Annotated in this window: 51 protein-coding genes and 2 tRNA genes (1 of these 53 cut by a window edge); 36 read left to right on the top strand and 17 right to left on the bottom strand. The window is 63.5% G+C overall.

The genetic code is table 11. The features are described from left to right. Positions 1-234, bottom strand: partial view of a class I SAM-dependent methyltransferase gene (locus tag LPA37_RS07480; RefSeq protein ID WP_228975492.1) — the beginning only. Its footprint begins 594 nt before the window's first position; 234 of the gene's 828 nt are visible here — the first part of the coding sequence; it begins with the start codon at positions 232-234; the stop codon falls past the left edge of the window. Positions 235-253: 19 nt separating this feature from the next. On the opposite strand from LPA37_RS07480, the gene gloB reads away from it, so the two are divergent. From gloB to LPA37_RS07445, 7 genes are all read left to right on the top strand, one after another. Continuing rightward, positions 254-1,051 carry a hydroxyacylglutathione hydrolase gene (gene gloB, locus LPA37_RS07475; RefSeq protein WP_228975489.1) on the top strand — a complete coding sequence of 266 codons (798 nt, stop codon included), beginning with the start codon at positions 254-256 and terminating at the stop codon, positions 1,049-1,051. 154 nt (positions 1,052-1,205) lie between these two features. Beyond that, entirely contained in the window at positions 1,206-2,906 is a 1,701-nt protein-coding gene (locus LPA37_RS07470; protein ID WP_229012170.1) for a transglycosylase SLT domain-containing protein, read from the top strand. Positions 2,907-3,106: 200 nt separating this feature from the next. After that, complete coding sequence (locus tag LPA37_RS07465) at positions 3,107-4,348, top strand: MFS transporter (protein WP_229012169.1); 1,242 nt, start codon at positions 3,107-3,109, stop codon at positions 4,346-4,348. Positions 4,349-4,753: 405 nt separating this feature from the next. Continuing rightward, positions 4,754-5,917, top strand: coding sequence for a glutamine-hydrolyzing carbamoyl-phosphate synthase small subunit (gene carA / locus LPA37_RS07460; protein ID WP_228975483.1), 1,164 nt, complete (start codon positions 4,754-4,756; stop codon positions 5,915-5,917). Between the two features lie 159 nt (positions 5,918-6,076). Next, the gene (gene carB / locus LPA37_RS07455; protein WP_229012168.1) at positions 6,077-9,331 is read left to right on the top strand and encodes a carbamoyl-phosphate synthase large subunit; all 3,255 of its coding nucleotides are present in this window, start codon (positions 6,077-6,079) and stop codon (positions 9,329-9,331) included. A gap of 144 nt (positions 9,332-9,475) precedes the next feature. Further along, a complete protein-coding gene (gene greA / locus LPA37_RS07450; protein ID WP_228975478.1) occupies positions 9,476-9,952 on the top strand; it encodes a transcription elongation factor GreA in 477 nt (158 codons plus the stop codon). A 13-nt stretch (positions 9,953-9,965) separates the two neighbouring features. Then, positions 9,966-10,487, top strand: coding sequence for a DUF4149 domain-containing protein (locus LPA37_RS07445; RefSeq protein WP_229012167.1), 522 nt, complete (start codon positions 9,966-9,968; stop codon positions 10,485-10,487). Between the two features lie 83 nt (positions 10,488-10,570). Here LPA37_RS07445 and LPA37_RS07440 read toward each other — a convergent pair whose 3' ends face one another. After that, a complete protein-coding gene (locus tag LPA37_RS07440) occupies positions 10,571-11,101 on the bottom strand; it encodes a YhbY family RNA-binding protein (RefSeq protein WP_228975475.1) in 531 nt (176 codons plus the stop codon). 190 nt (positions 11,102-11,291) lie between these two features. On the opposite strand from LPA37_RS07440, the gene LPA37_RS07435 reads away from it, so the two are divergent. From LPA37_RS07435 to phoR, 11 genes are all read left to right on the top strand, one after another. Next, entirely contained in the window at positions 11,292-11,954 is a 663-nt protein-coding gene (locus LPA37_RS07435; RefSeq protein ID WP_229012166.1) for an RlmE family RNA methyltransferase, read from the top strand. Positions 11,955-12,145: 191 nt separating this feature from the next. Continuing rightward, a complete protein-coding gene (gene ftsH, locus LPA37_RS07430) occupies positions 12,146-14,029 on the top strand; it encodes an ATP-dependent zinc metalloprotease FtsH (protein WP_228879131.1) in 1,884 nt (627 codons plus the stop codon). 106 nt (positions 14,030-14,135) lie between these two features. Continuing rightward, positions 14,136-15,002 carry a dihydropteroate synthase gene (gene folP, locus LPA37_RS07425; RefSeq protein ID WP_407672496.1) on the top strand — a complete coding sequence of 289 codons (867 nt, stop codon included), beginning with the start codon at positions 14,136-14,138 and terminating at the stop codon, positions 15,000-15,002. A 50-nt stretch (positions 15,003-15,052) separates the two neighbouring features. Beyond that, a complete protein-coding gene (gene glmM / locus LPA37_RS07420; protein WP_228975469.1) occupies positions 15,053-16,411 on the top strand; it encodes a phosphoglucosamine mutase in 1,359 nt (452 codons plus the stop codon). A 271-nt stretch (positions 16,412-16,682) separates the two neighbouring features. After that, complete coding sequence (pstS, locus tag LPA37_RS07415) at positions 16,683-17,714, top strand: phosphate ABC transporter substrate-binding protein PstS (protein WP_228975466.1); 1,032 nt, start codon at positions 16,683-16,685, stop codon at positions 17,712-17,714. A gap of 117 nt (positions 17,715-17,831) precedes the next feature. Beyond that, complete coding sequence (gene pstC / locus LPA37_RS07410; RefSeq protein WP_228975464.1) at positions 17,832-18,848, top strand: phosphate ABC transporter permease PstC; 1,017 nt, start codon at positions 17,832-17,834, stop codon at positions 18,846-18,848. Continuing rightward, a complete protein-coding gene (gene pstA, locus LPA37_RS07405) occupies positions 18,845-19,741 on the top strand; it encodes a phosphate ABC transporter permease PstA (RefSeq protein WP_229012164.1) in 897 nt (298 codons plus the stop codon). Before pstC ends, pstA begins: the two co-directional genes overlap by 4 nt. A gap of 22 nt (positions 19,742-19,763) precedes the next feature. Next, the gene (pstB, locus tag LPA37_RS07400; RefSeq protein WP_228975460.1) at positions 19,764-20,612 is read left to right on the top strand and encodes a phosphate ABC transporter ATP-binding protein PstB; all 849 of its coding nucleotides are present in this window, start codon (positions 19,764-19,766) and stop codon (positions 20,610-20,612) included. 77 nt (positions 20,613-20,689) lie between these two features. Further along, positions 20,690-21,394, top strand: coding sequence for a phosphate signaling complex protein PhoU (phoU, locus tag LPA37_RS07395; RefSeq protein ID WP_228975458.1), 705 nt, complete (start codon positions 20,690-20,692; stop codon positions 21,392-21,394). Between the two features lie 27 nt (positions 21,395-21,421). Next, entirely contained in the window at positions 21,422-22,123 is a 702-nt protein-coding gene (gene phoB, locus LPA37_RS07390; RefSeq protein ID WP_228879101.1) for a phosphate regulon transcriptional regulator PhoB, read from the top strand. Between the two features lie 111 nt (positions 22,124-22,234). After that, complete coding sequence (gene phoR / locus LPA37_RS07385; RefSeq protein WP_228975456.1) at positions 22,235-23,548, top strand: phosphate regulon sensor histidine kinase PhoR; 1,314 nt, start codon at positions 22,235-22,237, stop codon at positions 23,546-23,548. Positions 23,549-23,597: 49 nt separating this feature from the next. On the opposite strand, the gene ppk1 is transcribed toward phoR, so the two are convergent. Next, a complete protein-coding gene (gene ppk1, locus LPA37_RS07380; RefSeq protein WP_228975454.1) occupies positions 23,598-25,661 on the bottom strand; it encodes a polyphosphate kinase 1 in 2,064 nt (687 codons plus the stop codon). 233 nt (positions 25,662-25,894) lie between these two features. On the opposite strand from ppk1, the gene ppx reads away from it, so the two are divergent. Beyond that, complete coding sequence (gene ppx / locus LPA37_RS07375) at positions 25,895-27,445, top strand: exopolyphosphatase (RefSeq protein ID WP_228975451.1); 1,551 nt, start codon at positions 25,895-25,897, stop codon at positions 27,443-27,445. A 120-nt stretch (positions 27,446-27,565) separates the two neighbouring features. On the opposite strand, the gene LPA37_RS07370 is transcribed toward ppx, so the two are convergent. After that, positions 27,566-28,384, bottom strand: a complete 819-nt coding sequence (locus LPA37_RS07370) for a GNAT family N-acetyltransferase (RefSeq protein WP_228975450.1) — start codon at positions 28,382-28,384, stop codon at positions 27,566-27,568. Positions 28,385-28,514: 130 nt separating this feature from the next. Beyond that, complete coding sequence (locus LPA37_RS07365; protein ID WP_228975448.1) at positions 28,515-28,973, bottom strand: SixA phosphatase family protein; 459 nt, start codon at positions 28,971-28,973, stop codon at positions 28,515-28,517. A 207-nt stretch (positions 28,974-29,180) separates the two neighbouring features. Here LPA37_RS07365 and LPA37_RS07360 point away from each other — a divergent pair. Beyond that, positions 29,181-29,257 (top strand) — tRNA-Pro (locus LPA37_RS07360). A 135-nt stretch (positions 29,258-29,392) separates the two neighbouring features. Here LPA37_RS07360 and LPA37_RS07355 read toward each other — a convergent pair. Beyond that, positions 29,393-29,551, bottom strand: a complete 159-nt coding sequence (locus LPA37_RS07355) for a DUF3309 family protein (protein ID WP_228975446.1) — start codon at positions 29,549-29,551, stop codon at positions 29,393-29,395. A gap of 479 nt (positions 29,552-30,030) precedes the next feature. Further along, complete coding sequence (locus LPA37_RS07350; RefSeq protein ID WP_228879086.1) at positions 30,031-30,204, bottom strand: hypothetical protein; 174 nt, start codon at positions 30,202-30,204, stop codon at positions 30,031-30,033. A 180-nt stretch (positions 30,205-30,384) separates the two neighbouring features. Between LPA37_RS07350 and LPA37_RS07345 the strand changes: the two genes are divergently transcribed. Further along, on the top strand, positions 30,385-30,570 hold the full coding sequence (locus LPA37_RS07345) for a hypothetical protein (RefSeq protein WP_228975444.1): 186 nt from the start codon (positions 30,385-30,387) through the stop codon (positions 30,568-30,570). 40 nt (positions 30,571-30,610) lie between these two features. Here LPA37_RS07345 and LPA37_RS07340 read toward each other — a convergent pair whose 3' ends face one another. From LPA37_RS07340 to LPA37_RS07320, 5 genes are all read right to left on the bottom strand, one after another. Continuing rightward, the gene (locus tag LPA37_RS07340; protein WP_407672498.1) at positions 30,611-31,993 is read right to left on the bottom strand and encodes an MATE family efflux transporter; all 1,383 of its coding nucleotides are present in this window, start codon (positions 31,991-31,993) and stop codon (positions 30,611-30,613) included. A 101-nt stretch (positions 31,994-32,094) separates the two neighbouring features. Further along, the gene (locus LPA37_RS07335; RefSeq protein ID WP_228975442.1) at positions 32,095-32,403 is read right to left on the bottom strand and encodes a DUF2288 domain-containing protein; all 309 of its coding nucleotides are present in this window, start codon (positions 32,401-32,403) and stop codon (positions 32,095-32,097) included. Positions 32,404-33,042: 639 nt separating this feature from the next. Further along, on the bottom strand, positions 33,043-33,354 hold the full coding sequence (locus LPA37_RS07330) for a hypothetical protein (protein WP_228975440.1): 312 nt from the start codon (positions 33,352-33,354) through the stop codon (positions 33,043-33,045). 219 nt (positions 33,355-33,573) lie between these two features. Next, on the bottom strand, positions 33,574-34,242 hold the full coding sequence (locus tag LPA37_RS07325; RefSeq protein ID WP_228975698.1) for a peptidoglycan DD-metalloendopeptidase family protein: 669 nt from the start codon (positions 34,240-34,242) through the stop codon (positions 33,574-33,576). A 160-nt stretch (positions 34,243-34,402) separates the two neighbouring features. Continuing rightward, the gene (locus LPA37_RS07320) at positions 34,403-35,311 is read right to left on the bottom strand and encodes an aldose epimerase family protein (protein ID WP_229012163.1); all 909 of its coding nucleotides are present in this window, start codon (positions 35,309-35,311) and stop codon (positions 34,403-34,405) included. A gap of 544 nt (positions 35,312-35,855) precedes the next feature. On the opposite strand from LPA37_RS07320, the gene LPA37_RS07315 reads away from it, so the two are divergent. The 3 genes from LPA37_RS07315 (at position 35,856) to LPA37_RS07305 (ending at position 37,266) form a co-directional block, all read left to right on the top strand. Further along, positions 35,856-36,686: an undecaprenyl-diphosphate phosphatase gene (locus LPA37_RS07315; RefSeq protein WP_228975436.1), complete on the top strand. Its 831-nt coding sequence runs from the start codon at positions 35,856-35,858 to the stop codon at positions 36,684-36,686. Positions 36,687-36,788: 102 nt separating this feature from the next. Beyond that, positions 36,789-36,863, top strand: a tRNA-Arg gene (locus LPA37_RS07310). Between the two features lie 175 nt (positions 36,864-37,038). Continuing rightward, complete coding sequence (locus LPA37_RS07305; RefSeq protein ID WP_229012208.1) at positions 37,039-37,266, top strand: hypothetical protein; 228 nt, start codon at positions 37,039-37,041, stop codon at positions 37,264-37,266. Between the two features lie 10 nt (positions 37,267-37,276). Here LPA37_RS07305 and LPA37_RS07300 read toward each other — a convergent pair whose 3' ends face one another. Further along, the gene (locus LPA37_RS07300; RefSeq protein ID WP_228975433.1) at positions 37,277-37,507 is read right to left on the bottom strand and encodes a hypothetical protein; all 231 of its coding nucleotides are present in this window, start codon (positions 37,505-37,507) and stop codon (positions 37,277-37,279) included. A 251-nt stretch (positions 37,508-37,758) separates the two neighbouring features. Between LPA37_RS07300 and LPA37_RS07295 the strand changes: the two genes are divergently transcribed. Both LPA37_RS07295 and LPA37_RS07290 read left to right on the top strand, forming a co-directional pair. Further along, positions 37,759-38,145 (top strand): RT0821/Lpp0805 family surface protein, encoded by a 387-nt coding sequence (locus tag LPA37_RS07295; protein WP_228975432.1) that lies wholly within the window; start codon positions 37,759-37,761, stop codon positions 38,143-38,145. A 112-nt stretch (positions 38,146-38,257) separates the two neighbouring features. Beyond that, complete coding sequence (locus LPA37_RS07290) at positions 38,258-38,707, top strand: NUDIX hydrolase (protein WP_228975431.1); 450 nt, start codon at positions 38,258-38,260, stop codon at positions 38,705-38,707. A 25-nt stretch (positions 38,708-38,732) separates the two neighbouring features. Here LPA37_RS07290 and LPA37_RS07285 read toward each other — a convergent pair whose 3' ends face one another. Both LPA37_RS07285 and LPA37_RS07280 read right to left on the bottom strand, forming a co-directional pair. After that, positions 38,733-39,632 (bottom strand): transporter substrate-binding domain-containing protein, encoded by a 900-nt coding sequence (locus LPA37_RS07285; RefSeq protein ID WP_229012162.1) that lies wholly within the window; start codon positions 39,630-39,632, stop codon positions 38,733-38,735. 150 nt (positions 39,633-39,782) lie between these two features. Continuing rightward, the gene (locus tag LPA37_RS07280; RefSeq protein ID WP_229012161.1) at positions 39,783-41,492 is read right to left on the bottom strand and encodes a glutamine--tRNA ligase/YqeY domain fusion protein; all 1,710 of its coding nucleotides are present in this window, start codon (positions 41,490-41,492) and stop codon (positions 39,783-39,785) included. A gap of 413 nt (positions 41,493-41,905) precedes the next feature. On the opposite strand from LPA37_RS07280, the gene ggt reads away from it, so the two are divergent. Next, complete coding sequence (gene ggt / locus LPA37_RS07275; RefSeq protein ID WP_228975423.1) at positions 41,906-43,666, top strand: gamma-glutamyltransferase; 1,761 nt, start codon at positions 41,906-41,908, stop codon at positions 43,664-43,666. A gap of 34 nt (positions 43,667-43,700) precedes the next feature. After that, positions 43,701-44,255, top strand: a complete 555-nt coding sequence (locus LPA37_RS07270; protein WP_228975422.1) for an RBBP9/YdeN family alpha/beta hydrolase — start codon at positions 43,701-43,703, stop codon at positions 44,253-44,255. Between the two features lie 173 nt (positions 44,256-44,428). On the opposite strand, the gene LPA37_RS07265 is transcribed toward LPA37_RS07270, so the two are convergent. Next, positions 44,429-45,649, bottom strand: a complete 1,221-nt coding sequence (locus LPA37_RS07265; protein ID WP_228975420.1) for a CaiB/BaiF CoA transferase family protein — start codon at positions 45,647-45,649, stop codon at positions 44,429-44,431. A 319-nt stretch (positions 45,650-45,968) separates the two neighbouring features. Between LPA37_RS07265 and alaS the strand changes: the two genes are divergently transcribed. Beyond that, positions 45,969-48,593 (top strand): alanine--tRNA ligase, encoded by a 2,625-nt coding sequence (alaS, locus tag LPA37_RS07260; RefSeq protein WP_228975418.1) that lies wholly within the window; start codon positions 45,969-45,971, stop codon positions 48,591-48,593. Positions 48,594-48,746: 153 nt separating this feature from the next. Here the strand turns inward: alaS and LPA37_RS07255 are convergent, their stop codons facing one another. Beyond that, positions 48,747-49,667: a LysR family transcriptional regulator gene (locus tag LPA37_RS07255; RefSeq protein ID WP_228975416.1), complete on the bottom strand. Its 921-nt coding sequence runs from the start codon at positions 49,665-49,667 to the stop codon at positions 48,747-48,749. 129 nt (positions 49,668-49,796) lie between these two features. Here LPA37_RS07255 and LPA37_RS07250 point away from each other — a divergent pair, with 129 nt between their 5' ends. The 7 genes from LPA37_RS07250 to LPA37_RS07220 all read left to right on the top strand — a co-directional run. Beyond that, positions 49,797-51,113, top strand: a complete 1,317-nt coding sequence (locus tag LPA37_RS07250) for a YbfB/YjiJ family MFS transporter (RefSeq protein WP_229012160.1) — start codon at positions 49,797-49,799, stop codon at positions 51,111-51,113. Positions 51,114-51,281: 168 nt separating this feature from the next. Next, entirely contained in the window at positions 51,282-52,313 is a 1,032-nt protein-coding gene (locus LPA37_RS07245; protein WP_228975412.1) for a threonine aldolase family protein, read from the top strand. 96 nt (positions 52,314-52,409) lie between these two features. Next, positions 52,410-52,940 carry an NUDIX domain-containing protein gene (locus LPA37_RS07240; protein WP_228975410.1) on the top strand — a complete coding sequence of 177 codons (531 nt, stop codon included), beginning with the start codon at positions 52,410-52,412 and terminating at the stop codon, positions 52,938-52,940. A gap of 201 nt (positions 52,941-53,141) precedes the next feature. Beyond that, a complete protein-coding gene (locus tag LPA37_RS07235; protein ID WP_228975408.1) occupies positions 53,142-54,290 on the top strand; it encodes an iron-containing alcohol dehydrogenase in 1,149 nt (382 codons plus the stop codon). A gap of 39 nt (positions 54,291-54,329) precedes the next feature. Continuing rightward, positions 54,330-54,773 (top strand): acyl-CoA thioesterase, encoded by a 444-nt coding sequence (locus tag LPA37_RS07230; protein WP_228975406.1) that lies wholly within the window; start codon positions 54,330-54,332, stop codon positions 54,771-54,773. Between the two features lie 3 nt (positions 54,774-54,776). Next, a complete protein-coding gene (locus LPA37_RS07225) occupies positions 54,777-55,715 on the top strand; it encodes a branched-chain amino acid ABC transporter permease (protein WP_228975405.1) in 939 nt (312 codons plus the stop codon). A gap of 19 nt (positions 55,716-55,734) precedes the next feature. Next, positions 55,735-57,487: ABC transporter permease subunit (locus LPA37_RS07220; protein WP_407672495.1), on the top strand; the 1,753-nt coding region annotated here is incomplete at its 3' end.

Below are 57,487 nucleotides of genomic sequence, written 5' to 3'. Positions count from 1 at the left end.
GCGCGGGAACGAGTAGGGCGCGCTGCTGCCGCTGGCGGCGTCGAGCACCAGGCCGCGACAGGGCATGCGGTTTTCACGCAGTGCGTCGAGTTGCGGCAGCCCGAGCTGAAGCGCGTGATAGCCGAACACGTTCGACACCACCCGGTCGAGCTGCGCCTGTTCCCACTCGAGCACGTAACGACCAGGCGGCGAATCGGTCCAGGCGGGCCAGTCTATAATCGATCGGTCAGACATGTCAGAGAATGCGTCGCCCATGAATTCGCTTGAACTTGAATACGTCCCGGTCCCGGCGTTTGAAGACAATTACATCTGGCTCGTATCGGACGGCCGCCACGCAGTGGCCGTCGATCCGGGCGAGGCCGAACCCGTCCGTGCGTATCTGGCAAAACGGGGCTGGCAACTGAGCGCTATTTTACTCACGCACCATCACCGCGACCACGTCGGCGGTGTGGCCGATCTGCTGAATGGCCAGGCGGTGCCCGTCTACGGTCCGGCCGGCGAAGCGATCGAGCATCTCACATATCGTCTGAAACACGGCGATCGCGTGATGCTCGCCGAACCCGCGCTCGAATTCACCGTGCTCGACGTCCCCGGCCATACGAGCGGCCATATTGCCTATTTTCAGGCGGCCGACCCGCGCGGCACGCCGCACGTTTTCTGCGGCGACACGCTGTTTGCGTGCGGCTGCGGCCGGCTCTTCGAAGGCACGCCGGCGCAGATGCTCGACTCGCTCGATTCGCTGGCCGCGCTGCCCGGTTCGACCGAAGTCCACTGCGCGCACGAATATACGCTCTCCAACATCCGCTTCGCGCTCGCCTGCGATCCGGACAACCGCGCCCTGCAGAACTGGCGCGACGAGGCGATCGCGCTGCGTGCCCGCAAGATGCCCACGCTGCCCACCACGATCGCCCACGAAAGGGCGGTGAACCCGTTCCTGCGGACCGACGATCAGGCCGTCCAGACGACCCTCGCCGAACAGTTGCATGAATCGGTGCCCGACCGGCTTGCCGCGTTCACGTTGATGCGCGAGTGGAAAAACCGCTTCCGGTAACCTGTCGTCAGGCAGGGTTTTGCTCAAGCCAAAAATAGAAAAAATTCGCCAAGTCTAGGATTTGCCAAGGTTTTCTTATATTTCTGATTGACGAAAACTATATCGTTTCGTACTATCGGCTGCAAATTCCAGTCCTATGGAAGCCGAGATCTACATGCGATTTATCCTAAGTGTGCTGTTGGTTCTGACGCTCGCCGCATGCGCGAGCTCGGGGCCGCCAGCGAATAGCCCAACCACCGCAGCAACGAACCCCGCCACGCAACAGGCAGTAGCCGACGCCCTCCGCAAGACCGCCTCCGCCAGGGAAACCATCAACGTCGATCAAGGTTCCGTCAACCAGTTGACGAGTCCCGACGCGGATCTGTGGAGCCGTATTCGTCGTGGCTATCAGATGCCGGACCTGAAGACCGACCTCGTCGACATGCAGGTCAACTGGTACGCACAGCGCCCCGATTACGTCGAGCGTATGACGGTCCGGTCGCAAAAATACCTGTATCACATCGTCGAGGAGCTCGAGGCGCGTCACATGCCGACCGAGCTTGCGCTGCTGCCGTTCATCGAATCCGCGTACAGTCCGCAGGCGCTGTCGGTCGCGAAGGCCGCGGGTATGTGGCAGTTCATGCCCGGCACGGGCCGCACCTACAACCTGAAGCAGAACATGTGGCAGGACGAACGCCGCGACGTGCTCGCGTCGACGAGCGCCGCGCTCGACTATCTGTCGCGCCTGCATGACATGTTCGGCGACTGGTATCTCGCGCTCGCCGCGTACAACTGGGGCGAGGGCAACGTGCAGCGCGCGATCGCGCGCAACGAGGCCGCCGGCCTGCCGACCGACTATCTCAGCCTGCGCATGCCGAATGAGACGCGTAACTACGTGCCGAAGCTGCAGGCCGTGAAGAACATCATCGCGAATCCGCAGATGTACGGCCTGACGCTGCCGAGCATTCCGAACCATCCGTACTTCGTGACCGTCACGACGGCGCACGATATCGACGTCGACACGGCGGCGAAGCTCGCGAACATGTCGACCGACGAATTCCGCTCGCTCAATCCGTCGTTCAGAAAGCCGGTGATTCTCGGCGCCACGCAACCGCAGATCCTGCTGCCGTTCGACAACGCAAGCGCCTTCGAGGCGAACCTGAAGTCGTATAGCGGCTCGCTGTCGTCGTGGACCACCTACACGGTCACCGAGCGCGCGCGTCCGGCCGCGATTGCGCAGAAGATCGGCGTCGACGCGGACACGCTGATGGAAGTCAACAAGATCCCGGCGGGCATGCGGCTGAAGCCGGGCTCGACGATCGTCGTGCCGCGCGGCGACGACGACGACGAGGACATCAGCGCCGACGTCGCCGAAAGCGCTGTGCTCGCGATGGAACCTGACGTTCCCGATACGCGCAAGATGCTGATCCGCGTGCGTCGCACGCAGTCGATGGCATCGCTCGCCGATCGCTACGGCGTTTCTGTGGGACAACTGAGGGCATGGAATCGTACGCACCGCAATCAGGTTTCGCGGGGCCAGGTGATCGTGCTGCACGTGCCAGTCGGCAAGGCCTTGCCGGCTGAGCCGGGCCCTGTGCTGCGCGCCAGTGCATCGCCGGGCGAGGGCGGCAGTGTCGAGAAGATCGGTACCCGGGTCGCAGACACGAAGCCCGATTCGCGCTACGATAAGAAGAAGGGTCGTAGCCAGGGCAAGGTCGTCAAGGCTTCGGTACCGGTGAGCAAGGCCAGCGCATCGACAGGAGCCAGCAAGCATAAAACGTCGAAGGTAGCGGTTTCATCGGGTACACCCAGCAAGGCGTCGAAGGCTGCGGGTAGCCGCCCGAAGACCACAGCCAACGCGCAGAAGGTCAAGTAGATAATAGCGGCACCTGCAGAGGTGACCACATGCGTTGCGGGGGCAGCGCATGAATTGCGCTCCGATCATCTCTCGCTTTTAAAACGCCGTCGCCTGTCGCGACGGCGTTTTCATTTCCGCTGACTTTTCAGCGCGCGTTGCCGGTTTACCGTATCGTTCTGGTTCCCCGCTCTCACTGTCTGGTTCCTGTCCTGCGCGCCATGTCTTCGACCCAGTTTCGCGTGTTCCTGCTGTTCTCGCTCGGCTACTTCATTTCCTACGTGTTTCGCGGGGTCAATCTGGGTTTTGCGCCGCTGATCACGCACGAACTTGGGCTCTCCGCCACCGATCTCGGATTGCTGACGAGCCTCTATTTTCTCGGCTTCGCGGGCGCGCAGATTCCCGCCGGCGTGCTCCTCGATCATTTCGGCCCGCGACGCGTGACTGCCGGCCTGCTGCTGTTCGCGGCGGCGGGCGTCTGGGTCTTCGGCGCGGCGCACAGCGTGGGCATGATGATGCTGGGGCGGCTGCTGATCGGCGTCGGGGTTTCGGCGTGCCTCGGCGCGGCGTTCAAGGCGCTCGCGCAGTATTTCGTGGTGACGCGTTTACCGCTCGTCAACGGGCTGGTGATGGCGGTCGGCGGGCTGGGCGGCGTCGCCGTCGGTTCGCCGCTCACGTGGGTGCTGGGTTTCGCGGGCTGGCGCCTTGTGTGTGTCGCGCTCGGACTGCTGACGGTTGCCGTTTCGGCCGCGCTGTGGACGATGGCGCCCGACGCGCGCGATACACACCATCAGGCCGGTCTCGTCAGTCAGTTCAAAGGTACGTGGCACATCCTGAAGAGCGCCGCGTTCTGGAAAATCGCATCGTTTTCGGTGATGACGCAAGGCGTCTTTTACGCGATGCAGTCGCTATGGGTGGGTGCATGGCTGCGCGATGTCGCCGGTCTGCAGCCGGGGCCGGCGGCGGCGCTGGTGTCGCTGCTCGGCGTCGCGATGATGGTGGGCAGCGTGGGCTTCGGCGCGGCGGCGCGTTCGCTGGAAAAGCGCGGCGTATCGCTTTACGCGTTTTGCGGCGTGGGCATGGCGCTCTTTGTCGTCACGCAGATCCTGATCATGATGCGCGTGCCGTTGCCGGCCGGCCTCCTGTGGGGCGCATACGGCGTGTTCGGCGGGACGGGCATCCTCAGCTACGCCGTGCTCGCGCGGCATTTTCCGCCGCACATGGCAGGCCGTTGCAACACCACGCTCACGCTGATCCTTTTTCTGCTGATTTTCGGCTTCCAGATTGGTGTCGGCGCGGTGCTGTCGCGCTGGCCGGCAACGGACGGTCGCTATCCGCCGGCAGCGCATCTCACCGCGTGGGGCATCCTCGTCGCGCTGGAGATCGCGAGCGCGATCTGGTACGTGTTACCCGGGCGCGTGCTGGCGAAACCCGCCCATCTGCACGCTGAACACCAGTCGTAGCCCGGGCCGCGCCGGACGTCGCGATCTGCTTCGCGCGAACGCCCGGTGAAAGGCCGCAAAGCCTTGTCCCATAAGACTCGCACCGCGACCTGCGGCGCGCGAGCTGGGGTTCCAGGCTATCCTGGATTTGAAGGAAGGGGTACTTTCGCGCTATAATTGCAAGGTTTGAGCTTATCAACCCGCACCCTAGCGCCTACCTCTCCCATACCGTTCATCCGCCGCGCGCCGCGAGCGTCCCGCCTCCAGCCGATCCGTCCACACAATGGACCCATCGCGCCCGACGCGACGTGACGTCAGCCGCGATACGCGAGCGGGCCTGCGCGCGCATCCTGTCGATGCGCCTCGCCGCGGCCCGCACGGTCGGATAGACAGGTCGGCAACAGGGTGTTCCCCAAGGAGTCTCCCGTGTTGCCGTCTTTTTCTCCTGCTTTGCTCGCACTCGCCGACGGCACGGTCTTTCGTGGCTACTCGATCGGCGCCGCCGGTCATACGACAGGCGAAGTTGTCTTCAATACGGCTATCACGGGCTATCAGGAAATCCTGACTGACCCGAGCTACGCCCGCCAGATCGTCACCCTGACGTATCCGCACATCGGCAACGTCGGCGTCAACGCCGAAGACGTCGAAGCCGCGAAAGTCCATGCCGCCGGCCTGATCATCCGCGATCTGCCGGTTCTCGCGTCGAATTTCCGCATGGAGCGCACGCTCCCACAATATCTGCAGGACGAAGGCGTGGTCGCCATCGCGGGTATCGATACCCGCAAGCTGACGCGCGTGCTGCGCGACAAGGGCGCGCAGAACGGCGCGATCCTCGCGGGTTCCGATGATGAAGCTAAGGCCATCGAACTCGCGCGCTCGTTCCCGGGCCTCGCTGGCATGGACCTCGCGAAGGTCGTGTCGACGAAAGAGCCGTTCGAATGGACGCAGCGCGAATGGCGCCTCGGCACGGGCTACGGCACGCAGGATGCGCCGAAGTACCGCGTCGTCGCGTTCGATTACGGCGTGAAGTACAACATTCTGCGCATGCTGGCCGAACGCGGCTGCCATGTCACCGTGCTGCCGGCGCAGGCGAGCGCGGAGCAGGCGCTGGCGCTCAATCCGGACGGCATATTCCTGTCGAACGGCCCGGGTGACCCGGAACCGTGCGACTACGCGATTCGCGCCACGCAGGAGTTCATCGAGCGCGGCATTCCCACGTTCGGTATCTGCCTGGGTCACCAGATCATGGGTCTCGCCCTCGGCGCCAGGACGATCAAGATGAAGACCGGCCATCATGGCGCGAATCATCCGGTGAAGGATCTCGACGACGGCCGCGTGATCATCACGTCGCAGAATCACGGTTTCGCGGTCGATGCGGCCACGCTGCCGGCCAACGCAAAGGTCACGCACGTGTCGCTCTTCGACGGCACGCTGCAAGGTTTCGCCCTCACCGACAAGCCCGCGTTCTGCTTCCAGGGTCACCCGGAAGCATCCCCCGGCCCGCACGATATCGCCTATCTGTTCGACCGCTTCACCGCGTTGATGGACAGGCGTAAAGCAGACAGCACGGCAGCGGCCGCAGTCGCGTAAGCGAAGCACGCGGAAGGCGAAAGAGTAAAGAGCGCGCGCGAGGCGAAACGCGGCGGGCGGACAGCGCCAGGCAGAAAGGCTGGCGCGAGGTAACCCAAGGCAGATGCCAGCACGCAGCGCGCCACGGCAAGAACACAGGAATACATTAGCGAGAGCGTTATGCCCAAGCGGACAGACATCAAGAGCATCCTCATCATCGGCGCGGGTCCGATCATCATCGGCCAGGCGTGCGAGTTCGATTACTCGGGCGCGCAGGCGTGCAAGGCGCTGCGTGAGGAAGGCTACAAGGTCATTCTCGTCAACAGCAATCCCGCGACGATCATGACCGACCCGAACACGGCCGACGTCACCTACATCGAGCCGATCACATGGGAAGTGGTGGAGCGCATCATCGAGAAGGAGCGCCCGGACGCGATCCTGCCGACGATGGGCGGCCAGACCGCGCTCAACTGCGCGCTCGATCTGCATCACCATGGCGTGCTGGCGAAGTACAACGTCGAGCTGATCGGCGCATCGCCGGAAGCGATCGACAAGGCCGAAGACCGTCAGAAGTTCAAGGACGCGATGACGAAGATCGGCCTCGGTTCGGCCAAGTCAGGCGTCGCGCATTCGATGGAAGAAGCGCTCACCGTGCAGGCGCTGATCGCGTCGGAAACGGGTAGCGGCGGCTATCCGGTCGTGATCCGTCCGTCGTTCACGCTGGGCGGCTCGGGCGGCGGCATTGCATACAACCGTGACGAATTCGAAGAGATCTGCAAGCGCGGTCTCGATCTGTCGCCCACGCGCGAACTGCTGATCGAAGAATCGCTGCTCGGCTGGAAAGAGTACGAGATGGAAGTGGTCCGCGACACGAAGGACAACTGCATCATCGTGTGCTCGATCGAAAATCTGGACCCGATGGGCATCCACACCGGCGACTCGATCACAGTCGCGCCGGCGCAGACGCTCACCGACAAGGAATACCAGATCCTGCGTAACGCATCGCTCGCGGTGCTGCGCGAGATCGGCGTCGACACGGGCGGCTCGAACGTGCAGTTCTCGATCAATCCGAAAGATGGCCGGATGATCGTGATCGAAATGAATCCGCGTGTGTCGCGCTCGTCGGCGCTGGCTTCGAAGGCCACGGGCTTCCCGATCGCGAAGGTCGCGGCGAAGCTCGCATGCGGCTACACGCTCGATGAACTGAAGAACGAAATCACCGGCGGCCAGACGCCGGCGTCGTTCGAACCGACGATCGACTACGTCGTCACGAAGATCCCGCGTTTCGCGTTCGAGAAATTCCGCGAAGCCGATCCGCGTCTGACGACGCAGATGAAGTCGGTCGGCGAAGTGATGGCGATCGGCCGCACGTTCCAGGAATCGTTCCAGAAGGCGCTGCGCGGTCTCGAAGTGGGCGTCGACGGTCTCGACGAAAAAACCACGAGCCGCGACGAAATCATCCGCGAGATCGGCGAAGCCGGTCCGGACCGCATCTGGTACGTCGGCGACGCGTTCCGCGTCGGCATGACGCAGCAGGAAATTTTCGAAGAAACGTCGATCGACCCGTGGTTCCTCGCGCAGATCGAACAGATCATCCTGAAGGAAAATGCGCTGGCGGGTCGCACGCTCGCGAGCCTTTCGAAGGAAGAACTGAAGTATCTGAAGCAGAGCGGCTTCTCGGATCGCCGCCTCGCGAAGCTGCTGGGCGCGACGCAAACGGAAGTGCGCAAGCGTCGCATCGAACTGAACGTGCGTCCGGTGTACAAGCGTGTCGACACGTGCGCGGCCGAGTTCGCGACGAAAACCGCGTACATGTACTCGACGTACGAGGAAGAGTGCGAAGCCAATCCGACGAACAATAAAAAGATCATGGTGCTGGGCGGCGGTCCGAACCGGATCGGCCAGGGCATCGAGTTCGACTACTGCTGCGTGCACGCCGCGCTCGCGATGCGCGAAGACGGCTACGAAACGATCATGGTCAACTGCAACCCCGAAACCGTTTCGACCGACTACGACACGTCCGATCGTCTCTACTTCGAATCGCTGACGCTCGAAGACGTGCTCGAGATCGTCGACAAGGAAAAGCCGGTCGGCGTGATCGTGCAATACGGCGGCCAGACGCCGCTGAAGCTCGCGCTCGACCTCGAAGCGAACGGCGTGCCGATCGTCGGCACGTCGCCGGACATGATCGACGCAGCCGAAGACCGCGAGCGCTTCCAGAAGCTGCTGCAGGACCTGAACCTGCGTCAGCCGCCGAACCGCACCGCGCGCGCCGAAGACGAAGCGCTCAAGCTCGCGGACGAAATCGGCTATCCGCTCGTCGTGCGCCCGTCGTATGTGCTGGGCGGCCGCGCGATGGAAATCGTCCACGAGCCGCGTGACCTCGAGCGCTATATGCGCGAGGCCGTGAAGGTGTCGCACGATTCGCCGGTACTGCTCGACCGCTTCCTGAACGACGCGATCGAATGCGATGTGGATTGCATCTCCGATGGCGAAGCCGTGTTCATCGGCGGCGTGATGGAGCACATCGAGCAGGCAGGCGTCCACTCGGGCGATTCGGCCTGCTCGCTGCCGCCGTATTCGCTGTCGAAGGAAACGATCGCCGAACTGAAGCGCCAGACCGGCGCGATGGCAAGGGCGCTGAACGTGATCGGCCTGATGAACGTGCAGTTCGCGATCCAGCAGGTGCCGCGAGCGGACGGTTCGAAAGAGGACGTGATCTACGTGCTCGAAGTGAATCCGCGTGCGTCGCGCACGGTGCCGTATGTCTCGAAGGCGACGAGCCTGCCGCTCGCGAAAATCGCCGCGCGCGCGATGGTCGGCCAGACGCTGGCGGAGCAGGGCGTCACGAAGGAAGTCAATCCGCCATACTTCAGCGTGAAGGAAGCGGTGTTCCCGTTCGTGAAATTCCCGACCGTCGATCCGGTCCTCGGACCCGAAATGCGTTCGACCGGCGAAGTGATGGGTGTGGGCCAGACGTTCGGCGAGGCGCTCTTCAAGTCGCAGCTGGCGGCGGGTTCGCGTCTGCCGGAAAGCGGCACGGTGCTGCTGACCGTAATGGACGCCGACAAGCCGAAGGCCGTCGAAGTCGCGCGCATGCTGCACGAACTCGGCTATCCGATCGTCGCGACCAGGGGCACCGCGGCTGCAATCGAGGCGGCGGGTGTGCCGGTCAAGGTCGTCAACAAGGTGAAGGACGGCCGTCCGCACATTGTCGACATGATCAAGAACGGCGAGATCGCGCTCGTCTTCACGACGGTCGACGAAACCCGCGCCGCAATCGCCGATTCACGCTCGATCCGGATGAGCGCGCAGGCCAACAAGGTCACGTACTACACGACGATGTCGGGTGCCCGTGCCGCCGTGGAAGGTCTGCGTTATCTCCGGGACCTGGAAGTCTATGATTTACAAGGACTCCATGCTCGCCTAAACTAAGGCTTCGATTCCGAGTCAAAGACGTACGTGCCGCGGTTAAGCGGCGTCCCACAAGGCACTGGCCCCAGTTCCGGCCAGGTTCCTCCGGGATGCACTTAACCGCGGCGATTTTTTTACGGCTGTTTTTTGTTACATGAGTTGTTTATGAGCACTATTCCATTGACGAAGCGCGGCGCAGAAATGTTGCGCGACGAACTGCAGCGCCTGAAATCGGTTGAACGTCCGGCGGTCATTAATTCGATTGCGGAAGCGCGTGCCCAGGGCGATCTGTCGGAAAACGCCGAGTACGACGCTGCAAAAGAAAAGCAGGGCTTTATCGAAGGCCGCATCGCGGAGATCGAGTCGAAACTCGCCGGTGCACAGGTGATCGATCCGGCAGCCGTCGAAGCGGATGGCCGCGTGGTATTTGGCGCGACCGTCGAACTCGAGGACCTGGATTCAGGCGCTACGGTCACTTACCAGATCGTCGGTGACGACGAAGCCGATATCGACCACGACCTCATCTCGATCAGTTCGCCGATCGCGCGCGCCCTGATCGGCAAGTCGGAGGGCGATGTCGCATCGGTGCAGGCCCCGAGCGGTGTGCGCGAGTACGAAATCGTCGTGATCCGCTACGTTTGACGAAAGGCGCACTGTGTCCCTGACGCCTCATCGTGTGTTCCGGCTGCTGACCGTTGTGTGGGTCGGCAGTCTGTTCACGATCGGTTACGCCGTCGCGCCTGTGTTGTTTACATCGCTTTCGCGGATGTCGGCGGGATCGGTCGCGGCGCAGCTGTTTCGCATCGAGGCGATGTTGGGTGCGGTGTGCGGTGTGTTGCTGCTGGTGCTTGGCAATGTGCTCGTGCGCCGCGGCGACAACGCGTATCGGCGGCTTCGCTGGTTGACGGCCGCGATGCTGCTTTGCGTGCTGGTGGGTTATTTCGCGCTGCAGCCGTTCATGGACGCATGGCGTATGGCTGCGTTGAACGCCGGCACGGATGTCGGGCATTCCGCCTATGCCGCGCGTTTTGGCATGTTGCACGGCGTGTCGACCCTGTTTTATCTGATCGAGAGCGTGCTTGGTCTTGCGCTTGTGTGGATGCTGCCGGTCGGCGTGTGCGCGCCGGCAGCGCCGGCTGTGCGCCGTGATGCAGATGCGGGCAAGGTTACGGGCTGAGAGTCGGGTTGAAATTCACACCCGTTCCGGCTGCCGTTCATTCCGGCATTCGCGCGCGGCGTGCCGCGCGCGAATCCGCCTGACTACTTCGACGTCTGGTGTTGACGCTTTGCGCTGGTCTGGCGCTTCTTGGCGCGCTTGATATTGCCGCCCTGCGTGACGCGTTCGTTCCCGCGCACCAGAACTGCCTTCGTTTTCGGCTTGCGCATCGGGATTTCGGAAGGTTTCACGACCTTCACGACGCGCGGCGCGCGGCCCTTGCCCGGTTTGGCTTCTTCGGCGGCGGCTTCACGGGCACTCGGCAGCGCACCACGTTTCGCCTTCACGGCAGGTTGGGCCGATTCCGGCTTCCAGATCACCAGCAGCTTGCCGATGTGCTGGATTGGCGCGGCGTTCAGCCGGTCGCAGATCTGTTCGTAGACCGCGAGCCGTTCTTCGCGTTCGTCGCCGAATACCCGGATCTTGATCAGCTGGTGCGCCTTCAGGTGAACCTTGATCTCGGTCAGGACGGCATCGGTCAGCCCTTCGGCGCCGACGAGCACGACCGGTTTGAGCGCGTGAGCCTGGGAGCGCAGTTCGGCGCGTTGGTCGGAGGAGACTTTGAGGGCGGGCATGTGAAGTGGGAGACTCGACTAAAATGACGGCGCCCGCAGCAGCCCCGATTACTTCGGCTTTCGCGCAGGACTATCCGTCGTCAGGACAACATGGAAGCGCGGAACACTGCTCAACGAGCGGCGGCCACGCGAATTAAACGCGTATTATCCGCTAAAAGCGCGACATCACGCAGCAAGAGATCATCGGTTAATGGCAAAAAACAAGTTCAACACGGCGTGGCTGCACGATCATATCAACGACCCGTACGTGAAAATGGCGCAGCGGGAGGGTTATCGTGCCCGCGCAGCCTACAAGCTCAAGGAAATCGACGAGCAGGACAAGCTGATCCGCCCGGGCCAGGTCATCGTCGATCTCGGCTCGGCGCCGGGCAGCTGGAGCCAGTACGCGCGCAACAAGCTCGCGAAGGGCTCGAAGCGCGACGACGAGCGCCAGGGCGGCATCGACGGCACGATCATCGCGCTCGATCTGCTGCCGATGGAGCCTGTGGCCGATGTCCACTTCATTCAGGGCGACTTTCGCGAGGACAGCGTACTCGCGCAACTCGAGGAAATGGTGGGCGCGCGCCAGGTCGACCTTGTAATTTCGGATATGGCGCCCAACCTGTCAGGTGTGGCGCTGGCGGACGCCGCGCGGATCGAGCATGTGTGCGACCTCGCGCTGGAATTCTCCCAGAACCATCTGAAGCCGGATGGAGCCCTTTTAGTCAAGTGCTTTCACGGCAGCGGTTATAGCCAGATTGTTGAAAAGTTCAAGCAGCAGTTTAAAACCGTGGCTGCCCGCAAACCGAAGGCATCCCGCGATAAATCGTCCGAAACGTTTATTTTGGGCAAGCATCTGAAGCGACCGAACTGATCGCCGGAATGAAGGTGAAGCGCGAAAGCGCGGCATGTTCCGATGGCCGGAAGCCGCCGCCGGAGTAGCGCGAGGCGCTATTTTCGCGGTAGTGAATGGTTATGGCAGGGGTCTGCGGACTGGATTAGAATGCCTTAAGTGGTGCCGCAAGGCAAATGTAGGCGCCCGTCTATGAGTGAAGGAGTGGTGCTTTGAACAACAATATGTTTTCGAAGGCAGCAGTGTGGCTGGTTATCGCACTGGTGCTGTTTACGGTGTTCAAGCAGTTCGACAAGCCCCGTGTCCAGGAAGGCGTTTCCTATTCGCAGTTCATGGACGACGCGAAGAACGGCAAGGTCAAGAACGTTATTGTCCAGGGGCGGAACCTCACGGTCACTCCAGCAGACGGCCAGAAGTACCAGATCGTGTCGCCAGGCGACATCTGGATGGTCGGCGATCTGATGAAGTACGGCGTCCAGGTTAGCGGCAAGGCTGATGAAGAACCGAACGCACTTGTCTCGGCGCTGTATTACCTCGGGCCCACGATTCTCATCATCGGGTTCTGGTTCTACATGATGCGACAGATGCAGGGCGGCGGGAAAGGCGGTGCTTTCTCGTTCGGCAAATCCCGTGCACGTCTGATCGACGAGAACAACAACGCCATCAATTTCACCGATGTCGCCGGTTGCGACGAAGCCAAGGAAGAAGTCTCCGAACTCGTCGATTTCCTGCGCGATCCGCAGAAATTCCAGAAGCTGGGCGGTCGCATTCCACGTGGCGTGCTGCTCGTCGGCCCTCCGGGCACGGGTAAGACGCTGCTCGCGCGCGCCATCGCCGGCGAAGCGAAAGTGCCGTTCTTCAGCATTTCGGGTTCGGACTTCGTCGAAATGTTCGTCGGCGTGGGCGCGGCTCGCGTGCGCGACATGTTCGAACAGGCGAAGAAGCACGCACCGTGCATCGTGTTCATCGACGAAATCGATGCGGTCGGTCGCCATCGCGGCGCCGGCATGGGCGGCGGTAACGACGAACGTGAACAGACGCTGAACCAGATGCTGGTCGAGATGGACGGCTTCGAAGCGAACTCCGGCGTGATCGTGATCGCTGCGACGAACCGTTCGGACGTGCTCGACAAGGCGCTGTTGCGTCCGGGCCGTTTCGACCGTCAGGTATATGTCGGTCTGCCGGACATTCGCGGTCGCGAACACATCATGAAGGTTCACCTGCGCAAGGTGCCGATTTCGAACGACGTCGACGCGGCGGTCATCGCGCGCGGCACGCCGGGCTTCTCGGGCGCCGATCTGGCGAACCTCGTGAACGAAGCGGCGCTCTTTGCCGCGCGTCGCGGCAAGCGCATCGTCGAAATGAACGACTTCGAAGACGCGAAGGACAAGATCTTCATGGGTCCGGAGCGCAAGTCCGCGGTGATTCGCGAAGACGCGAAGCGCGCCACGGCGTATCACGAGTCGGGTCACGCGGTGATCGCCAAGCTGCTGCCGAAGGCCGATCCGGTGCACAAGGTCACGATCATCCCGCGTGGCCGTGCCTTGGGCGTCACGTGGCAATTGCCCGAGCACGACAACGAAACGTACTCGAAGGATTATCTGCTCGACCGTCTGGCCATTCTGTTCGGCGGCCGTGTTGCCGAAGAGTTGTTCCTGAACCTGATCAGCACCGGCGCATCGGACGACTTCAACAAGGCAACCGCCACCGCGCGTGCCATGGTCGCGCGTTTCGGGATGACGGATGCGCTCGGGCCGATGGTCTACGTCGATGACGAAAACGATGCGTCGCCGTTTGGTCGTGGCTTCACGCGCACCATTTCGGAAGCGACGCAGCAGAAGGTCGACGCTGAAATCCGCCGCGTGCTGGACGAGCAGTACAACCTCGCGAAGCGCCTGCTCGATGAAAACCGCGACAAGGTCGAAGCGATGACCGCCGCATTGATGGAGTGGGAAACGATCGACGCCGATCAGATCAACGACATCATGGCCGGCCGTCCGCCGCGCTCGCCGAAGAGCTCGCCGCCACCGGCAAGCGACGCGTCCGGTGGCAGCACGGGCACCGAAGTCAAGCCTGGCGCCACCGCGCCGGCGTGACCGGAGCCGCAACACGTTACGGGCCGGTGTGATTCCACACCGGCCCGTTTTGCATTTTCTTTCCCTTCCTGAACTGTTTCCCGCAGTGTCGAACGCCGATCTTCTGATGCATGCTGTACCCGAGCCGATGCAATGCGGCCGGTTCACGTTGTCCTTCGAACGTCCGCTGGTCATGGGCATTCTGAACGTCACGCCTGATTCGTTTTCCGACGGCGGGCTCTTCGTCGCCCAGGCCGATGCGCTGCGCCAGGCCGAGCGGATGCTGCTCGACGGCGCCGACATCATCGACATCGGCGGTGAATCGACGCGTCCGGGCGCGCCGCCCGTGCCGCTCGATGAAGAGCTCGAACGTGTGATTCCGCTGATCGAGCAGTTGCGCGGCGCGAATGTGCCGCTGTCGATCGATACATACAAGCCGGAGGTCATGCGACACGCATTGGCTGCCGGCGCGGACCTGATCAACGACATCTGGGGTTTCCGTATGCCTGGCGCGATCGATGTCGTGCGCGACAGCCAGTGCGGTCTGTGCGTGATGCACATGCTCGGTGAGCCACAGACGATGCAGACCGGCGAGCCGGTGTATGACGATGTCGTTCGCGAGGTACGTGAGTTTCTCGAAGAACGGGTCGGCGCCCTGACGGCGGCGGGCGTCGCGAAGGCGCGGATCAGCGTCGATCCAGGTTTCGGTTTCGGGAAAGCGGTCGTCGAACACAATTACGCGCTGCTGGCGGCCTTGCGCGATACGGCGCCACGCAGCGAAGCGCCGTTTCCGATACTCGCCGGCATGTCGCGCAAGTCGATGCTCGGCGCCGTTACCGGGCGCTCCGCGCCCGAGCGTGGCGCGGCGAGCGTCGCGGCAGCCGTCTGCGCGGCGGAGCGTGGCGCGGCGATCATCCGGGTGCACGATGTCGCCGAGACCGTCGACGCGCTGAAAGTATGGTCGGCGCTGCGCGATGCCGCAGATCGCAACTAACAACGCAACTCATAACGCAACATATCGGTACGAAGAGAGGGCATCTGGCAATGGCACGTCGCTATTTTGGGACTGACGGTATTCGAGGCAAGGTCGGCGACGCGCCGATCACGCCGGACTTTGTATTGCGCCTCGGCTACGCGGCCGGCAAGGTGCTGGCCGGCGCGGACCGCTGGGCGAAAACAGGCGCGCGGCCCACCGTGCTGATCGGCAAGGACACGCGCGTTTCGGGCTACATGCTCGAGGCGGCGCTGGAGGCGGGTTTTTCGGCGGCGGGTGTCGACGTGATGCTGGCCGGCCCGATGCCGACGCCCGGCATCGCGTATCTGACGCGGGCGCTGCGTCTGGCGGCGGGCGTGGTGATCAGCGCGTCGCACAATCCGTACTACGACAACGGCATCAAGTTTTTCTCCGCCGACGGCAACAAGTTGCCGGACGAAGTCGAATCGCAGATCGAAGAGCAGTTGAACCAGCCGCTCGACTGCGCGGCTTCCGAGCAGCTCGGCAAGGCGCGCCGGCTGGATGACGCGGCCGGCCGCTACATCGAGTTCTGCAAGAGCACGTTCCCGGCCGCGTACGACCTGCGCGGCATGAAGCTCGTCATCGACTGCGCACACGGCGCGGCCTATGACGTCGCGCCGCACGTTTTCCACGAGCTCGGCGCCGACGTGATTCCGATCGGCGTCGCGCCGAACGGCTTCAACATCAACGACGGCGTCGGCGCCACCGCGCCGGACGCGCTCGTGCGCGCCGTGCGGGCCAATCGCGCGGATCTCGGGATCGCGCTCGACGGCGACGCGGACCGCCTGCAGATCGTCGATTCGACGGGGCGCCTTTACAACGGCGACGAACTGTTGTACGTGCTGGTTCAGGACCGGATCGCGACCGACGGCAAGGTCGAAGGCGCGGTCGGCACGCTGATGACCAATCTGGCGATCGAGGTCGCGCTGAAGCGAACGGGCGTCAAGTTCGTGCGCGCGGCGGTCGGCGACCGCTACGTGCTGGAGCAGTTGCGCGAACACGGCTGGCAGCTCGGCGCGGAAGGATCGGGACATATCCTTTCGCTGGACCGCCATTCGACCGGCGACGGCATCGTCTCGGCGCTGCTCGTGCTGGCCGCGATGCAACGCAGCGGCAAGACCCTCGCTGAACTGCTCGACGGCGTGACGCTGTTCCCGCAGAAGCTGATCAACGTCCGGATGAAGCCCGACGCCGACTGGAAGGGCAATGAAGCGATCCAGCAAGCCATCCGGGCAGCCGAAGGCGCGCTGGACGGCAGCGGTCGCGTGCTGATCCGCGCCTCCGGCACGGAGCCGGTGCTGCGCGTGATGGTCGAAGCGCGCCACGAGCGTGATGCGGTGCAGCATGCCGAGGCTATCGCGAACGTCGTGAAGCAGGCGACAACGTAAAGTCGTTTCGTCAGACCCGTTCCGGCAAGGGGCGCACCTTGCCGGAGCTATTATTCCGCGACCCAATCCCGCCCCAAATCCCGCCGCACCATATCGCGCGCCATATCCGCCGCTGCAAACATGGTCCGGATTCCCGCCTCAGCCCCTCCCAGCGTGCCTTTCATCCGGGTAACCGTACCGTCACGCACGTTTCACGTAACGTCACGTTACTGTCATAAATAGACCCTATCCTTCGCGGTGTTGTGTAATCCGCTCACACTCTGGAGGTCTCATGAAATTGATGCACACCGCGTTTGCTGGCATGGCTGGCGCACTTTTCGCGATCACAGCGCACGCCACCGACATCACTGGCGCGGGCAGCACGTTTGCAGCACCGATCTACACGAAGTGGGCGGACGCCTACGCGAAGACGGGCGGCGGCAAGGTCAACTATCAAGGTATCGGTTCGTCGGGCGGCATCAAGCAGATCGTTGCGAAGACGGTCGATTTCGCCGGCTCGGACGCCCCGCTGAAGGACGACGAACTCGCGAAAGACGGCCTGTTCCAGTTCCCGACGGTGGTCGGCGGCGTGGTCCCGGCTATCAACGTGCCGGGCATCAAGGCGGGTGAACTGACGCTGTCGGGCGAAGTGCTCGGCGACATCTATCTGGGCAAGATCAAGAAGTGGAACGATCCGGCAATCGTCGCCTTGAACCCGAAGGTCAAGCTGCCGGATACCGACATTGCCGTGGTTCGCCGCGCCGACGGTTCGGGCACGACCTTCATCTGGACGAACTATCTGTCGAAGGTCAACGCAGACTGGAAGTCGAAGATCGGTGAAGGCGCAACGGTCAACTGGCCGACGGGTACGGGCGGCAAGGGCAACGACGGCGTCGCGGCCTTCGTGCAACGTCTGCCGGGCGCAATCGGCTACGTGGAATGGGCGTACGCGAAGCAGAACCACATGACTTACGTCGCCATGAAGAATTCGACGGGCACCGTGGTCGAGCCGAAGACGGAAACGTTCAAGGCCGCGGCAGCGGGTGCAGACTGGTCGAAGTCGTTCTACCAGATCCTGACGAACGAGCCGGGCAAGGACGCATGGCCGATCGTCGGCGCAACCTTCGTGCTTCTGCACACCACGCAGGACAAGGCGCCGCAAGGCACGGAAACGCTGAAGTTCTTCGACTGGGCGTTCAAGAACGGTACCCAGGCTGCAAACAATCTGGACTACATCTCGCTGCCGGATTCGGTGACGGCTGAAATCCGCACGCAGTGGAAGTCGAAAATCAAGGACGCCTCGGGCAAGACGCTCGCGGATTAAACTGTATCGTCTGACGATGTTCCCGCCTGGCCTCGTGTGAGGCCAGGCGGTTTTGCAGTACGGCTGTGGCGGCATCGTGCCGCGCAGCTTCAGGAATCACAGGCTCTCAAGGCTGACATGTCCGACCTTCCTCTAGCATCTGGCTCGCCTCAGGCCAGTGCGCCCCGTTCGAATCCGCCTGGCAGCGAGGCGCAGCAGAAAGCGCCCAGTCGCGCCGGCGACGTCATTTTTGGCGGTCTCACGCGTGCGGCCGCTATCGTCACCTTATTGCTGCTCGGTGGCATTATCGTGTCGCTGATCGTGGCCTCGATGCCCACGATCCAGAAATTCGGCCTGAGCTTTCTCTGGACCTCCGAATGGGATCCCCCCAGCGAGAAGTTCGGCGCGCTCGTTCCGATCTACGGCACGATCGCCACATCGGTCATCGCGCTGATTATCGCGGTGCCGGTGAGCTTTGGCATCGCGCTGTTCCTGACCGAGCTCTCGCCCGCGTGGCTGCGCCGGCCGCTCGGCATCGCGATCGAACTGCTCGCCGCGATTCCGTCGATTGTGTACGGCATGTGGGGTCTGCTGATTTTCTCGCCGATCTTCGCAGAGTACTTCGAAAAGCCGCTAGGTCATCTGCTGGGCGGCATTCCATATCTTGGCGCGCTCTTCAGCGGCCCGCCGATCGGCATCGGCATCCTGTGTGCCGGCGTGATTCTCGCGATCATGATCATTCCGTACATCGCGTCGGTGATGCGCGACGTGTTCGAAGTCACGCCCGTGCTGCTGAAGGAATCGGCGTACGGCATCGGCTGCACCACATGGGAAGTGATGTGGAAGATCGTGCTGCCGTTCACGAAGAGCGGTGTGATCGGCGGCGTGATGCTCGGCCTCGGTCGCGCGCTGGGTGAAACGATGGCTGTCACGTTCGTGATCGGCAACACCAATCTGCTCGACAACGTGTCGCTCTTCTCGCCGGGCAACAGCATCACGTCCGCGCTCGCCAACGAGTTCGCCGAAGCGAGCCCGGGTCTGCACACGTCGGCGCTGATGGAACTCGGCCTGATCCTGTTCGTGATCACGTTCATCGTGCTGGCGATCTCAAAGCTCATGTTGCTTCGCCTCGAAAAAGCGGAGGGCGCGAAATGAGCCAGCCTCTGAACATCATGCCCGGTTCGACCGATGGCGCTGCGCTCGAAGCGATGCGCAAGCGCCTGCAACGGCGTCGCCGCGCGACCAATGCGGTCGCGCTGACGCTGTCGCTCGGCGCGATGGCGTTCGGTCTCCTGTGGCTGATCTGGATTCTGTACACCACGCTGCATCTGGGCGTCGGCGGTCTGTCGGTGGAGCTGTTCACGCAGTCGACGCCGCCGCCGAACACCGACGGCGGCGGTCTCGCGAATGCGATCGTCGGCAGCCTGATGCTCGTGCTGCTCGCCACCTTCATCGGCACGCCGATCGGCATTCTGGCTGGCGTCTATCTCGCGGAATACGGTCAGAAGGGCTGGCTTGCGGGCATCACGCGCTTCATCAACGACATCCTGCTGTCGGCGCCTTCGATTGTTGTCGGCCTCTTCGTGTACGCGCTGATGGTCGCGAAACTCGGGCATTTCAGCGGCTGGGCGGGGGTGGTTGCGCTTGCGCTGCTGCAGATTCCGATCGTGATCCGCACGACCGAAAACATGCTGAAGCTGGTGCCGAACGCGTTGCGCGAAGCCGCCTTCGCACTCGGCACGCCGAAGTGGAAGATGGTGATGTCGATCACGCTGAAGGCGTCGATCGCGGGCATCGTGACAGGTGTGCTGCTGGGCGTCGCGCGGATTGCCGGCGAAACGGCGCCGCTCCTCTTCACGGCGCTGTCGAACCAGTTCTTTACATGGAACATGAACCAGCCGGTTGCCAACCTGCCCGTCACGATCTTCAAGTTCGCGATGAGTCCGTTTGCGCAATGGCAATCGCTCGCATGGGCGGGTGTGTTCCTGATCACGCTCGGGGTGCTTGGTCTGAACATCCTCGCGCGCACGATCTTCTCGAACAAGTAATGAGTTACGGCGGAGTCATCCGATGAACATGGCAGAAAGTCACCTCAACACCGCCGCGCGTTCCGCGGCGCCCGCCGGCTCCGGTCCCGTGGAGGGCGACAACGCGCTCGCGCCGGGCGCGCCGAAGATCGAGGTCAACGACCTGAACTTCTTCTACGGCAAGTATCACGCGCTGAAGAACATCAACCTGCGCATCCCCGAAGGCAAGGTGACCGCGTTCATCGGGCCGTCCGGCTGCGGCAAGTCCACGCTGCTGCGCACGTTCAACAAGATGTTCGCGCTGTATCCGGAGCAGCGGGCGGAAGGCGAAATCCTGATGGACGGCGAAAATCTGCTCACGTCCAAACGCGATATTTCGTTGCTGCGCGCGCGCATCGGCATGGTGTTCCAGAAGCCGACGCCGTTTCCGATGTCGATTTACGACAACATCGCGTTCGGCGTGAAAATGTTCGAGACGCTGTCGCGCTCGGAAATGGACGATCGCGTGGAATGGGCGCTGACGAAAGCGGCGCTGTGGAACGAAGTAAAGGACAAACTCGGCCAGAGCGGCTACGGCCTGTCCGGCGGCCAGCAGCAACGCCTGTGTATCGCGCGCGGCATTGCGATCCGTCCGGAAGTGCTGCTGCTCGACGAGCCGTGCTCGGCGCTCGACCCGATTTCGACGGGCCGTATCGAGGAACTGATCGCGGAACTGAAGAGCGATTACACGGTGGTGATCGTCACCCACAACATGCAGCAGGCCGCGCGTTGTTCGGACTACACTGCCTATATGTACCTTGGCGAACTGATCGAGTTCGGCGACACCGAAAAGATCTTCATCAAGCCGGTCCGCAAGGAAACGGAAGATTACATTACCGGCCGCTTCGGCTGATTGCGCGGCGCACGTCACCGCACGGCGAACACAAGCGAAGCACAAGAGCGCAATGCAGCGCGCACCAGGAGCAAGACATGTCCGACAAACACCTCTCCAGCCAGTTCGACGCCGATCTGAATCTCGTTTCATCGAAGGTGCTCGAAATGGGCGGCCTTGTTGAATCGCAGATCGTGAAGGCGATGGAAGCGCTGAACAACTTCGACCTCGATATCGCCGAGCAGGTGATTGCCGCCGAAGAGCGCCTGAACAAGATGGAAGTCGATATCGACGAGGAATGCAGCAACATCATCGCGCGCCGTCAGCCGGCCGCGCGTGACCTGCGCCTGCTGATCGCGATTTCGAAGACCATCACGAATCTAGAACGCGCCGGCGACGAAGCCGAGAAGATCGCGAAGCGCACGAAGCGTCTGATGGAAGACGGCGCATCGCGCACGATCAACATCGCCGAGATCAAGCTGTCGGGCGAAATGGCCGTGACGATCCTGCGCCGCGCACTCGATGCGTTCGCGCGTCTCGACACGGTCGCCGCCGCGCAGATCGTGCGCGACGACAAGGCGATCGACGACGAATTCCGCGCGTTCGTACGCAAACTGATTTCGTACATGACGGAAGATCCGCGCTCGATTTCGGTCGGCCTCGATTTTCTGTTCATCGCGAAGGCGATCGAGCGGATCGGCGATCACTCGAAGAACATCGCCGAGTTCATCATTTACATCGTGAAGGGCACGGACGTGCGACACAAGTCGCGCGACGCGCTCGAACGCGAAGCGCTTAGCTAACCCCGTCACAAGGATACAGAGGTGCCGATGCCCAGCAGCATTCTCGTCATTGAGGACGAGCCCGCTATTTCCGAACTGATTTCGGTCAATCTTCAGCACGCGGGACATTGTCCGATCCGCGCGTACAACGCAGAGCAGGCGGCGAACCTGATCAGCGACGTGCTGCCCGATCTCGTCCTGCTCGACTGGATGTTGCCGGGCAAGTCGGGCATCGCCTTCGCACGCGACCTGCGCAACAACGAGCGCACGAAGCACATTCCGATCATCATGCTGACCGCGCGCGGCGATGAGCAGGACAAGGTGCTCGGCCTCGAAATCGGCGCCGACGACTACGTCACCAAACCGTTTTCGCCGAAGGAACTGATGGCGCGGATCAAGGCCGTGCTGCGCCGCCGCGCGCCGCAGCTGACCGAGGATCTCGTCGCGATCAACGGCCTGAAGCTCGACCCGGCGACACACCGCGTGGCCGCACACGCCGAAGGCAGCGAGATCAAGCTCGACCTCGGTCCGACCGAATTCCGTCTGCTGCATTTTTTCATGACGCATCCGGAGCGTGTGCATAGCCGCACGCAACTGCTCGATCAGGTGTGGGGCGATCACGTGTTCGTCGAGGAACGGACGGTCGATGTGCATATCAAGCGTCTACGTGCGGCTCTGAAGCCGGCCGGGTGCGATGCTATGATTGAAACGGTACGCGGCAGCGGTTACCGGCTTGCGAAAAGTGCCTGACCGTCGCGTGTGACTGGCAATACCGGGCAACATCGGGAACACCGGCAATCACGTGCAGCGCTGCGAGGGCTCCTTCGCGGTGCGCCTGAATCTCTCTTCGATCGGTAGAACATGAACGTCATCTGGGCGCGCTCCATCGTGTCGCTCGTGCTGCTCGCGATCGCATGCGTCGGCGTTGGCATGCTCGTGAACGTCGACGCGGCGCTGATTCTCGCGATCGTCGTGCTCGCCGCGCAAACGTGCTTCAGTACGTTTCACAAGCAGCGTCTGTGGCGTCTGCTCGACGCGCCGGTGTATGGCGAGGTGCCGAGTGCTCCGGGCGTCTGGGGCGAAATCTACTACCGGCTGCACAAGCTCGCGAAGCGCTGGCACGCGCAGGTCCGCCAGGTCGAGCAGCAGCATTCGCGTTTTATCCAGGCGATCCAGGCGTCGCCGAACGGCGTCGCGATGCTCGACGATCACGATCAGATCGAGTGGTGCAACGCGATCTCCGAAGTGCATTTCGGTCTCGACGCGAAGCGCGATCTGCGCCAGCACATCACACACCTCGTGCGTCAGCCGGACTTCGTCAAATACCTGAACTCGCATCTCTATGACGCGATGCTGATCATGCGCGGCATGGGCGAAAAGCGTCAGAACGTGCTTTCCGTACAGGTGTTTCCGTACGGCGAGAATCGCAAGCTCGTGCTGTCGCAGGACATCACCGAACTCGAGCGCACCGATGCGATGCGGCGCGACTTCGTCGCGAACGTTTCGCACGAACTGAAAACGCCGCTTACCGTGCTTTCGGGTTTTCTCGAGACGATGCGCGAGTTGCCGCTCTCCGAGGCAGAGCGTTCACGCTATCTGGAACTGATGGAACAGCAGGCGTTGCGGATGCGGCATATCGTGAGCGACCTGCTGGTGCTGGCCACGCTCGAAGGCGACAACAAGCCGCCAGGCGAGCAGATGATCGACATGCGCGCGGTGCTCCGTCATGTGCAGGACGACGCAGAAAACCTGTCGGGCGAGCGGCACGTCATCACGTTCGATATCGACGAAGGGCTGACGGTGACGGGCGTCGAAACCGAAATCCTGAGCGCGCTCGGCAACCTCGTGACGAACGCGATCCGCTATACGCCGGATGGCGGCAAGATTCACGTCGACTGGCGGCCGAACGGCGGCAGCGCGGTGTTTTCCGTCACCGATAGCGGTCTTGGTGTTCCGGCGACGGATATTCCGCGCCTGACGGAGCGGTTCTATCGCGTCGATCGCAGCCGCTCGCGCGATACGGGTGGCACCGGCCTCGGGCTTGCCATCGTCAAGCACGTGCTGCAACGGCACGACGCGCAACTGGAAGTGAAAAGCGAAGTGGGGCGCGGCAGTACCTTCACGGTGCGCTTCCCGGTGTCGCGCACGGCGCGGCGGCAACCCGCGCCGGTCTGAACCGCAGGCGCGAGCCCGGCAGCACCGGGGCGGCACCGCCCCGATCACCCTATGAACAGAAGCGCGTGAGCAGGCTCATCTGCGCATTTCGCGACGATTTCCCCGGACGGCGGCGACGGTAATGGCCGTCGCTTTGCATCAGCCACGCCGTCTGGTTGTCGCCGAGAAACGCCGAAAGGCCTTCTGCGATCACACGCCGTTTCAGGCGCCGGTTGTTGACCGGAAACGCCACTTCGACGCGGCGGAAGAAGTTGCGATCCATCCAGTCCGCGCTCGACAGATAGACCTGCTCCTCGCCGTTCGCATAGAAGTAGTAGATGCGGTGATGTTCGAGAAAGCGTCCGACAATCGAGCGCACCGTGATGTTCTCCGACAGCCCTGGCACGCCCGGCTGCAATGAACACACGCCGCGTACGATCAGATCGATTTTCACGCCCGCCCGCGACGCCTCGTACAGCTCCGTGATGACCGTCGGTTCCAGCAACGCATTCATCTTCGCGACGATGCGTGCCTTGCGGCCCGCGCGCGCATGATCGGCTTCGACGCGGATCGCCTCGACGAGCTTCGGATGCAGCGTGAACGGCGATTGCCACAGCTCGTGCAGCTTCAGTTCGCCGCCGATGCCCGTCAGTTGCTGAAACACGTGATGCACGTCCTCGCAGATTCTCTGGTCAGCGGTCATCAGGCCGAAGTCGGTATAAAGCCGTGCCGTGCGCGGATGATAGTTACCCGTGCCGAGGTGGGCATAGCGCTTGAGCATCGACTTGCCGTTCACCGAGACGCGCCGCACGATCAGCATCATCTTCGCGTGACACTTGTGGCCGACCACGCCATACACGACGTGCGCGCCTACCGCTTCGAGCTGCGACGCCCAGTTGATGTTCGTCTCTTCATCGAAACGCGCGAGCAGTTCGACGACCACCGTCACTTCCTTGCCGTTGCGCGCGGCCTGCATGAGCGCGTCCATCAGCGGCGAATCGGTGCCGGTGCGGTAGATCGTCTGCTTGATCGCGACGACGTTCGGATCTTTCGCCGCCTGCAACAGCAGTTCGAGCACCGGCTGGAAGCTCTCGTACGGATGATGCAGCAGCACATCGCCCTGATCGATCACATCGAAGAGGCTCGCGCTGTTGGCAACCTGCCTCGGAATGGCCGGAATGTGCGGGACGAACTTCAGATCGGGCCGGTCCACCATCTCGGGCAACTGCATCAGCCGCACGAGATTGACCGGGCCGTCGACGAAATAGCAGTCTTTTTCGGAGAGTTCGCTTTCGTCGAGCAGGCGGCGCGCGATATGCGCAGGCGTTTCCGCTGACACTTCGAGGCGCACCGCGTTACCGAGATGTCGTGCGGGCAGTTCGCCCTGCAGCGCGACACGCAGATTGGTGATTTCGTCTTCATCGACGAAGAGCTCGCTGTTACGCGTGATCCGGAACTGGTTGCAGCTGCGCACGATGAGGTTCGGGAACAGTTCGTTCACGAAGCGTTGCAGGAGCGAACTGAGCAGCACGAAGCCGTGCGGATAACCCGATAGTTCCTGCGGCATGCGCACGAGCCGCGGCAGCGCGCGTGGCGCCTGCACGATGCCCATCATCGCCTGGCGGCCGAACGCGTCCTTGCCCTCCAGTTCGACGACGAAATTCAGGCTCTTGTTCAGCACGCGTGGAAACGGATGCGCGGGATCGAGGCCGATCGGCGTCAGCACTGGCAGCAGCTCGTCGAAGAAGTAATTGCGCGCCCATTCGGTCTGCGCCTCGTTCCACGCTTCGGTGCCGTGGAAATAGATGCCTTCTTCCTCGAGGGCGGTAAGCACGGTGTCATGCAGCATCGTGTACTGGCGATGCACGAGTTTCTGCGCGCGCTCGACCACGAGGTCATACACGTGCTGCAGCGACATGCCGTCGGGCGAGAGCGCGCCCGGGTTGTCGCGCATCTGCTCATGCAGGCCCGCCATTCGGACTTCGAAGAATTCATCGAGGTTGCTGCTGGTGATACAGATAAAGCGCAGGCGTTCCAGCAGCGGCACGGCGGGGTCCGCGGCTTGCGCCAGAACTCGCTCGTTGAAACCTAGAATGCCCAGTTCGCGATTCAGAAGAGGGTAGCGGATGGACATCGGCAGCGAGAATGGATTGTCGGTTAGTAACTCGAAAGGACGCTCGGAAATTCTCACAGTATGATGACGTTCTTATGACATTCACGAATGTCATGAATTTTACGCCGTATCGGCTGCCTGTCGTGAATTCGACCCAGTGTATATGGGACCATGGCGCACCCACAACCGCGAGGGGTGACATCGTGAGGACCAGTACGCTTAAAATGGCGTCTTTGAACACTGCGGCAGCCAGTATGGACGCCGCACTCGCGCGCATGGAGTCCGCCCAGTCGATGGTCAATACGCCACAACTCCTCGCCGCCGTGGACATGGGCTCGAACAGCTTCCGTCTGATCGTGGGCCGCGTCGAAGAAACCGGGGCAGGTAGCCAGATCTACCAGGTCGATGCGCTACGCGAAGCCGTGCGGCTCGCCGCCGGTCTGTCCCGCGACAAGATGCTCGACCGCGCGTCGCAGGTGCGCGGCTGGGACGCGCTGAAGCGTTTCGGCGAACGCCTGCGCGATTTTCATCCCGACCACGTTCGCGCGGTCGCCACCAACACGCTGCGCATCGCCAAGAATGCGGACGAATTTCTGGTCGAGGCTGAAGCCGCGCTCGGGTTCCCCATCGAAGTCATCGCCGGGCGTGAAGAGGCGCGTCTCATCTATGCCGGTGCAGCACACTCCGTGCCAGCGAACGCCGGACAGCGGCTGGTGGTGGACATCGGCGGCGGCTCGACGGAATTCATCATCGGCTCGCACTACACGCCGATCCGCATGGAGAGCCTGTACATCGGGTGCGTGAGCCATAGCCGCACGTTTTTTCCCGCAGGCAATGTCGACGATTACACGATGCGTCAGGCCGAACTCGCCGCGCGACGTGAAATCCAGATCATCTCGAGCGACTACAAACAGACCGGCTGGGACCAGGCGATCGGTTCGTCGGGTACGGCGCGCGCGCTGGCCGAACTTGTCGAAGCAAACAATTTCAACGATCCAGGCGTCACGCACGGCATTTCGCGCGGCGGCCTCGAAAAGCTCAAGCGTGCGCTGATCAAGGCGGAAAACGTCAACCGGCTGAAGCTCGTCGCGCTGAAGGCCGACCGTATTCCGGTGCTGGCGGGCGGTCTGTCGATCATGATCGCGGTGTTCGACGAGCTTGGCATCGATTACGTCGACACGACCGACGGCGCGTTGCGTCTCGGCGTGCTCTACGACCTGCTGGGGCGCTCGCAGCACGAAGACATGCGCACGGTCACGGCCGAAGGCTTCATGCGGCGCTACGGCGTCGATCGGGCGCAGGCGGGGCGTATTGGCGAACTCGCCGTGCGTTTCTACGACCAGCTTCACGAAGACGATGCCGAGCGCCGCGCGGAGAACCGCATGTTTCTCGGCTGGGCTGCCGCGCTGCATGAAATCGGACTGTCGATTTCACACAGTGCGTATCACAAGCACTCCGCGTATATCGCGAGCAACGCGGACATGCCGGGTTTTTCGCGCACCGACCAGGCGCGGCTCGCGGCGCTCGTGCTCGGTCACGCGGGCAAGCTCGGCAAGCTGTCGCAGACGCGCGAAGTGGAATGGCCGTTGCTGTTCTGCCTGCGGCTCGCGTCGCTGCTGTGCCGCCGACGTGCCGACGTCGGGCTACCCGGCATTTTCGTCACGCAGGCGAACGGCGGCTACGAGGTGCGTCTGCCGGGCGAGTGGGTCGCGAACAATCCGCTGACCGACTACAGCCTGATTCAGGAAGCCGCGGAGTGGGAGAAGGTTGGGATTCCGTATCGCGTCGTTTATACGGACGATTGAACCGCGCGATGCGCGTTCCGTCACGGCGGAAACGCGTAGCTTCAACGTAAAAAAACCGGCCGGCTGTGCGATCAGTCTGCCGGTTTTTTGGTCCGCTGTCACTGTGCGCCGGACTGGCGCTCAGCGCGACAGCATGTCGCCGAGAAAATGCTTGGCGTAACGCGCGTTGATGTCCGACAGACGGAAGAGCGTGAGGAAGTCGGCCGTGTTGAAGTCAGGATCCCATGCCGGCGCGCCGCAGATTTTCGCGCCGAGACGCAGATAGCCTTTGACGAGCGGCGGCGGTGCGACGTCGACACCCGTCTGGAGTTCGTCGACCGGCAGCGGTGTGTGCGGGAACGCGCGATACTCCGGCGCGGTGAGCGCGTTCTCGCGCAGCGAAACATACAGGTTCGATGCGTAATGCCCGCCGTCCGCCATCGACACGCTCGCGCAGCCGAGCATCGTCTCGTAGCCGTTCTGCATCATGTACGCGGCGAGTCCACCCCACAGTGACATGATGACCGAGCCGCTGCGGTAATCGGGATGCACGCACGAGCGGCCCACTTCGACCATCTTCGAGCGCAGATGCGTGAGGCGCGATACGTCGAATTCGCTTTCCGCGTAGAGGCGGCCGATGCGCGCGGCCTGATGCGGCGGCAGCACGCGATAGGTGCCAACCACTTTCAGCGTATCGAGATCGCGTACCAGCAGATGATCGCAATATGAATCGAACAGGTCGACGTCGAGGCCGGCGGGGCCGGAGAGACGCGCACCCATTTCGTCGGCGAATACACGGTAGCGCAGACGCTGTGCCTCGCGGAGTTCTTCGTCGGTCCTCGCCCACGTGACACGCAGGCGATGCTGCGCGGTGACGGTTTCTTCGGCGCGCGGCAGACGGCGGCGCGATTCGGACAGGATCGAAGCGAAAGGCAGGGTAGGCGTCGGCAGTTCTCGCATGGGGCGTTCCTGGTGAAAAAAGGAGGAGTCCGTTTTTCCGCCAATGTAGTAACGCCGGGTGACGCTCGCATGGCAATGCGATGACGATTCCATGACGTGTCGTAAGCACGCCGCGTGGAGATTGTAGGGATCAGAGCAGATCCGGGCTCATCACGGCGCGCAGGACGACCTGCCCGTCGCCGGCGCGCTCGCGGTTTTCGAGCCACCAGAGACCGGCTTTCTTCACTGGCCAGCTCGATGCGTTGCCGGACAGCAGCAGCGCCGCAACCTGGCCGAGCGTCGGTTGATGACCGACGATGACGACTGTCGGCGCGATGCCCCCGGGCCAGCCGGCGGCGGCGAGCACGTCGCTTGAATGTGCGCCTGGCGCGAGTTCGCGCACGACGCGATACTGGTCCGTCAACGGCTCGACGGTTTGTACCGTGCGCGCGGCGGGGCTGACGAGAATGACGGCGTCGTCGTCGAGGCGCGCGCGCAGCCATTTCGCGATGCCTTGCGCCTGCTTGCGGCCACGGACGGTGAGTTGCCGCGCGAGATCGCTCGATGCGACGTCTTCGGCTTCGGCGTGCCGCCAGAGGATGAGGTTCATCGTCGTCTCCTGTCGGCCAGAGTTCGTGCTTTAGCGCGTTACTCTGGTCCCATGCAAGATGGTTGTCTTGAGATGATGCGCCAGGTGTATGCGGCCTGCCGCGACTTTCGCACGTTCGCGCCGCACGCGGCAAGGCGAAGTTTCACTGCGTCCGGCGGGATTAAAGATTGACGGGGTATCGCCACCCCGATAGAATCTCGGATTCGTCGGAGCGTAGCGCAGCCTGGTAGCGCATCTGATTTGGGATCAGAGGGTCGTAGGTTCGAATCCTATCGCTCCGACCACGAATAGCAGCAGACAGGCATTAAGCAAAAACCCGCGTCGCCGTCAGGCTTCGCGGGTTTTTGCTTTTTGGGTGCGAACAGGTTGCGGGCAGTGATCTGCCGACGGTCGTCATCGTTGAACCTGCGCGTCGCCGCTCAGATCCTCCCCATCAGCAGCAGCACGATCACCACGATCAGGACGATGCCGAGGATGCCAGTCGGCTGGTAGCCCCACGCTCGACTGTGCGGCCACGTCGGAAATGCGCCGATCAGCAGCAGGATCAGCACGATCAGCAGGATGGTTCCGATGGTCATTTCACGTCTCCTTGATATTGGCCGGGGAACATCGCGCCGCCGCGGATCCGATGCCAGGAGGGCAGGGTGGCGAGGCGATCGAACGGCTTTGCGGAGGGCCGCGAAGCCGCTCCATGCAACTTCGAGCAATCGATATGCCAAACCGCGTCGATGCCGCGTCAGCGCCGTTGCGGCTGGCTGTGACGCTGCTCATTCCCCATCAACATCGCACGACGTGGGTCCGTTGGCTGCATCTGAGGATTGTCGGGTGAAGGTATTTCCTGCACGCGCCGGTAACAAGGATGCACGCGTTAACCCTTGTTTTAGGGAGAACACACGGGTGCGAAGAAAGACGAACGCGGAGCCGGTTTGAACTGACGAGAAGTGACGTGCGCCAGATGAGCCGCGCAGCACCACACGCGCCAGACACTGGGGCGCGCAATGTCGGTGAGAATAATCGATGAGCGCGGAAGAACCTCTTCCGCGCGATGAGCCGACGCTCAACGTCTGCGATGCAGACGGTCCAGCACGTGATGTCCGGCGAGCCAGTGATGCAGCATGCCTTCACCGCTGTGTTCGCGCCGGTAGGTTCGCGATTCGAAGACCGATAGCGCGACCAGCACGAGCAGCCCGATGGCGAGGCCGATCAGCCCCGCAATTGATTCAGCGTCCATGGCAGCCTCCTTCGAAGATTGCAGCCATGTGTACATAGTAGGTCAGCCATCGCGAAGCGGGGAGTCATTGTGCACTGCACGCATGCCGTCAGCGAAAACGCGTTGCAGGTAGACTGTCAGACTTACTTCAACGACGTGCCAGGCAGGCGCGTCTCACGTTTTCCCTGTTTTCGAGAGTCCATGAATCGCACGATCCTGATTGCCCTGCTGTTGTCCGCCCTGACCGGTTGCACGAGCAACCCCAACGATCATCACAAGACACCACCCAAAGATCCGCAGGACTACCACGGCGTGCCGACCGACGACCGGCCGCCGTCGATGCTCGACACGCCCACTCCGTCGGACGTTCCCGCCGCGCCGAAGTGAGCGTAGCCCGTATCGTCTGACGCGGCGAACCGGGGCCGCGCTAAACCGCGCGCGCGGGCGCGATGCTCGCCGTCACGCGCGGCAGGTAGCGCAGCAACGTCGCGCCGCGGGCGAGCATGAAAACGAGCAGGGCGATCCACAGGCCGTGATTGCCGTACGGACCCATCAGCGCCCACGATGCGGCCACGAACACGGTCAGCGATGCGGCCATCGCTTTCATCAGTTCATGCGTGCGCGTCGCGCCGATGAACACGCCGTCGAGCAGAAAACCCCACACCGAAATCACCGGCGATAACGCGGCCCACGGCAGATACGTTTCCGCCGCGCTGCGCACGGCCGGCTGATCGGTCAGGCGCTCGATGATCCACGCACCGCCCATCCAGTAAGCGAGCGAAAAGCCGAGTGCGCCGAGCGTCGACCATAGCATCGTCACCTTGACGGCCTGGCGGAACGCGCTGCGCTCGCGCGCGCCGATCGCCGCGCCGACGAGCGCTTCCGCCGCGTGGGCGAAGCCGTCGAGCCCGTATGCCATGAACGTCTGGAAGTTGAGCAGCAGCGCGTTGGCGGCGAGCGTCGTATCGCCCTGGCGCGCGCCGAGATGCGCGAACCAGCCGAACGCGCCAAGCAGACAAAGCGTGCGCACGAAGATGTCACGGTTGATCGTGACGAGCCGTCTGAGCGCCGTCGCATCGACGAGCGACGCGCGATCGGGCGCGGGAAGTCCGCGCGGGCGCAGATGCCACAGGAGTGCGGCGCCGAGCACGAAGCCGAGCGCATCGGCGGTGGCCGTCGCGGCGCCAATCCCGGCGATACCCCAGTCGAACACATAGACGAAGAGCAGCACGGCGACGATGTTCACCGCGTTGATGAACACCTGCGTGAGGAGCGCGAGGCGCACGCGCTGTGTGCCGAGCAGCCAGCCGAGCACCACGTAGTTCGCGAGCGCAAGTGGCGCCGCCCAGATGCGCGCATGGCAATACACGCGGGCATGCAGCTGGACCGCTTCGCTGCCGCCGATCGCACGCAACGTATAACCGATCAGCGGCACCTGCAGCGCAAGCACCGCGGCGCCGATCACGAACGCGAGCATGAGCGCGCGAATAACGTTCATCCTCAGGCCCGCCGCATCGTTCGCACCGAACGACTGCGCGACGAGTCCGGTCGTCCCCATCCGCAAGAAGCCGAAGCCCCAGAACACGAAGCTGAAGAAGAGCCCGCCGAGCGCGACGCCGCCGAGATACGACGCACTCTCCAGATGACCGGCGACCGCCGTATCGACCGCGCCGAGGATCGGCTGTGTCAGATTCGCAATGACAATCGGAAAAGCGAGCGTAAGAACGCGACGGTGCCAGTGCACGGGAACGGCTTCGGCTTTGGTCGTTCCGTCGAGCGCGATGGTTTCAGCGTCCGCGACAGTTTCCACGGCGCTTGTCGCGATGGCATCGGGCTGCCCCGGCGTCGGCGATGCGCTGTCCGGCGTCGTCTTGCGTACGCCATTCGTGTCGCGCGTGCTTTCCGTGCCGTTCAACCGCGCTCCTGCACGCAGACCCACGGCGAGACGACGACCGCCCACAGGTCCGGGTCGCGGGCGGCGAAATCAGCGGCCGTTTCGGCCTGCACGCGTTCCACGAGGCCCGCCGAGAGCCATTGCGTGACCTGCGTGGCGTCGTCGCTGGCGATGGCTTCGGCGACGCTCACCAGGTCGAGATCGCGCACCACGCGCAGCAGCATGCCGCGCGCAAAGAAACGTTCGAGTTCGGGCCAGCCGATCTTCGCGGTTTCGGCGAGGAGTTTCAGATAGAGCGGGCTGTGCGTTGCGTCAGGGGAAGTCATGGGATATCGGGAAACGAGACGGGCGGCCGACACTATAAACCATCGTCACGGCGCCGCTTTGCCGCGCGCCGGATTGCGGGACCGGAAATTAACATCAGTTTTTATCCGCGGTTTAAACAATCGCGATGCCGTGGGCATTTAATCTGATCAAAGCAAAATACGCTGAAAATCGTAGTTCGCGCGATTGCATTTAGTCATTAAATCAATGGAAGGGTGCGCTTGCGCACCAAGGTTCAAACAGGCAGGTTATCGCAAAATAAATGGCCTGCGCCGCTTTTTGCAGTGGCCTTCGCAGCCTGCTGAACGGGTCGGCCCGGGCGACGTAGAAGCAGGACTGGTGCGGCATTCGAGGCATATCGGCATTGGCCGGGAAGGGGATGAAAATCCCATTGCAACGCAGCATTCAGGTTAGTTCGGCTTGCTAAATTGAGCGGGCCAGGTTTGCGCCGGTGTCACTCAGTGCGCCGAGTAACATTATTTGCACAATTAATCGATTGCGTCGGTATACGCGCGTTGCTAGATTTCGTTTCGGCGCATGGTGAACCGGTCCTTTGCCGATATGCGCCGAACCCCCGTTAGCCCGGCCTCGTGCCGGGCTCTTTTTATTGCGCAATCCGGCAATGATGCCGCGCTCGGACATCATTGCTTGCAGTGGATGACCATCGACCGGTTCTTGACGTTGGCACCGAAAATCCCTCCGAGCGAGCCGCCCGATGTGGCGCCGTTGTCGACGTCCTTCGAAATCACGTCGTACCCATACGCGCCACATGCTTCGCCAGCTTTTTTGTAGCATTCGCCCCAGCTTTCGCTGGCATCGCTGCCGCTGCAGTTGATCGCGAAGCCGGTGTCGCCGTTCGGCAGATACGTGAGCGTCGACGTGGTGGAGCAGCCCGCGAGGCCTGCGAGTGTCAGGACGGCCATTCCGGCCGCCTTGGCGAGTGCGCTTTTCATCGCAGATTTTCCTGTTTTCGGACGCAGCCGGTTGCCGCGCCCCTTGAGAATGGATCGTTCAGGGGCCCGCGGGGTTCCCCACGCGCCTGATCGACCGTCCACAAGGCCGCCGTTTGTTCAGGCGGAACCTTGCATCCGCCGTGCGTTGGGCACGGCAAACGATCCGCCGCCAGGTGCCTGACGACACCCACCGCAGCAAACGCGATGCCTGCATCGCGTTCAGCGGGGCGGCAGCGAACGGGCCGGGTCGATCGAACGGCTCTGGTAGCGCAATTCGAAATGCAGCATCACGTGATCGCTGTCCGTGTCGCCCATCTCGGCGATTTTCTGGCCTTGCGAAACCGCCTGGCCTTCCTTGACGACCAGCGCGCGGTTATGCGCGTAGGCGGTCAGATAGTCGCTGTTGTGCTTGATGATGATGAGGTTGCCGTAACCGCGCAGACCGTCGCCCGCATACACCACCGAGCCCGCCGCCGCCGCGACGACCGGCGTGCCGGCCACATTGACGATGTCGATGCCCTTCGAGTTCGCGCCGTCGAAGCGACGCGTGACGGTGCCCTGCGCCGGCCACACGAGCGCGATCGTCGAAGCGGGCGTCGCCGTCGGCGCGGGCGCGAGCGCGGTGGTACCGCGCGATGCCGTCGATCCGGACGAAGCCTGCGCGCTGCCCGAACCCGTAGCCGCGGTCGCGGTATTCGCGGGCGGCGCCACGCGTAGCACCTGGCCGGTTTCGATGGCGTTGGGATTGGTCAATCCGTTCCACCGCGCGATGTTCTGCACGGAGGTCCGGTTGCTGCGCGCAATGCCGGACAGCGTGTCACCCCGCTCGACACGATAGAACCCTGGCCCCACCGGAGCCGACCCGCACGCGGCGAGCACCGCGATCATCGATACGCAGGCGAGCCGTCTGATTTTTGTATGCAAACCTGGTCCTCACAAAACGCTGTCGCGCGTCGATCCCCGATCACACGCGCCAGTGGCAAAACAACCGATTCTAACGGTTTTGCATTGCAGCACCCCGAAACGCCGCGAACCGTTTGATCGCTCTCTAGCTGTTCGCGGCGACGCTGATTCGCAGCGAAGCGCTTTCCGTCGCGCCCGGCGCGAGCCAGCGCAGGCCGAAACCGTTATGGATGGCGTCGGGCAGTCCGAGCCACGGTTCGACGCAGTAGAAGTCGGATTCCGGCGCGAGCGTCCATGTCGTCACGGCGTACCAGGGAATCGAGCCCGGCCGCCGCAGGTCGATCGTGATCGTGCGGTTCAGCCCCGGCGCGACGATGCGCACCGGCTGGTCCGGCGTGCCGTCGAGCAGATGGAAGCGGTCGAGAATGCGTGCGTCGTCGAGCGTGTACCGCTCTTCGCCGGGCTCGGCCGCGCTGATCGATGCATCGGCCTGCTGGTGACGGCGCTGCGTCGGCGGCAGTTCGAGCGTGGTTTCGACCCGCTGCGTGTGCGGCAGCGCGAAGTAGAAATGGTGGCCCGCGTAGTACGGTAGCGCGGCGTCGCCGGTGTTGGTGGTGGTCAGCACCACGTCGAGCGTGTTTGCGTCGGCGAGACGGTACGTCGCCTCGAAACGAAAGCCGAACGGATACGCGGTGCGCGTGGCGTCGCTGTCGGTGAGCGTCATGGTGACGCCGTTGCCAGCCGCGTCCAGTTGCGCGGCGAACGGCAGGTCGCGGGCGAAGCCATGCATCGGCAGATCGCGCACGACGCCGCTGGCGTCGCGCCAGCGTCCGATCTTGCCGTCGACGAAATGCCGCGCGAGAAACGGAAACAGCAGCGGATTGCCGCCACGGACGCGGGCCGGGTCGCTCCAGTCGGCGTCGTCCGGCCAGAAAATCACTTGTTTGCCATCGATCTCCCATGACAGCAACCGGCCGCCTGCCTGCGGGGCGATACGAAGGAGGGCCGCGCCCTGCGCGATTTCGAGGATGTCCTGGTTCTGGAATATGGCCATGGTCGACGTTAAAACGCAGTTGGTTGAGTGAAAAGGATGGCGGCGCGCATGCTGCCGGTGGCCGATTTTGCGCTGCTTTGCGCTACGGGGAAACCCTTTCTCGGGAAATTGCGGGCGTGACTGCAAGAGCAGGCTTGCTGATAATCCGTAAAACAGGCCGGTCGGCAGACTGGCGGGTCGACAGTTCTGGACGGAGGATGCATGGATCTTGCGATGGCAATGGGCATAGCACTGATCGGCATGTTCGCCGGCAGCACCATCTACTTCTTCTACAAGGTCGAGCGCTAGAACGCACCGTTCGCCGCTCGAAGCGACGCGCGCGTCGCCTCCGGATCTTGCGAGAATCCACTCCAGGCCCGCTTTTGCGGGCCTTTTGCTTTCATTCGATTTACAGGTGTTTCAGGTTGTGACGCAGTGCGGCGGAAAAATGGGGGTATGTGCGGTTAACCCTTGGCTGTGCCGGGGTCGCCAGGCATAATCGGACGGCTTCCATGCGCGGGAGACGCATTCCCGCGCGATGTTTACCCCTTGAGAGGACCGCCGCGTGAACTTGTGGTTTCTGATTTTTCTGAGCGTGTTGCAGGGCGTCACCGAGCTTTTTCCGGTCAGCAGTCTCGGTCATACGCTCCTCGTGCCCGCATTGTTCGGCATGCATATCGACAAGCATGCGCCGCAACTACTTCCCTTTCTCGTCGCGCTTCACCTCGGTACCGCTTTAGCGCTGCTCTGGTACTTCCGCAAGCGGTGGATCGCGCTGATCGGCGGCTTCGTGGGTTCGCTGCGCGGCCGGCGTAACGACGACGGTCACATGATGTGGGCGCTCATCATCGGGACGATTCCGGCGGGTCTTGTCGGCCTCATTCTCGAAAAGCGGCTTGAGCGCGTGTTTCATGACCTGCGCATCGTCGCGATCGCGCTGATCGTGAACGGCGTGTTGCTATGGTTCGGCGACCGTCTGCAGCGCTCGCGTGTGCATCGCGCGCCGGAGAAGCTCACGTTCCGCCAGGCGTTCTTTGTCGGCCTCGCGCAGGTGGGCGCGTTGATTCCGGGTTTCTCGCGCAGCGGCCTCACGATGATCGCGGGCAACGCGGCCGGGCTGACGGCGGAAAAAGCCGCGGAATTCGCGTTCCTGCTCGGCACGCCGATTATTTTCGCAGCGGGCCTGCTCGAAATGCCAAAGCTCTTCCACGCGCCCGACCAGCTCGCCGACGCGCTGCTTGGCGGCGTCCTCACGGCGATCGCGGCGTATCTCAGCGTGCGCTTCCTGATGCGCTACTTCGAGGGCCGCGGCCGGCTGGCATCGTTCGGCGTGTATTGCGTGATTGCCGGCGCGCTGTGCCTTGGCTGGTTCATGCTGCATGCGCAGCCGGTGTAGAGGCGTTGCCGTCGCGTCGCGCGGCCATGGACCGGGCGGCCTGCGGCGATGCGGTATAATTTAAGGCTTGGCCGATTCATTCGATCAGGCTGAGCGCTTTGCCTCCCCATAGTTCAACGGATAGAACACGGGTCTTCTAAACCTGAAATCGAGGTTCGATTCCTCGTGGGGGGGCCAACCGGTTTGCCGGCCCCGGCATCCTTGCCGCATTTCATGGGCGAGCGTTTCTCCATAGCGGGTTTCGCCTGCTTTTCACCTGATCCCCGCCTGCTGTACTTCAACTCCGGTTCTACCGTTCTACTTCACCTCGTCAGCGAAGGTTTGTCTTTCGTGCGTCTTCACCGGATCAGGGATGACCGCGCGAATGCGCTACGCCGACGGCGCACGCGCCGCTTGCGTGAAGCGTAAAAAAAGCAGCCGAAGCTGCTCTGTGAAGGTCCGCTTGCAGGCAAACCTGAATATGGATCCGCCGTTTGACCGCAAACCGGGCGACGCACCGGCACTCGACGATGCGGAGATCAAGGACGTGGTTGCGTTCCTGAATACGCTGACGGACGGCTATCGGCCCGCGGCGCACTGAACGCGCGGGGTTACGACTGAAGCAGGAACGCGCAGAACATCAGCAGCATCACGAAAGAGGCCAGCATGCAGATGAAGCCTGCACGAGTGAGGATGCCGGGCCATTGCGGACGCGGCAGCACCTGGATGCTGAGCATGCCGGCGACGGGTGCCGGCTCGCGACGCATGACGATCGGCATGAGCGCGATGCTGATCAGTGTGAGAACGATGACGAAGAAGCGAAGTGCGATTGAGTAGTCCATGGCGGCAGAGAAGATCGTAGATGCGCGTGCGGACCGGTGAAACGCGTGAAACGCATGCGCGTAATGGATCTTTCGATGCTAATGATCCGCCCTGACAGGGCCAATCGGACCTGTCCGAAAAGGCCGGCATGGTCCTGCATGCGCCGTCCGTGGCGCGGCGGCCGCGCATCACGTCGTGCTATGCTTTTGAGGGTCAGCTCACGCGACATGCGCGCGAGGGCATTCCAGTCAGCCTTCAAGGAGAACAATCAATGTCGATGCGAAACCGAGCCCTGATGTGCTGGACTGCAGGTGGGTTGCTGCTCGCGGGTGCAGGCGTCGCACAGGCGGCGAATCTTGGCTTCCTGAACGACACGCCGATCAGCTACATGAAGCCGCGCGACAACGATTCGATCAAGAAGGCCATCACCCAGGTGCTCAACGACACGCAGGACGGCCAGACCGTGAACTGGGTCAACGAGGGCACCGGCAACAGCGTCAAGATCGACGCGACACTGACACCCGACCGAACCACGAAGGAGGGCGACCGCACGTGCCGCGCGACGGCGGTCGTGCTGTCGGCCAAAGGGCAATCGATGAATCTGCATCCGCTCTTTTGCCGGCAGGGCAGCGGTGCGTGGCAACTGCAGAAGCGTTGAGCACGTCGATTGAACGCAGCGCCGGTACAGGCGAGGCTGCTGCTGGCCCCGTCACGAGCCCTGTCACTTCCGCTTCAAAAGTGACGACGCCATCACACCGCGCGCGGTTGCAATGACCGCGCGCGTCATTTCCTGCGGCGTCGTGCTGCTCGACGCCGCGGGTCGCGTACTGCTCGCGCACGCCACGGAAACCTCGCACTGGGACATCCCGAAAGGACACGGCGAAGCGGGCGAAGCGCCGCATGTCACCGCATTGCGGGAAATGGTCGAGGAGACGGGTATTGTCCTCGCGCGTGAGCGTCTGAAAGACCTTGGGCTCTTCGTGTATCGTCGCGACAAGGATCTGCATCTGTTCGCCGCGCGCGCGCGCGACGGCGAGATCGATATCGAACAGTGCACGTGCACGTCGATGTTCCCGCGTCGCTCCGACGGTACGATGATTCCCGAAATGGACGCGTATCGCTGGACCGAACCCGACGAGGTCGACCGCTATGCGAGCCGCAGTCTCACGCGGCTTTTCCAGACCACGCTCTCGCTCGCCGAACTGCACCGCACGCTCTGAAAGCGCGCGTTCGTGGGGCGATGGCCTAGTCGAGCGCCTTGTCGTTCGGATGGGCGAAGAGCTCGCGCATTTCCGCCGAGATCGGGAAATTCAGGTTCGTCCCGTGCGGCGGAATGGGCTGCGTGAACCAGACGTTGTAGAGGCGTTCAGCTTCGCCCGAAGTCTGCATCCGCGAAATCACACCATTGACGACATCGCGCATCGGCGCGTCGCCCTTGCGGAACATGCACGCATACGCCTCGTAGCCGAGCGGCGTGCCGGTGATCACGTAGTCTTCGGGATGCGCTTCCGCCGCTTTCAGGCCGTGCAGCAGCGGCTCGTCCATCACGAACGCGACCGCGCGGTCCGAGCGCACGGCGGCGAACGCCTCGGGATGATCCCGCGTCGCCGTGATACGCATATTGAGCTGCTTCTCGCTGTTCAGCTTGCGCAGCAGCCGTTCATCCGACGTGCCCGCCGTCGTCACCACCGATTTGCCCGCGAGATCCGCGAAGTCGGCGATGCCCGAATTTTTACGCGAGATCATGCGCACCGCGTACTGGAAGAAGCTGTCCGAAAACGCCACCTGCGATTCGCGTTCCACGGTGTGTGTCGTCGAGCCGCATTCGAGGTCGATCTGGCTGTTGAGCAGCATCGGAATGCGATTGGCCGATGTCACGACGATCTCCCGCACCTTCAGATCGCTAACGCCCAGCGCCTTTTTGATTTCATCGACGATGCGCAGCGCGATCGTGTACGAATAGCCGACCGTGTGGCCGCCATCGGAATAGGCGAACGGAATCGACGCCTCGCGCACGCCGAGCGTAATGACGCCTTCGTCATGGATTTTTTTCAGCGTACCGGTCAGTTCATCAGCATGGGCGCCGCAAGCGAACGTAGCCGCCGCGACGCATGCGATCAGCCGGAAACGGGCTGCGAACTTCATTGCTCCTCCGGGAAGGGCGTGCGTCTTCGAGAACCGCGCCGTGCCGCAACGTCCTGTCGATGTCATGAGACGCACCGGGGCACGTTTGCCGGCGAATATCCGTGCCCCGGGCCGGGTTCACCTGCCCGGCGATCAGTGGAGCTGTCCAGCTTACGCCGGCTTGCCCCAGCTGTCCCGCAAAGTCACGATACGGTTGAAAACCGGTTTTTCCGGTTTCGAATCGTAGCGATCGGCAACAAAATAACCTTGTCGCTCGAACTGGAAACGCTGCTCCGGCGGTACGTCCTTCAGACCCGGTTCAAGGTATGCGTTGACGACACGCTTCGAATCCGGATTCAGCGCTTCGAGGAAATCGCGGCCGCCTGCGTCGGGCTGCGGTTCGCGGAACAGCCGGTCGTAAATACGGACTTCAGCCGGCAGCGCATGCGCGGCGCTGACCCAATGGATGTTGCCCTTCACCTTGTACGTGTTCGCGCCTTCGGTGCCCGACTTGCTGTCCGGGAAGTAATTGCAGTGCACGGCGATCACGTTGCCGTCGGCGTCTTTTTCGGCGCCCGTGCATTCGACCACATAGCCGTAGCGCAACCGCACCTTGTTGCCCGGGAAGAGCCGGAAGTAACCCTTCGGCGGCGTTTCGACGAAGTCGTCACGCTCGATCCACAGTTCGCGCGAAATGGGGAACGTGCGCGTGCCCATTTCCGGATGATGCGGATGGACCGGCGCGCTGCATTCCTCGATCGTGCCTTCCGGGAAGTTGTCGATGATCAGCTTCACCGGATCGAGCACGGCGGCGGTACGCGGCGCCTTGTCGTCGAGGTCGTCGCGCAGCGCGCCTTCGAGCACGCTCATGTCGATCCACGAATCGACCTTGGTGATGCCGATACGCTCGCAGAACAGCTTGATGCTCCCCGGCGTGAAACCGCGCCGGCGTACACCGACGATGGTCGGCATGCGCGGGTCGTCCCAGCCCTCGACGTGGCCTTCAGTCACGAGTTGCAGCAGCTTGCGCTTGCTGGTGATCGCGTACGTGAGGTTCAGGCGCGAGAATTCGATCTGTTGCGGCAGCGGACGCGTGAATACGCCGGCGTCCGCCAGTTCGTTCAGGATCCAGTCGTACAGCGGACGGTGATCCTCGAATTCGAGCGTGCACAGCGAATGCGTGATGTTTTCCAGCGCGTCCGAAATGCAGTGCGTGTAGTCGTACATCGGATACACGCACCATGTGTCGCCGGTGCGGTAATGATGCGCGAAGCGGATGCGGTAGATCACCGGATCGCGCATGTTGAAGTTCGGCGATGCCATGTCGATCTTCGCGCGCAGCACGTGCTCGCCTTCCTTGAACTCGCCCGCTTTCATGCGGCGGAAGAGGTCGAGATTTTCCTGCACCGTGCGCTCACGGAACGGCGACGGCGTGCCCGGCTCGGTGGCCGAGCCGCGGTTCGCGCGCATGTCTTCCGCCGACTGGCTGTCGACATACGCCTTGCCGCGTTCGATCAGCAGCTCGGCGAACGCATACAGCCTGTCGTAGTAATCGCTCGCGTAATACAGCTGTTCCTTGTCGTCCTTCGTCCACTCGAAGCCGAGCCACGTGACGGCGTCGATGATCGAATCGACGTACTCGACGCTTTCCTTTTCCGGATTCGTATCGTCGAAACGCAGGTGGCACACGCCGCCGTAGCTGCTCGCAATGCCGAAATTCAGGCAGATGCTCTTCGCGTGGCCGATATGCAGATAGCCGTTCGGCTCGGGCGGGAAGCGTGTTTCCACGCGCTGGCCCCACTTTCCGGAGCGGTTGTCGTCATCGATGATGTTGCGGATGAAATTGGATGCCGCGGGCGCTTCGTTACGTTCGGTATTCATGCGTGATGGTGAAAGTCGTTCGAGGACGCGCGATGCGCCCGCTTATCTGTCAATTCTACCTGACCAGTCAGGGAGCGACAGGGTTCACGTGGCACGCGGCCGGAGTGAGGACTTCGCCCGGACGCTGTTACAGCGTGCAACAGGAGGTAAAACGCGTTGTCCGCGTGGGCGCCGCCTGGCCAGAATGCGAGCGTCGCGGCACGGGCCGCCTGCCGGTGGCGCTGTCGCCACAGACTTTTCGACGGCTGAAAACGGTCCGCCGACCCCTTTGACGTGCCCGCCGGCCCCGTCAAACCCGCTTGAGCCGCTGTCGCGGCGATTGCCCCTTCATGTGGACGTTCGCCGGACCGTTTGTCTTGCCCGAAGGCCCGCCGTTCGGCAACATGGCGCCTTCAGTTCCTGGAGTTTCACGGATGCCCGATTCCACGCACGACGCGCATTGCGCGCCTTTCGTCCCGCTGCCCCTTGCCCTGATCCGGCGTCTGGGCGCGGCGACGCTCGTCGTCGCGCTGGCTGGCAGTTTCGTGCCCGCCGCACCGGCGCTCGCCAGAACGCCGCCGCCGAAAGCGGTGCTCGACGCGTCGGCCGTGGCCGTGCCCGACCGCTACAGCGCGGACACGGCACAGCAGATTTTCGCCGCGGGCGGCAATGCGGTCGATGCCGCCGTCGCCATCGCGTTCACGCTTGCGGTCACCTATCCGGACGCGGGCAATATCGGCGGCGGCGGATTCATGACGCTCTACGTCGACGGCAAGCCGTACTTCCTCGATTATCGCGAACGCGCGCCGCAGCAGGCGACCCGCGACATGTATCTGGACGACAAGGGCAACCCGGTGCCGGGCATGAGCCTCGTCGGGTTCCGGGCCGTGGCGGTGCCGGGCACCGTCGACGGCATGTGGGAAGCGCAGCGCCGCTTCGGCAAACTGAAGTGGAAGCAGGTGCTCGCCCCGGCGATCAAATACGCCACCGATGGCTTCGTCGTCGAGCCGTGGCTGCAGAAGCGCGCCGAATATGCATCGAAAAGTTTCGCCGGCAAGACCAATTTCAGCGTGTATTTCGCGGGGCTGAAGGCGGGCGCGACGTTCCGCCAGCCTGAACTGGCGCAGACGCTTTCGCGTATCGCGAGCGACGGCGGCCGTGAATTCTACGAAGGCAAGACTGCGGACCTCATCAGTTCTCAAATGTACGGCCACGGCCTTCTTTCGAAGACCGATCTGGTGCAATACAAGGCCGTGTGGCGCCAGCCGGTGACGGCCGACTGGAACGGCTATCGGATCGTCACCGCGCCGCCGCCGAGTTCGGGCGGTGTGGGGCTCATCCAGCTGCTGAAGATGAAGGCCGATCTGAAGCCCGCGTTCGCCGGGCTCGACCTGAATTCGTCGGCGTACATTCATCTGGTCGCGCAGATCGAAGATCGCGTGTTTGCCGACCGGCAGCAGTACATGGGCGACCCGGATTCGTATCACGTGCCCGTCGACAAACTGATCGACGACGCTTACCTCGCGCAGCGCGCCGATGAGGTGACGCCCGACGAAGTGCCGGGCGCGACGCCGGTCAAGCCGGGCCTCGGCGATTCGATGCCCGAGCGCGCCGAGACGACGCACTTTTCGGTCGTCGACAAATGGGGCAACGCGGTGTCGAACACGTACACGCTCAACGGGCCGTTCGGATCGGGCGTGGTGGTGGACAACGCAGGCTTCGCGCTGAACGACGAAATGGACGACTTCGTCGCGAAGGCCGGCACGCCGAACCAGTTCGGCGTCACGAGCGGCGACGTCAATACGATTGCGCCGGGTCGCCGGCCACTTTCTTCGATGACGCCGACCATCCTGCTGAAAGACGGCAAGGTTTCGCTCGTGATCGGCACGCCCGGCGGTTCGCGCATTTTCACGTCGATCTTCCAGGTGATGACGAATCTCTATGATTTCGGCATGCCGCCTGCCGACGCGCTGGCCGCGATGCGCTTTCATCATCAACTGCTGCCGCCGAAGACAATCTACTGGGAGCCGTATCATCCGATAACGGGCGAACTGGCCGGCCAGTTGAAAGGTCTCGGCTACACGCTGGAAGGGCAGAAGTTCAACGGCGATGTCCAGATGATCCGCGTGGAAGGCACGACGCCGGAGCCTGCCGCCGACCCGCGTGGTGCGGGTGTCGGACGGGTGTTTCACTGAAATACGATAACGAACTACAAATCGGGGAACCGCGATGACGACACATAACGTTCTGGTTCTGCCGGGCTATCAGAATTCCGGCGAGGGTCACTGGCAGACGCGCTGGGAAGCGGCACATCCTGAATTCGCCCGCGTCCAGATGCCGGATTGGGATTACCCGGTGCGCGACGCATGGTGCCGCACGCTGGACGAAGCCGTGGCCGCCGCCGATGCGCCGGTGATGTTCGCCGCGCACAGCCTCGGTTGCCTGGCTGTCGCGTTCTGGGCCACGCAGTACGCGTACGCCACGCAGATTGCGAAGGTGGCGGGGGCGTTGCTGGTCGCGGTGCCCGATCCGGCGGGGGCGCAATTTCCGGTGGATGCGTCCGGGTTTGCGCCCGTGCCGATGGCGCCCTTGCCGTTTCCGACGATCGTGGTCGCCAGCACGGACGACCCATACGGCGGCGTCGCGTTTTCACGGGCCTGCGCCAGGGCGTGGCAGAGCGCCTGGTTTGACATCGGCCCGCGCGGTCATATCAACGGCGAAAGCGGTCTCGGCGACTGGCCCGAGGGAATGTGCTGGCTGGAGTCGCTGGTCGAGGCGGTCTAAAGCGGGTTTAGCTCGGGTTTAGCGAGGTTTTCGGGCGGTTTGATCGTAGCGGGAGCGTGGGCTAAAGAGCGGCCGGTGCCGCTGCCGCGCGACCGGGTTCGGGCGCGGCGGCCGCCCGCGTCCCCCGGATGTGCGCAGACCACCTTCGAGACCGGCCGGAGAACCACCACCCGTCAGATCACCGACCGCGCCTTTAACTCCGCGATGCGGGTTTCGTCGAACCCCAGCACGGTGCGCAATATCTCATCGGTGTGCTCGCCGAGTGTCGGCGGATGGGCGGCCGCTTCCGGCGGGGTCGCGCTCATCCGGACGGGATTGCGCACCAGCTTCACTGTCCCGCCGGACGGATGCGGCAGGTCAACCTGCATTCCGCGCGCGACGACCTGCTCGTTCTCGAATACCTCACCGAGGTCATTGATCGGCCCACACGGCACACCCGACGCCTCCAGCGCGGCGATCCATTCCTGCTTGCCACGCAGCCGGACCATATCGGCCAGCAGCGGCACGAGCGTTTCGCGGTTGCGTACCCGCGCCGGGTTGGTCGAGAAACGCTCGTCGTCGGCGAGTTCAGGCCGGTTGCCTGCTTCGACGAACTTGCGAAACTGCCCGTCATTGCCAACCGCGACGATGATCCAGCTGTCGCTCGTCTGGAACGTCTGGTAGGGCACGATGTTCGCGTGCGCGTTGCCCCAGCGCACGGGCGGCTTGCCGCTCGCAAGGAAGTTCGAGTTCATGTTGGCGAGCATCGCCACCTGAACGTCCAGCAACGCCATGTCGATGTACTGGCCTTCGCCCGTCCGGTCGCGATGGGTGAGCGCGGTCAGCACGGCAATGGTCGAGTACATGCCGGTCATCAGGTCGGCGATGGCGACACCGGCTTTTTGCGGGCCGCCGCCGGGCAGCGCGTCGCGCTCGCCGGTGATGCTCATGAATCCGCCAATGCCCTGGATGATGAAGTCGTAGCCCGCCCGCTGCGCGTACGGGCCTGTCTGGCCGAAACCCGTGACCGAGCAGTAGACGATGTCCGGTTTCACTTCCTTCAGCGACGCATAGTCGAGCCCATATTTTTTCAGCTGGCCGACCTTGTAGTTCTCGAGCACGACGTCGCTTTGCGCGGCGAGATCGCGGATGATCTGCTGCCCTTCGGGCGTGGCGATGTCGACGGTGACCGAACGCTTGTTGCGGTTCGCCGCGAGGTAATACGCAGCCTCGCGCGTGTCTTCGCCATCCGGCGTTTTCAGGTACGGAGGGCCCCAATGACGGGTGTCGTCGCCCACTTCGGGGCGTTCGATCTTGATGACGTCAGCGCCGAAATCGGCAAGGGTCTGTGCGCACCATGGACCGGCGAGCACGCGTGTGAGGTCCAGCACGCGGATATGACTGAGGGCGCCCATATTCTGTTCGTGTCTCCTTGAAGCATGATTGCGCGGCATGCATGCGGCGGGGTGCGCGATGCCGTAACGATGTCCAGAATCTTAAGCGATTCCCGTCAGGAGACCCATCGGCCGGATGGCATAGGACGGATCTGAGGCCGCGAAGCCCCATCCCACGCCCCTCAGCGGGAAAAACATGGCCGGATGGCTAACGTTGTGTCCTGGCCGCCTCATGCCGCTCTCCGTGCTCGCCGATCCCGTATAATCAGCGGCTCAGGAAACAATCAGTTGGCGCATCTCCGGATGCAGCCGAAACAGTCAGGACCGTCCCCCGCACGCCATGAAAGCCTCCGAAATCCGCGAGAAATTCCTCAAGTTCTTCGAATCGAAGGGCCACACGATTGTCCGTTCGTCGAGCCTCGTGCCCGGCAACGATCCGACACTGCTCTTCACCAACTCGGGCATGGTGCAGTTCAAGGACGTGTTCCTCGGCGCCGAATCGCGTCCGTATTCGCGCGCCACGACTGCGCAGCGCAGCGTGCGTGCGGGCGGCAAGCACAACGATCTGGAAAACGTCGGCTATACCGCGCGGCACCACACGTTCTTCGAAATGCTCGGCAACTTCTCGTTCGGCGACTATTTCAAGCGCGACGCGATCCACTACGCGTGGGAACTGCTGACTGGCGTCTACGGGCTGCCGAAAGACAAGCTGTGGGTCACGGTCTATCACGAAGACGACGAAGCGCACGACATCTGGGCGAAGGAAGTCGGCGTGCCGGTCGAGCGCATCATCCGCATCGGCGACAACAAGGGCGCACGTTACGCGTCGGACAACTTCTGGCAGATGGCCGATACCGGTCCGTGCGGCCCGTGTTCGGAAATTTTCTACGACCATGGCCCGGACATCTGGGGTGGCCCGCCGGGGTCTCCTGAGGAAGACGGCGACCGTTACATCGAGATCTGGAATCTCGTGTTCATGCAGTTCAATCGCGACGCGCAGGGCAACATGACGCCGCTTCCCAAGCAGTGCGTCGATACCGGCATGGGCCTCGAGCGTATCGCCGCCGTGCTGCAGCATGTGCACAGCAACTACGAGATCGACCTGTTCCAGGCGCTGATCACGGCAGCGGGCCGCGAGACAGGCGTCACCGATCTCACGAACAATTCGCTGAAGGTGATCGCCGATCACATCCGCGCGTGCTCGTTCCTGATCGTCGATGGCGTGATTCCGGGTAACGAAGGCCGCGGTTACGTGCTGCGCCGGATCGTGCGCCGAGCGATCCGTCACGGCTACAAGCTGGGCCGCAAGGGTTCGTTCTTCCACCGTCTGGTGGCGGATCTCGTCGCGCAGATGGGCGCCGCGTATCCGGAACTGAAGGAAGCGGAACAGCGCGTCACCGACGTGCTGCGCCAGGAAGAGGAACGCTTCTTCGAAACGATCGAGCACGGCATGTCGATCCTCGAAAGCGCGCTGGCCGATCTCGATACGAAGGGCGGCAAGACGCTCGATGGCGAGCTCGCGTTCAAACTGCACGACACGTACGGCTTCCCGCTGGATCTGACGGCGGACGTCTGCCGCGAACGCGAGGTCACGGTCGACGAGTCCGCATTCGACGAGGCCATGGCCCGTCAGCGCGAACAGGCGCGTGCGGCCGGCAAGTTCAAGATGGCGCAGGGTCTCGAATATTCGGGCGCGAAAACCACGTTCCATGGCTACGAGGAAATCGTCTTCGACGACGCGAAGATCATTGCGCTGTACGTCGACGGCGCGTCCGTCAAGGAAGTAGCGAAGGGCCAGCAGGCTGTCGTCGTGCTCGACCACACACCGTTCTATGCGGAGTCGGGCGGGCAGGTTGGCGATCAGGGTCTGCTCGCCAACGCGAGCGTGCGCTTCGCCGTTGTGGATACGTTGAAGGTACAGGCCGACGTGGTGGGCCATCACGGCACCCTGGAACAGGGCACGCTGAAGGTCGGCGACGTGGTGAAGGCGGAGATCGATGCCGTGCGTCGCGCACGCACGGAGCGCAATCACTCGGCCACCCACCTGATGCACAAGGCGCTGCGCGAAGTGCTGGGCTCGCACGTCCAGCAGAAGGGCTCGCTCGTCGACGCTGAAAAGACACGTTTCGACTTCGCGCACAACGCGCCGATGACGGACGAACAGATTCGCCAGGTCGAGTCAATCGTGAACGCCGAGGTGCTGGCGAACGCGCCGGGCATCGTGCGCGTGATGCCGTTCGACGAAGCGGTGAAGGGCGGTGCAATGGCGCTCTTCGGTGAAAAGTATGGCGACGAAGTGCGTGTGCTCGATCTCGGCTTCTCGCGCGAGCTGTGCGGCGGTACGCACGTGCATCGCACCGGCGATATCGGTTTCTTCAAGATCGTGACAGAAGGCGGCGTGGCCGCGGGTATCCGTCGTGTGGAAGCCATTACCGGGGATAACGCGGTGCGTTTCGTGCAGGAACTCGACGCCCGTATCAACGCGGCCGCAGCCGCCTTGAAGGCGCAACCGGCGGAACTCACGCAGCGTATCGCGCAGGTCCAGGAGCAGGTCAAATCGCTGGAGAAGGAACTCGGCGCGCTGAAGTCCAAGCTTGCTTCGAGCCAGGGCGACGAGCTCGCGGGTCAGGCGATCGAAGTCGCGGGTGTGCACGTGCTGGCCGCGACGCTCGAAGGCGCGGACGTCAAGACGCTGCGTGAAACCGTCGACAAGCTGAAGGACAAGCTGAAGAACGCGGCGATCGTGCTGGCCTCCGTCGAAGGCAGCAAGGTGAGCCTGATCGCGGGCGTAACCGCTGAGGCCAGCCGGAAGGTCAAGGCGGGCGAACTCGTGAACTTCGTCGCGCAGCAGGTGGGCGGCAAGGGCGGCGGCCGTCCCGATATGGCGCAGGCCGGCGGCACGGAACCGGCGAACCTGCAGGCAGCGCTGGCAGGCGTGAAGGGCTGGGTCGAGGCGCAACTGTAACCACGGGCGCGCGATATGCGATAAGCGGCACCGGTTTCGATTGTCGAAAGGGTTGAGCCGGCCGCTTCGCCAAAGATCCAGCAGAAAGAATGAAAAAAGAAAGCCGCGAGCTTCGAACTCGCGGCTTTCTGCGTTTTGGGGCGGCCAGAAGAATCACACCGCCGGTTGCGCAATCCTCTCCGGTTGCTCCGAACTTGCCGACAGATTGCTCCCCGCCAGCAACTGCTCGCGCAATGCGTTCAGCGCTGCCGAAAAGTGACCGCGCCTCCAGACCAGAAGCGTATCGATCGCATCGAGTTCGCCGAGCGGATGAACGGCGATATCGTCCACGTTCTGCTGCAGACCCAGCACCGAGCGCGGCGCGATCGAGACGCCCACGCCGGCCGCGACACACGCGACCATCGCGTGATACGAACCGAGTTCCAGGATGCGCGCCGGCCGCAGATCGCACGCCAGATACCACTTCTCGATATAGCTCCGATACGCGCAACCCCGCTCGAACGCGACGAGCGTGGACAGTGCCACATCGCGCGCATCGCGGATCGGCCGGTGACCGCGCGGCGTCAGCATCACGAGCTCTTCGCGAAAGACCGGCACAAAATCGAAAACGTCGCGCAAAGCGTCCGGGTCGAGCGGCGTCGCAACGAGTGCGGCATCGACTTCGAAGTCGCGCACCCGTTCGATCAGCCGTCCGGTCGTGCCGGTTTCGAGTTCCAGTGCTACGTCGGGCCAGCGCTGGTGATATCGGGCAAGCAGGGACGGCAGCCGGCTCGCCGCGACGCTTTCCATGGTGCCGAGCCGCAGCCGGCCGTTCGGCCGGTTCTCGCGCACCGCGTGGCGCGCCTCGTCGGCGAGCGCGAGCAGACGTTCGGCATACGGCAGCAGCGTCTCGCCAGCTGGCGTCAGCACGAGTCGGCGTCCGTCGCGGATAAAGAGTTCAGTGCCCAGCTGCTCCTCAAGCTGTTTGATGCGCGTCGTCACGTTCGACTGCACTCGGTTCAGCTTTGCAGCAGCGCGCGTCACGCCGTTTTCGCGCACCACCGCGCGAAAGATGTTCAAGGCGGCCAGGTCCATCGTTCTCACTCCGAGATGCTTTTAATCATGATAATTCATTTTTTGTGATGAACTGTGCGGATTACTATCTGAACGTGCGATGGTGCGGCGCGCACGTGTCGCCGGCCCCGAAAATCCCCGAAGACATCCATGACACCTCTCGCCACTCCCACTGCTGCTGCTTCCTCCTACCCGCACGACGCAAGGCGCGTCGCGCTTGGATGCATGGTGGCGCTCGCGGTCGCGCTGGGCGTGGGGCGCTTCGCGTTCACGCCGCTGTTGCCGTTGATGCTGCAAAGCGGCTCGATCGATATTCGCCACGGCGGCTGGCTCGCATCGTTCAACTACGCGGGGTATTTCATCGGTGCGATTACCTGCGCGGCGCTGCGGGTCGACCATGCCCGGATGGTACGCGTCGCCCTTGCCATCACGGCCGCGCTGACCGTCGTCATGGGCGTCACCGACGCGTTCTGGATCTGGGCGCTGGTGCGCTTCGTGGGCGGAGCGATCAGCGCATGGGCCTTCGTGTTCGCATCGCAGTGGGGCCTGCGCCGGCTCGCCGAACTCGGTGCGCACCGCTGGAGCGGCGTTATCTACACCGGCCCCGGGGTCGGGATCGTCGGCACGGGGCTTCTCGTGAGCGCCGCGGGCGGCCTCGGTGCGAAACTGGGCTGGATTGGCTTTGGGCTTATCTCGGCGGCCCTGGCGGCGCTCGTGTGGCACGTGTTCGAGGCCGCGCCCCGACGCGTTGCTCCGGCTTCACCGGCAGTCGCAGCGGAGCATTCCGAAGCCGTCGCCGTCGGGCACGATCGACCCGGCAGTCACACCCGACCGTCCGGCCGCACCGCGCCACCGGCGCGCAGTTCCGCATCGACACATCACGCCCGGCCCGATCGAACCATTCACCGCGCCGATGCGATCTGGCTCGTCGTGTTGTACGGCGTGCCGGGATTTGGCTACATCATTACCGCGACGTTCCTGCCGGTGATCGCGCGCGCCGCGTTACCGGGTTCGCCCTGGCCCGATCTGTTCTGGCCGATGTTCGGCGTGGCGCTCATGGCAGGCGCGCTGCTTGCCGCGCGTCTGCCGCTCCACTGGGACAATCGCATGCTCCTCGCGGGCGCTTACGTGTTGCAGGCGGCAGGCATCGCGTCGGGCATCGTCTGGCCGACCGCAGCGGGTTTTTCGATCGGCAGCATGCTGATCGGGTTGCCGTTCACGGCAATCACGCTTTTCGCGATGCGTGAAGCGCGTCGACTGCATGGGGAGCATGCAGCCGGACTGATGGGTTACGCCACGGCCGCCTATGGCATCGGCCAGATCGCGGGGCCGCTGGTGGCCGCGCCGGTCGCCGCTCATACGGGCTCGTTTTCGCCCGCGCTGTGGCTGGCCGCGTTCGCACTGATGCTCGGCGCCGCCGGCCTCCTTATCGTCACCCGCGTCTCGAAGCGCCGTTCGCACCGATAGCCCGCTCGGGCCGTACACCCGTTCGCGCCTCGTGCGCCGTCCACGGCGCTTCCCGACCCTACGATTACCCTCCAGCAAATTCGAACGACCGGACAATAACGGGATGGCGCACTAAAATGTCCGCTTCCCGTTACTTTCGCGTGCCTTCTACAGGGTGCGCCGCCCGCCATGCAACACTTTGCGTCGGACAATTACGCCGGCATCTGCCCCGAGGCGCTCGCGGCGCTCGTTGAAGCAAACAACAGCGGTCACGAGCCGGCTTACGGCGACGATTCCTGGACCGAGCGCGTGTGCGACCGCCTGCGCGACCTGTTTCAGACCGACTGCGAAGCGTTCTTCGTCTTTAACGGCACGGCGGCGAATTCGCTGGCGCTGGCATCGCTGTGTCAGTCGTATCACTCGGTGATCTGCCACGACCTCGCGCACATCGAGACCGACGAATGCGGCGGCCCCGAATTTTTCTCCGGAGGCTCGAAGCTTCTGACCGCGCCCGGCGCCCACGGCAAGCTGACGCCCGATGCCATCGAGGCCGTCGTGACCCGTCGGGCCGATATCCACTATCCGAAGCCGAAGGTGGTGACGCTCACGCAGTCGACGGAAGTCGGCAGCGTCTACACCGTCGAGGAAGTGCGCGCGATCGCGGCGATTGCCAGACGACGTCATCTGAAGGTTCACATGGACGGCGCCCGCTTCGCCAACGCGGTCGCGACGCTGGGCGTGCATCCATCGGAGATCACGTGGCGCGCGGGCGTCGACGTGCTGTGTTTTGGCGGCACGAAGAACGGCCTGCCGGTGGGCGAAGTGGTCGTGTTCTTCGATCGCGCGCTGGCCGACGATTTCGCGTATCGCCTTAAACAGGCGGGCCAGCTTGCGTCGAAGATGCGCTTTATCTCGGCGCCGTGGCTGGGTCTGCTCGACGACGACGTCTGGCTGCGCAACGCGCGTCACGCGAACGCGATGGCGCAACTCATGAAAACGCGTCTCGAAGCGATTCCCGGTGTGAGCATCATGTTCCCGGTCGAATCGAACGCCGTGTTCGCGCAATTGCCCGCGCATGCGGCGAAAGCGATGCGGACGAAAGGCTGGAAGTTCTACGAGTTCATCGGCGCGGGCGGTTGCCGGCTGATGTGCGCGTGGGACACACAGCCCGAAACCGTCGAGCGGTTTGCCGCCGAAGTGCGCGACCTGTGCGCGGCATGAGAGCGAGCGTCGCCAGCGCATGGCGCATGGCGACGCGCACGACGTGAAACGATCCGAAGCCTTTCCCGACATTCATTCACCTCAATTCCAACGAGCATGTCCGACTACCAATACTGCCCACGTTGCGCGACGCCGCTCAGCGAACGCAGCGACGCCGCCCACGAAGGCGGCCGCGTGCGCCAGGTCTGTCCCGACGCAACCTGCGGCTATGTGCACTGGAACAATCCGCTGCCGGTCGTCGCGGCCATTGTCGAATACGAAGGCAAGATCCTGCTCGCGCGCAACGCGGCCTGGCCCGAAGGCATGTTCGCGCTGATCACCGGGTTTCTCGAAAACGGCGAAACACCCGAGGAAGGCATCGCGCGCGAGGTGCTCGAGGAAACCGCGCTGCACGCGGAATCGGTCGAACTGATTGGCGTCTACGAGTTCATCCGCAAGAACGAGCTGATCATTGCCTATCACGTGAAGGCGCACGGCACGGTCACGCTTTCGCCCGAGCTGCTCGAATACCGGCTGGTCGAACCGGCGAACCTGCGGCCGTGGCGGGCGGGCACCGGCCAGGCGCTCGGCGAATGGATGCGCCGGCGCGGCCTGCCTTTTGAATTCGTCGAGCGGCCGGGACAGTGAGCAGCGTGCTGGCGAGCGATTGCGTGCAGTCATTCGATCACGTTTTCAACAGGCCGGACACCTGGCCATCCGGCCGATAGTCAGCACGTCGCCGGGTTGTTAGAGTGGCTGCATGACCCCGGCACACGGCAGCGAAACATACGAGCGTGGGCACACGGCAGCCCGCGCCACACTTGTTCATCACCAGGAGACAGAACCGACATGGCCTACATCTACTATCTGACGCACATCCATCTTGGTTACGATGCGCTCGCGCAACTGCCCGCCGAATGCGAGCGGGTCGGTATCAAGCGACCGCTCGTCATTACCGATAAGGGTGTCGTCGCGGCGGGCGTCGCCCAGCGCGCGATCGATGCACTGAAGCTCGCCGACGTACCGGTATTCGACGACACGCCGTCGAATCCGACGGAGGCCATGGTTCTCGCTGCCGCCGTGCGGTATCGCGAGGAAGGGTGCGACGGGCTGGTTGCGGTAGGTGGCGGTTCGTCGATCGATCTGGCAAAGGGCGTGGCGATTGCCGCGACGCATCCGGGTGCACTGACCCAGTATGCAACGATCGAAGGCGGTAGCGGCAAGATCACGGATGCCGCCGCGCCGCTAATCGCGATTCCGACCACGTCGGGCACCGGCAGCGAAGTCGCGCGCGGTGCGATCGTGATCCTGAACGACGGCCGCAAGCTGGGCTTTCACTCGTGGCATCTGCTGCCGAAGTCGGCGATCTGCGATCCGGGTCTGACGCTGGGCTTGCCTGCCGGTCTGACGGCCGCCACCGGCATGGACGCGGTGGCCCACTGCATCGAAACCTTCCTCGCGCCTTCGTTCAATCCACCGGCGGACGGCATCGCGCTCGACGGGCTCGAACGTGCATGGGCCAATATCGAACGCGCGACGCACGACGGCAGCGACCGGGACGCGCGCCTGAACATGATGAGCGCGTCGATGCAGGGCGCGATGGCGTTCCAGAAGGGACTCGGCTGCGTGCATTCGCTGTCGCATCCGCTGGGCGGCATCGCGGTGAACGGGCGTACGTCGCTGCATCACGGCACGCTGAACGCCGTCGTGCTGCCGGCCGTGCTGCGTTTTAACGCGTCCGCTGAAACGGTGGTGGCGAACAATCGCTATGCGCGCATGCGTCGTGTGATGAACCTGCCGGAGAACGCCGATCTTGCCGGGGCGCTGTTCGACATGACGGCGCGGCTCGGGCTGCCGACCGGGCTGAAACAGATGGGCGTCGACGAAAGCGTGTTCGACAAGGTCATCAAGGGCGCGCTGGCCGATCATTGCCACAAGACGAATCCGCGCGAGGCCTCGGCGGACGACTATCGCCGCATGCTGACCGAATCGTTCTGATCCTGCCGCCATGGCGACCCCTGACGACGCGATAAAAAGATGAGCAAACCGACTCCGACGCCACGCGAAGCTTACCGCCACTTTCTGCCGATCTCGACGCGCTGGATGGACAACGACGTCTACGGACACGTCAATAACACGGTCTATTACAGCTACTTCGACACGGTGGTGAACGAGTATCTGATCCGCGCCGGCGCGCTCGATTTCGAGCGCGGCGCGACGATCGGGCTCGTCGTGGAAACACACTGCAACTACTTCGAGCCGTTCGTGTTCCCGGAGCGGGTCGAGGCGGGTCTGCGCGTCGCGCGACTGGGCTCGACGAGCGTGCGCTACGAAGTTGGCCTTTTCCGGGAGGGCGGGACGCATGCGGCGGCACAGGGGCACTTCGTGCATGTGTACGTCGATCGCGCGACGCGTCGTCCGGTCGCGCTGCCGGATGTCCTGCACGCGGCGCTCGCGCCGCTTGTCGTGGCGGCGGACTAGCGGGTGCAGTCGCTAGTCATCAATCTGCTGAACGGCGTCAGCTACGGATTGCTGCTGTTCATGCTGTCGGCGGGGCTGACGCTGATTTTCAGCATGCTCGGCGTGCTCAACTTCGCCCACGCCAGCTTTTACATGCTCGGCGCGTACGTCGGGCTTTCGGTCGCGGCGCACGCGGGGTTCTGGAGTGCGCTCGTGATCGCGCCGGTGATCGTCGGCCTCATCGGCGCGGCGATGGAGCGCTGGTTGTTGCGGCGCGTGCGGCCGCATGGCCACCTGGCCGAGCTACTGCTCACGTTCGGCGCGGCGTATCTGATCGGCGAAGCGGTCAAGCTCGTGTGGGGTTTGCCGGCGCTGTCGGCGCCCGTGCCGCACGCGCTGGACGGCCCGCTGTTCACGGTCTTCGGCGCGGGTTTTTCGCGTTATCGCGCGTTCATGATGGCGGCTTCGGTCGCGATGCTCGCCGCGCTGTATCTGCTGCTGCACACGTCGAAAACCGGCCTGATCGTGCGCGCGGCGCTCACGCATGCAAGTGCCGTCGAGGCGCTCGGTCACAACGTGCCGCGCGTGTTCACGCTGGTGTTCGCGGCGGGCACGGCACTCGCCGCACTTGCCGGTGTGATCGGTGCGCCGCTCTTCGTGATCGAGCCGGCGATGGCCGATTCGGTCGGCTCGATCGTCTTCGTGGTTGTCGTGACTGGTGGCCTCGGGTCGCTTGGCGGCGCGCTCGTGGCCTCGCTGGTTGTGGGGTGCGTGCAGACGTTCGCTGTCGCTAGCGATATCTCGCTCGGTTCGCTTGCCGCGCTGGCGGGGCAGTCGTTGCCAGTGGAATGGGCATCGCTCAGCGTCGCGCAGGTTGCGCCGCTCGTGCCGTATCTGCTGCTCGTCGCGATGCTCGCGCTGCGGCCGCGTGGTCTTTTCGGGCAGCGCGATGACGAGGCCTGATTTGCATCGCGCTCCTCACTTGTCCGGCAGCGCAGGCGCCGGTGGCGAATCGCACGCGCATGCGTCGGCGTGGCGAACCGGCCTGTCGTGGCTCGCGTTGATCGCGCTGCTTGTCGCGCCGCTGGGCCTGTCGTCGCAGAGCTGGATGCTCGCGTATCTGGCGCAAACCGCGTCGATGATCGTCCTCGCGCTCTCCTGGAACCTGCTGCTCGGCGAGACAGGCCTGCTTTCGTTTGGTCACGCCGCGTTTGCCGGGCTCGGCGCGCTCGTCGCGGCGCATCTCTTTAACCGGTATGGCATCGCGTTACCGTGGCTGCCGCTTGCAGGCGGCGTGGGCGGCGCGCTTGCCGGTGCGATCGCGGGCCTCGTCGCGACGCGTCGCGCGGGTACTGCGTTCGCGATGATCACGCTTGGCATCGGGGAGCTCGTGGCGGCTGCGGCGTGGTCGTTGCCCGACTGGTTCGGCGGTGAAGCGGGTGTGTCGATCGACCGCGCGGGCGGCCCCGCGTGGGGGACGTTTACGTTTGGCCCGGCGCGCGAAGCGTATGCGGTGATCGCGTGCTGGTGCCTGCTCGCCACGCTCGCGATGTGGGCGCTGTCGCGCACGCCGTTCGTGCGGCTCGCGAATGCGGTGCGTGACAATCCGGTGCGCGCGGCGTCGACGGGTTGCGATCCACGGGGCGTGCGGTATCGGATGTTCGTGCTGGCGTCGTTCTTCGCGGGCGTCGCGGGCACGCTGGGGCTCATCAACGTCGAGCTGGTGTCGACAGAAAGCGTCGGTATGTTGCGCTCGGGCTCGGTGCTGATCGCAACCGTGATTGGTGGAACCGGTGCGTTTTTTGGGCCGGTCGCGGGCGCGGTCGTGCTGGTGTTTTTCAGCGTCGCGGTGGCGAGCGTGACACGTGCGTGGCTGTTTTACCTGGGGCTGTTGTTCATTGTGATCGTCGTGCATTCGCCGGATGGTGTCGCCGGGCTGCTGGCGCGTGCCGTTACGCGATTACGCCGGCACGGATGGCGCGCATGTTCGGGCGCCGCGTTGTCCGATGCCTGCGCTGGTCTGGCCTGGATACTCGCCGTCGTGCTGGCGGTGCAGTACGCGTATGCGATGCAGTCGGCGGATGAAATGGGCGGACACGTCGTGCTTTTCGGTTCGCTTGCAATCGATACGACCGCGCGGATTGCCGCGATCTGCGCGGCGATTGTCGTGCTGGCGTTCGCTGGCTGGTTGATACGACGTCGTGCACAACGTGAATGGGCGCGTCTCGAATGGCTTCGCGGCGAAGCGGCAACCGTTGCACCTGCCGCGGCCGGTGCGGACATCATCACACCCCGTTCAACAGCTACCGTCAGCACGCCATCCGCGATCAAACCCGGCGCGCCCGCGCTCGTCCTCCGGGGCGTCGAGAAAAGCGTCGACGGGACCGCGATACTTCGTGGCGTCGATCTGAGCATCGCGGCCGGCGAGCGGCACGCGCTGATCGGCCCGAACGGCGCGGGCAAATCGACGCTCTTCAACCTGATCGCCGGCGCCGGCCGGGTGAGTGCGGGGCGCATCGAAATCAACGGCGTCGATACGACGCGATCGACGCCAGCCGCGATCAGCCGTGGCGGTGTCGCGCGCAGCTTCCAGACGACGAGCGTCTTCGGCCGCCTGACGGTGCTCGACAACCTGCGCTGCGCCGTGCTCGCGGCGAACGGCGATGGCGTGCACTGGTGGCATCGGTGGCTGCATGCCCGTGCGGGGGGCGCGCGCGGCGCCCCCGGGCGCGGCC

Origin of the sequence: Paraburkholderia gardini, from assembly GCF_907164545.1 — a bacterium.
GTDB classification, from domain to species: Bacteria; Pseudomonadota; Gammaproteobacteria; order Burkholderiales; family Burkholderiaceae; genus Paraburkholderia; species Paraburkholderia gardini.
This window is presented reverse-complemented; position numbering and strand designations above follow the sequence as displayed.

Excerpts from the sequence above, each read along its gene's own strand:
- gloB (WP_228975489.1), top strand. The coding sequence starts at position 254 with ATGAATTCGCTTGAACTTGAATACGTCCCGGTCCCGGCGTTTGAAGAC.
- LPA37_RS07470 (WP_229012170.1), top strand. The coding sequence starts at position 1,206 with ATGCGATTTATCCTAAGTGTGCTGTTGGTTCTGACGCTCGCCGCATGC.
- LPA37_RS07465 (WP_229012169.1), top strand. The coding sequence starts at position 3,107 with ATGTCTTCGACCCAGTTTCGCGTGTTCCTGCTGTTCTCGCTCGGCTAC.
- carB (WP_229012168.1), top strand. The coding sequence starts at position 6,077 with ATGCCCAAGCGGACAGACATCAAGAGCATCCTCATCATCGGCGCGGGT.
- greA (WP_228975478.1), top strand. The coding sequence starts at position 9,476 with ATGAGCACTATTCCATTGACGAAGCGCGGCGCAGAAATGTTGCGCGAC.
- LPA37_RS07440 (WP_228975475.1), bottom strand. The coding sequence starts at position 11,101 with ATGCCCGCCCTCAAAGTCTCCTCCGACCAACGCGCCGAACTGCGCTCC.
- LPA37_RS07435 (WP_229012166.1), top strand. The coding sequence starts at position 11,292 with ATGGCAAAAAACAAGTTCAACACGGCGTGGCTGCACGATCATATCAAC.
- folP (WP_407672496.1), top strand. The coding sequence starts at position 14,136 with ATGCATGCTGTACCCGAGCCGATGCAATGCGGCCGGTTCACGTTGTCC.
- glmM (WP_228975469.1), top strand. The coding sequence starts at position 15,053 with ATGGCACGTCGCTATTTTGGGACTGACGGTATTCGAGGCAAGGTCGGC.
- pstS (WP_228975466.1), top strand. The coding sequence starts at position 16,683 with ATGAAATTGATGCACACCGCGTTTGCTGGCATGGCTGGCGCACTTTTC.
- pstC (WP_228975464.1), top strand. The coding sequence starts at position 17,832 with ATGTCCGACCTTCCTCTAGCATCTGGCTCGCCTCAGGCCAGTGCGCCC.
- pstA (WP_229012164.1), top strand. The coding sequence starts at position 18,845 with ATGAGCCAGCCTCTGAACATCATGCCCGGTTCGACCGATGGCGCTGCG.
- pstB (WP_228975460.1), top strand. The coding sequence starts at position 19,764 with ATGAACATGGCAGAAAGTCACCTCAACACCGCCGCGCGTTCCGCGGCG.
- phoU (WP_228975458.1), top strand. The coding sequence starts at position 20,690 with ATGTCCGACAAACACCTCTCCAGCCAGTTCGACGCCGATCTGAATCTC.
- phoB (WP_228879101.1), top strand. The coding sequence starts at position 21,422 with ATGCCCAGCAGCATTCTCGTCATTGAGGACGAGCCCGCTATTTCCGAA.
- phoR (WP_228975456.1), top strand. The coding sequence starts at position 22,235 with ATGAACGTCATCTGGGCGCGCTCCATCGTGTCGCTCGTGCTGCTCGCG.
- ppk1 (WP_228975454.1), bottom strand. The coding sequence starts at position 25,661 with ATGTCCATCCGCTACCCTCTTCTGAATCGCGAACTGGGCATTCTAGGT.
- ppx (WP_228975451.1), top strand. The coding sequence starts at position 25,895 with ATGGACGCCGCACTCGCGCGCATGGAGTCCGCCCAGTCGATGGTCAAT.
- LPA37_RS07370 (WP_228975450.1), bottom strand. The coding sequence starts at position 28,384 with ATGCGAGAACTGCCGACGCCTACCCTGCCTTTCGCTTCGATCCTGTCC.
- LPA37_RS07365 (WP_228975448.1), bottom strand. The coding sequence starts at position 28,973 with ATGAACCTCATCCTCTGGCGGCACGCCGAAGCCGAAGACGTCGCATCG.
- LPA37_RS07355 (WP_228975446.1), bottom strand. The coding sequence starts at position 29,551 with ATGACCATCGGAACCATCCTGCTGATCGTGCTGATCCTGCTGCTGATC.
- LPA37_RS07350 (WP_228879086.1), bottom strand. The coding sequence starts at position 30,204 with ATGGACGCTGAATCAATTGCGGGGCTGATCGGCCTCGCCATCGGGCTG.
- LPA37_RS07345 (WP_228975444.1), top strand. The coding sequence starts at position 30,385 with ATGAATCGCACGATCCTGATTGCCCTGCTGTTGTCCGCCCTGACCGGT.
- LPA37_RS07335 (WP_228975442.1), bottom strand. The coding sequence starts at position 32,403 with ATGACTTCCCCTGACGCAACGCACAGCCCGCTCTATCTGAAACTCCTC.
- LPA37_RS07330 (WP_228975440.1), bottom strand. The coding sequence starts at position 33,354 with ATGAAAAGCGCACTCGCCAAGGCGGCCGGAATGGCCGTCCTGACACTC.
- LPA37_RS07325 (WP_228975698.1), bottom strand. The coding sequence starts at position 34,242 with ATGATCGCGGTGCTCGCCGCGTGCGGGTCGGCTCCGGTGGGGCCAGGG.
- LPA37_RS07320 (WP_229012163.1), bottom strand. The coding sequence starts at position 35,311 with ATGGCCATATTCCAGAACCAGGACATCCTCGAAATCGCGCAGGGCGCG.
- LPA37_RS07305 (WP_229012208.1), top strand. The coding sequence starts at position 37,039 with ATGACCGCGCGAATGCGCTACGCCGACGGCGCACGCGCCGCTTGCGTG.
- LPA37_RS07300 (WP_228975433.1), bottom strand. The coding sequence starts at position 37,507 with ATGGACTACTCAATCGCACTTCGCTTCTTCGTCATCGTTCTCACACTG.
- LPA37_RS07295 (WP_228975432.1), top strand. The coding sequence starts at position 37,759 with ATGTCGATGCGAAACCGAGCCCTGATGTGCTGGACTGCAGGTGGGTTG.
- LPA37_RS07290 (WP_228975431.1), top strand. The coding sequence starts at position 38,258 with ATGACCGCGCGCGTCATTTCCTGCGGCGTCGTGCTGCTCGACGCCGCG.
- LPA37_RS07285 (WP_229012162.1), bottom strand. The coding sequence starts at position 39,632 with ATGAAGTTCGCAGCCCGTTTCCGGCTGATCGCATGCGTCGCGGCGGCT.
- LPA37_RS07280 (WP_229012161.1), bottom strand. The coding sequence starts at position 41,492 with ATGAATACCGAACGTAACGAAGCGCCCGCGGCATCCAATTTCATCCGC.
- ggt (WP_228975423.1), top strand. The coding sequence starts at position 41,906 with ATGCCCGATTCCACGCACGACGCGCATTGCGCGCCTTTCGTCCCGCTG.
- LPA37_RS07270 (WP_228975422.1), top strand. The coding sequence starts at position 43,701 with ATGACGACACATAACGTTCTGGTTCTGCCGGGCTATCAGAATTCCGGC.
- LPA37_RS07265 (WP_228975420.1), bottom strand. The coding sequence starts at position 45,649 with ATGGGCGCCCTCAGTCATATCCGCGTGCTGGACCTCACACGCGTGCTC.
- alaS (WP_228975418.1), top strand. The coding sequence starts at position 45,969 with ATGAAAGCCTCCGAAATCCGCGAGAAATTCCTCAAGTTCTTCGAATCG.
- LPA37_RS07255 (WP_228975416.1), bottom strand. The coding sequence starts at position 49,667 with ATGGACCTGGCCGCCTTGAACATCTTTCGCGCGGTGGTGCGCGAAAAC.
- LPA37_RS07250 (WP_229012160.1), top strand. The coding sequence starts at position 49,797 with ATGACACCTCTCGCCACTCCCACTGCTGCTGCTTCCTCCTACCCGCAC.
- LPA37_RS07245 (WP_228975412.1), top strand. The coding sequence starts at position 51,282 with ATGCAACACTTTGCGTCGGACAATTACGCCGGCATCTGCCCCGAGGCG.
- LPA37_RS07240 (WP_228975410.1), top strand. The coding sequence starts at position 52,410 with ATGTCCGACTACCAATACTGCCCACGTTGCGCGACGCCGCTCAGCGAA.
- LPA37_RS07235 (WP_228975408.1), top strand. The coding sequence starts at position 53,142 with ATGGCCTACATCTACTATCTGACGCACATCCATCTTGGTTACGATGCG.
- LPA37_RS07230 (WP_228975406.1), top strand. The coding sequence starts at position 54,330 with ATGAGCAAACCGACTCCGACGCCACGCGAAGCTTACCGCCACTTTCTG.